A 54,014-nucleotide genomic window follows, 5' to 3' on the forward strand; every position below is an offset into this window, starting at 1 on the left:
GCCGTTTTTTTTTTGGGGGGAGGGGGAAGCGCCTCCCCCCCCCCCCCCCCCACCCCCCCCCCCCCCTCCCCGCCCCCCCCCCCCCCCCCCCCCCCGGCCCCGGACGTGCGGGCGCGGGTCGCTCAGACGGTCTCGGGGAGTTCTTCGAGACCCTCGGCGACCAGCTTGGCCAGGCGGTCGAGCGCGGCGTCCGCGCCCTCGGCGTCGGAGGCGAGGACGATCTCCTCGCCGCCCTGGGCGCCCAGCCCCAGGACAGCCAGCATGGAGGCCGCGTTGACGGGGTTGCCGTCGGCCTTGGCGATCGTCACCGGGATGCCTGCGGCCGTGGCGGCCCGGACGAAGATGGAAGCGGGGCGGGCGTGGAGGCCCTCGGCCCAGCCGACGTTGACGCGGCGCTCAGCCATGTGATGCTGCCCTTCGGTGTTCAGGGTTGTCTAGACCAGTTTCCCATATCGTGAAGCGTGCCCGGAGGGGCGTGTGCCCCTCCGGGCCGTGTCGCCGGACCGCGGCCTCGGTCCGACGTCCGTCCTCCACAGACTGCCTCGCGCCGTTGTCGGACGCGAGCCGTACTCTGGGGCCCATGCAGACCCCGGCGGACCCGCAGGACCGGCACGAGTACCCGTCCCACTGGGAGGCTGACGTGGTGCTGCGCGACGGGGGTACCGCGCGCGTCCGGCCCATCACCGTCGATGACGCCGAGCGCCTGGTCAGCTTCTACGAGCAGGTCTCGGACGAGTCGAAGTACTACCGCTTCTTCGCGCCCTACCCCAGGCTCTCCGCCAAGGACGTCCACCGCTTCACGCACCACGACTTTGTGGACAGGGTGGGGCTCGCGGCCACCATCGGCGGCGAGTTCATCGCAACCGTACGCTATGACCGCATTGGCCCGGACGGCACGCCCGCCTCCGCGCCCGCCGACGAGGCCGAGGTCGCCTTCCTCGTCCAGGACGCCCACCAGGGCCGGGGCGTCGCCTCCGCCCTGCTCGAGCACATCGCGGCCGTCGCGCGTGAGCGCGGGATCCGCCGCTTCGCCGCCGAGGTGCTGCCCGCCAACACCAAGATGATCAAGGTGTTCATGGACGCCGGCTACACCCAGAAGCGCAGCTTCGAGGACGGTGTCGTCCGCCTGGAGTTCGACCTGGAGCCCACCGACCGCTCCCTCGCCGTGCAGCGCGCCCGCGAGCAGCGCGCGGAGGCCCGCTCGGTACGACGGCTGCTGGCACCGGGGTCCGTGGCCGTGATCGGCGTCGGCCGCACGCCCGGCGGGGTCGGCCGCAGCGTCCTCGGCAATCTGCGGGACGCCGGCTTCACCGGCCGCCTGCACGCCGTGAACCGCGCCTTCCCCGACGACCTGAAGGAGGTCGACGGGGTGCCGGCACACCGCTCCGTGCGGGACATCGACGGTCCCGTCGACCTCGCGGTGGTCGCGGTACCCGCCGAGCACGTCCCCGACGTCGTCACCGAGTGCGGCGAGCACGGCGTCCAGGGACTCGTCGTCCTCGCCGCGGGCTACGCGGAGAGCGGTCCCGACGGCCGCGAGCGCCAGCGCGCCCTCGTCCGGCAGGCCCGCACCTACGGCATGCGCATCATCGGCCCCAACGCCTTCGGGATCATCAACACCGCGGACGGCGTCCGGCTGAACGCCTCCCTCGCACCCGAGATGCCCCGCTCCGGCCGCATCGGCCTGTTCGCCCAGTCCGGCGCCATCGGCATCGCCCTGCTCTCCCGGCTGCACCGGCGCGGCGGCGGCGTCACCGGCACCACCGGCGTCTCCACCTTCGTCTCCTCCGGCAACCGCGCGGACGTCTCCGGCAACGACGTCCTCCAGTACTGGTACGACGACCCCGAGACCGACGTCGTCCTCATGTACCTGGAGTCCATCGGCAACCCGCGCAAGTTCACCCGCCTCGCGCGGCGGACGGGGGCGGCGAAGCCGCTCGTCGTGGTGCAGGGCGCGGGGCAGGCGCCGCCGGGCCACGCGGTACGGGCGACGCGGCTGCCGCACGCCACGGTGTCCGCGCTGCTCAGGCAGGCCGGGGTGATCCGCGTCGACACGATCACCGAACTGGTCGACGCGGGGCTGCTGCTTGCCCGGCAGCCGCTGCCTGCGGGGCCGCGGGTGGCGATCCTCGGCAACTCGGAGTCGCTCGGGCTGCTGACGTACGACCGGTGCCTCGCGGAGGGGCTGCGGCCGGCCCGGCCGCTGGACCTGACGACGCGGGCGAGTGCCGCGGACTTCCACCGGGCGCTGGCGCGGGCGCTCGCCGACGACTCGTGCGACGCGGTGGTCGTCACGGCCATCCCGACGATCGGTGAGGGGGCGGTGGGGGACGCGGAACTGGCGGAAGCGCTGCGCTCGGCGGCCGAAGAGGTTCCGGGGAAGCCGGTGCTGGTGGTGCACGTGGAGCTCGGAGGGCTGGCGGAGGCGCTTTCGGCCGCGGGCCGTACCGCACCTTCGGCTGGTGCGACGGCACCCGGCACCGATGGCCGTGCCCACCCGTTCCGCTCTGCGGAACGCCTGCACACCGAGGGAGCCGCGCAAGCCGCGGAAGCGGGGGGACGGATGCCCACTGCGGAGCCCGCGGACCCCGCAGATGTGGTGCCGCCGTCGCTCACGCCGCCGCGGTCTCCGAAGCCCTTCGCCCCCGAGACCCCCGAGATCCCCCAGATCCCCCAGATCCCCCAGACCTCCCAGACCCCCCACCCCCACCCCCACTCCCGCCTCATCCCTGCCTACCCCGCCGCCGAGCGGGCCGTTCGGGCGCTTGCCGAGGCGGTGAAGTACGCGCAATGGCAGCGGGAGGCCGCCGAGCCCGGGAAGGTGCCCGAGTACGACGACATCGACGAGCGGGGCGCCGCCGACCTGATCGGCGTGCTGCTCGAACGCGGCGAGGGGCTCACCATCGGCGTCGAGGAGACCTGCCGGCTCCTCGGCAAGTACGGCATCGGTGTGCACCGCGCACTGCCCGCCGCCACCCCCGGTGCCGCCGCCGACGCCGCCCGCGCCCTCGGCTACCCCGTCGCCCTCAAGGCCACGGCCCCCCACCTGCGGCACCGCGCCGACCTGGGCGGCGTCCGCCTCGACCTGGCGGACGACGAGCAACTGCGCCGGGCGTACGACGAGTTGAGTGAGCTGTTCGGGCCGCCCGAGGAGCTGCGGCCGGTGGTGCAGCGGATGGCGCCCCGGGGCGTCGACACCGTCGTACGGGCCGTGATCGACCCGGCCGCCGGAGCCGTGGTGTCCTTCGGCCTCGCCGGGGCCGCCTCGCAGCTGCTCGGGGACATGGCGCACCGGCTGGTTCCGGTCACCGACCGGGACGCCACCTCCCTGGTGCGCTCGATCCGGACCGCACCCCTGCTGTTCGGCTGGCGCGGCTCGGCCCCCGTCGACACGCCCGCCCTGGAGGAGCTGCTGCTCAGGGTCTCCCGGCTGGTGGACGACCACCCCGAGGTCGTCGCGGTCACCCTGGAACCGGTCGTGGTCGCCCCGCAGGGCGTGAGCGTGCTGGGCGCCACCGTGCGTCTCGCCCCACCGCCGGCCCGCGACGATCTGGGCCCGCGCACCCTGCCCGCCTACTGATCCGCAGGCCCCGAGGAACGAACACCCGCACGTCCCGGCGCCGTTCGACGGCGCCGCGGGCGACCGCGGTGGCGCCGGACGCGACCGCGCACGACTGGCCCGGGTCCCCCTGCCCACGGATTAGGATGGACGCCATGGCCAAGACCAGTACGACGACCCAGGGGCTGCGTGTCGCGATCGAGCGCAGCGGCTACTACCCGGCCCTCGTGGCCGAGGCGGTGGAGGCCGCCATCGGCGGCGAGCCGATCCGGTCGTACCTGGTCCACCAGGAGACCACGTTCGACCAGAACGAGGTGCGGCGGCACGTGACCGTGCTCGTCCTCACCGGCAACCGCTTCATCGTCAGCCACACCGACGAGCAGGCCGCCGACAGCACCTCCCCGACGCCGTACGCGACCACCTCCACCGAGTCGGTCAAGCTCGGCCGGATCTCGTCGGTGGTGGTGAGCCGGGTCGTGGCCAACCCGGAGCAGTACACGCCGGGCACCCTGCCCCGCGAGATCGTGCTGACCATCGGCTGGGGCGCCGTCTCCCGCATCGACCTGGAGCCCGCCGCCTGCGGCGACCCCAACTGCGAGGCCGACCACGGCTACACCGGCAACTCCACGGCGGACGACCTCAGCCTGCGGGTCAGCGAGGCCGGGGACGGCCCGGAGACGGTGCGCCAGGCGCTCGCCTTCGCGCAGGCCATCTCCGAGGCGACCGCGGACGTCACCCGCTGATGGTGTACGCCGCCTGGGACCATCCCGAACCCCTCACCCTCGGATCCGCGCCGCTGCCCGAGTACGGCAGCGGTTCCCTCGCCGACCTGCTGCCCACCCTGGCCGCGGGCATGGCCGTACCCGGAATGACCGCGTCGATCACGGAGCTGACGCCCGCCGACCGCAACTGCGTCTTCCTGATCGACGGGCTCGGCTGGGAGCAGATCAAGGCCCACCCGGACGAGGCGCCCTTCCTGACCTCGCTGCTCGGCAGCTCGCGCGGCGGCACCGGGCGGCCCCTCACCGCCGGCTACCCGGCGACCACCGCGACCTCCCTCGCCTCCGTCGGCACCGGCCTGCCGCCGGGCGCGCACGGCCTGCCCGGCTACACGGTCCGCAACCCGCAGACCCAGGAGCTGATGAACCAGCTGCGCTGGCAGCCCTGGACCGACCCGGCCGCCTGGCAGCCGTACCCCACCGTCTTCCAGCTCGCCCAGGACGCCGGCGTGCACGCCGCCCAGGTGTCCTCCCCGCATTTCGAGCACACCCCGCTCACCAAGGTCGCGCTCAGCGGCGGAACGTTTCACGGGCGGCTGACCGGCGAGGAGCGGATGGACCTCGCGGCGGAGCAGCTCGCCGTCGCCGACCGCGCCCTGGTGTACACGTACTACGCCGAGCTGGACGGCGCCGGGCACCGCTACGGCGTGGAATCCGACACCTGGCGCGGCCAGCTCATGCACGTCGACCGGCTCGTGCAGCGGCTCGCCGAGCAACTCCCGGCGCGCAGCGCGCTGTACGTCACCGCCGATCACGGCATGGTCGACATCCCGTTCGACGAAGAGCACCGCATCGACTTCGACGAGGACTGGGAGCTCAAGGCGGGCGTCGCCCTGCTCGGCGGGGAGGGACGGGCCCGGCACGTCTACGCGGTGCCCGGCGCCGCGAACGACGTCCTGACCTGCTGGCGCGAGGTGCTCGGCGAGCAGTTCTGGGTGGCCTCCCGGGACGAGGCGATCGCGGCCGGCTGGTTCGGCCCCCCGGACCGGTTCGAGGGGCGGGTCCGCGACCGGATCGGCGACGTGGTCGCGGCCGCGCACGACGACGTCCTGATCATCGCCTCGGAGCGGGAGCCCAAGGAGTCGGCGATGGTCGGCAACCACGGCTCGATGACCCCCGCCGAGCAGCTCGTGCCGCTGCTCGAAGTACGCTCCTGACACCGCCCCCGCCGCTGTCCCCACCACTGACCGAAAGGTGTTCAACTCCCCATGCCCGAGCTGGTGTTCTTCTCCGGAACGATGGACTGCGGGAAGTCGACGCTGGCGCTGCAGATCGCGCACAACCGGTCGGCGAGGGGGCTGCAGGGTCTGATCTTCACCCGGGACGACCGGGCGGGGGAGGGGAAGCTCTCCTCGCGGCTCGGTCTGGTGACCGACGCGGTGGAGGCGGTGCCGGGCATGGATCTGTACGCCCATGTCGTCGACCGGGTCTCGCAGGGCGGCAGGGTCGACTACCTGATCGTCGACGAGGCGCAGTTCCTGGAGCCGGACCAGATCGACCAGCTGGCGCGGGTCGTGGACGACCTGGGCCTGGACGTCTTCTCCTTCGGCATCACCACCGACTTCCGCACGAAGCTCTTCCCCGGCTCGCGGCGGCTGATCGAGCTGGCGGACCGCCTGGAGACGCTTCAGGTGGAGGCGATGTGCTGGTGCGGGGCGCGGGCCACGCACAACGCCCGGACGGTGGGCGGTGAGATGGTGGTGGAAGGCGAACAGGTCGTCGTCGGTGACGTGAGCAGTCCCGCGGCAGAGGTCGGCTACGAGGTGCTGTGCCGGCGCCACCACCGCCGCCGGGTGACCAGCGCGTCCGCCCACGCCGGCGCGCTCTCGCCGGACGTCCTGCCGGTGACCTCCGACTGATTCCGGCCGCCTGATCCGGCCTCGCGCAAAGGAGCAGCCTCCATGACCGCCCGTTTCAAGGACAAGGTCGTCGTCGTCACCGGGGCCGGAGCCGGCATCGGCCGGGCCAGCGCCAGGGCCTTCGCCCGTGAGGGTGCCACCGTGGTCGCCGCCGGGGCCCGGGCGCAGTCCATCGAGGAGACCGTGCGGCTCGTCGCAGAGGACGGCGGCACGGCCGCCGCCGTCGTCGCCGACGTCACCCGGCCCGAGGACATGGAACGCCTGGTGCGCACCACGGTGGAGCGCCACGGCGGGCTGCACGTCGCGCACAACAACGCGGGCGTCTTCGGCAGGCCCAGCCCGGTCGCCGACCTGGACCTGTCGGTGTGGCAGTCCGTGCTGGACGTCAACCTGAACGGTGTCCTGCTCAGCATGCAGCAGGAGATCCGGTACATGCGGGCGCACGGCGGCGGTGTCATCGTCAACACCGCGTCCAACATCGGATACCACGGGCGCCGCCCCGGCATGGCCGCCTACGCCGCGTCCAAGGCCGCCGTGAGCACCCTCACCCGGGTCGCCGCCCTGGACCACATCAAGGACAACGTGCGCATCAACGCCGTGAGCCCCGGTGCCACGGACACCGGAATGTCGCTTCGCCCCGGCGAGACCGACGCCGATCGCGCGGCCCGGCTTGCCACGACGGTTCCGATCGCCCGTGTCGCGACCACGGACGAGATCGTCAACGCGGTGCTCTGGCTGGCGTCCGACGAGTCGAGCTTCGTCGTCGGCCATGACCTGGTCGTCGACGGCGGCGTCACCACCTGATCCTGCGGGCGGCCCCCCATCCGTTCCGTTCCCGTCCGTTCCCGCGTGTCCGCGGGGCGGGACGGGCGGACCCGCGCCGTCCCGCCCCGGCGGCGGCTCAGTGCGGGCTCTGGACCACCGAGAAGACCGCACCCTCGGGGTCGGCCACCGTCGCGACCCGCCCGTGCGCGCTGTCCCGGGCCGGCTTCAGCACCTGCCCGCCGAGCTCGGCGACCTCCCGCAGGGTCGCGTCCGTGTCGGCCACCTCGAAGTACGTCAGCCAGTGCGGCCCCCGGCCTCGGGGCAGCGCGAGGCCGACTCCGTGGATGCCTGCCACCGGGCGGCCCCCGACGTGCAGGGTCACGTAGTCGAAGGCGGCGGAGACCACCGGCTCCTCCTCGTAACCGAACACCGCCGCGTAGAACTTGGCGACGCTCGACGTCTCGAAGGTGAGCAGCTCGTCCCAGACCGGTGTGCCCGGGACACCGGTCAGGGACGTGCCGGGATGGGCCGATCCCTGCCAGATGCCGAACACCGCGCCCGAGGGGTCGGAGGCGATGGCCATCCGCCCCGCCTCGGCCGCGTCCAGCGGGCCGACGCCCACCGTGCCGCCGCACAGCCGGGCCGTCTCGGCCGTCAGGTCCACGTCGTCCGAGGCGAAGTACGGCGTCCACGCGATCGGCAGATGCAGGTCCGGCGGCAGCTGCCCGATGCCCGCGACCTCCCGCCCGTCGAACAGCGCCCGGACATACGGGCCGAGCTGCTGCGGGCCGGGCTCGAACTCCCAGCCGAACAGGGCTCCGTAGAACTCCTCCGTCGCGGTCAAGCCGTGCACCATCAGACTCACCCAGCAGGGGGTGCCGGGCGCGCGCCGAGCGTGCGTGTCGCCGTTCGGGCCGGCCGCTCCCCGTACCTCGGTCATCGTCACTCTCTCCTCGGCCCCTCGCGGTGGCCGTGTCGCTTCCGCTCTCCGGACCGGCTGTGCCGCCACCGCGGGCACGCCCCGTGCCGATGCTCGCACCCTCCGTGGCGTCCTGCGTCCACGGCCGTGGGGCGGCTTTGCCGCGAGGATGCCTGGTCTGCCGTTTCTCGCCCGTTTCCGGTCGATTGCCGTCGGGTGTCCATCAGCTGTACAGCATGTGCCCGATCCCGTACGCCCGGTGATCGAGCCTGTCCGGCCGAGCAGAGTAGTCGTACCTGGACGATGCGGCCACCCCTGGCGTAAGGATGGGGCCATGGAAGCCATCATCACCGCAAACGAACTCGCCGACGGCCTGACCGGGCCGAACCCGCCCGTCCTGCTGGACGTCCGCTGGCAGTTGACCCCACCCGGTACCCCGCCCTTCGACGGCAGGGCGGCCTACGCGGCCGGACATCTGCCGGGCGCCGTCTACGTGCACCTGGACGGCGAACTCGCCTCGCCGCCCGGCGTGAACGGCCGTCATCCGCTGCCCGACCTGGCTGTTTTCGGCGCGGCGATGCGCCGTGCGGGAGTGTCGGCGGGCCGGCCGGTCGTGGTGTACGACGGCGGGCAGGGCTGGGCGGCTGCCCGCGCCTGGTGGCTGCTGCGCTGGACGGGTCACCCGGACGTGCGGGTCCTCGACGGCGGGTTGCCGTCCTGGACCGGCGCTCTTTCGGCTGACGTGCCCGAGCCGGCCGAGGGTGACTTCGAACCGGCCCCGGGGGCCGGGCAGTTGCTCGACGCGGACGGGGCGGCGGCGCTGGCCCGCTCGGGTGTGCTGTTCGACGCCCGTGCGGGGGAGCGGTACCGGGGTGACGTGGAGCCGATCGACCGGGTCGGCGGCCACATCCCGGGCGCCGTGTCGGCGCCGACCACCGAGAACGTCGGCCCGGACGGCCGTTTCCTGCCCGCCGCCGAACTCCGGGACCGGTTCAAGGGCCTGGGCGCCTCGGCGGGCGCCGAGGTGGGCGTGTACTGCGGCTCGGGCGTCTCCGGTGCCCACGAGGTGCTGGCGCTGGCCGTCGCGGGCATCGAGGCCGCGCTGTACGTCGGTTCCTGGTCGGAGTGGTCCGCTGACCCGTCCCGTCCGGTGGCGGTCGGCCCCGACCCGCAGTAGCGCAACGGGACGGACGCAACAGGAAAGAGGGGGCACGCGCGCGTGCCCCCTCTTTCCTGTCAGCCCTTTCAGCCCCTACTCCTGCTTCTTGCGCCGCGTCCCGAAGACGATCTCGTCCCAGCTCGGCACGGCGGCACGGCGGCCGGGGCGGACGCCGTCGGCCTCGGCCTGGCGGTCGGTGGCACCGATCAGCCGGTCCCGGTGGCTGCCGACGGAGCGCGGCATGAGGACGTCCGCATAGGCGGAGCCGGCCGAGGCGGCGGGGGCCGGGGGCTCCTCCGCGGCCGGTTCCGGCGCGGGTTCCTCCGGGACCTCCACCGGGCGCTCCGGGACCACCATGTCGCCCCGGAAGCTCGGTACCGCCTCCAGCAGGCTTGTCAGCGAGTCCCGTTCGCCGATCGTCTCCTCGACCGGGTCGGACGACTGCGCGGGCAGGCTCGGCCGCTCGCGGTCCCGGTCGCCGGAACGGTCCAGCGGCCGGTCCCGCGGCAGCCGCGCGATGCGCGGCACGAACGGAAAGCTGGGCTCCGGTACGGCGAGGTCCTCGGACTCGCCGATCAGCGAGCGGGCCTCGTCGTCGACCGCCTGGACGAGCCGCCGCGGCGGGTCGTAGGTCCAGCTCGCCGAGTGCGGTTCGCCCGCGACCCGGTAGACGAGCAGGACCTCCCAGGTGCCGTCGTCGCGGCGCCAGGAGTCCCACTGCACGGTGTCCTTCTCGGCACCGCGCAGCACCAGCCGCTCCTGCACGGCCTCGCCGAGCAGCGGCCCGGAGTTCTCGCCGGGCCGGCGCACCGGTGTCTTGCGGGCCCGCTCGGCCATGAAGGCGCGCTCGGCCAGTACCGGACCCTCGAAGCGCCGCACCCGGTCGACGGGGATCCCGGCGAGCTGCGCGACCTCTTCCGCCGTCGCGCCCGCTCGTATCCGCGCCTGGATGTCCCGTGGCCGGAGATGGCTCTCGACCTCGATCTCGATCTGTCCGAGCCGGGGCCGGTCGCCGCGTACGGCGGCACGGAGCCGTTCGTCGATCGGAAGGGTGTACTCCGTTGAGTCGGCAGCCTTGAGCACCAGCCGTGTGCCGTCATTGGAGACGGCCACGACACGCAGTTCGGGCATGGGGACCTCCCGGGTGGTGCCTGCCGACGTCACGTGCGTCGCTGCTTCCGCTAGTCGAGTGTGGCCTGCCCGGGTGCAGCCTGCCACAACCTTGCCGAGTTGCCCGGCGTGTCGGGCACGGGCCCTGCACCGCCGTTATGGCACGGTTACCTATTCGCAACGCTAAGTGACCAACTCCGTCACCCTGTGCAACTAGCCCCCTCCCGGCGGTCCTGCAAGGCCTCGGACGCCCTGGCGGGAGACCGGACCCAGGGCTCGCAACAGTACTCCATTCGGACCACGTGCGTGGATTGGCGCGCCGCCCAACTTCTGGCAACAACCGCTCCCCGGCCGTTGTTTACCCGTATCGGGCGATCTTGAACGTGGCGTACTTCACGCAATCCTCAGAAACGGAACTAATGGTTTCGTCCGTACGTCCCTTTCTCATGCAGTCGATCGAACAAGTGCGGGAAAGGCAGGCAAGGTTCGGGAATGCGTGAAAGGCCCGGTTCCGGCGACGAGACCAGTACGGGGGAGGAGGTGAAGGGAAGTTCGAAGCGGATCGATCTCAGCGTGCCCCAGGTCGCGGGCAGTGCGGTGGCCGCGGTGGTGGCCGCCAAACTGGCGTCCTGCTTCGGGGTGTACGGGACGATCCTGGGCGCCGGAGTCGTCAGTGTGATCGCCACCTGCGGCGGCTCGGTGTTCCAGCACTTCTTCCGGCGCACCGGCGAACAGTTCCGCGACGCGACGGTGGCCGGACCCGGAACCCAGCGCCCCCGGCAGCAAACGCCCCCGTTCTCCGGCGAGTTCAACGAGGGCACCGTCTACCGTGCCCGGGTGCGGACCTGGCGCCGTCCGCTCGTCGCGGCCGCCCTGGTGTTCGGGGTGACCATGGCCGGCATCACGGCCTGTGAACTGGTCGCCGGCACCAGCTTCAGTGGCGGCCACGGCACGACGGTCAGCGGCGCGGTCACCCGCAGCACCACGTCCTCCGGGTCGGCCGGCACCTCCGGCGACTCGGGCTCCTCCGACGGCCCGGACTCCCCGGATCCCGCGGGCTCTTCCGGCTCCGGCGACGGTACGGCCGCGTCGCCCACCCCGTCGCCGGCGTCCTCCTCGGCGGCGCCCCCCGCCCCGCGGAGCACGGAGACCACGGCACCGGCACCGAGCGGGTCCGCGAGCGGGGAGCCGAGCACGGCCCCCACGCCCGGCGGCTCCGCCGGCGGCGCCACGGCTACTGGCCCAGCACCCTCCGCAGATAGTCGTTCTGGAACAGCCGGTCCGGATCGAGCCGGTCCCGCAGCGCGGTGAACTCACCGAAGCGCGGGTAGACCCCGGCGAAGTAGTCCGCGTCCCGGGTGTGCACCTTGCCCCAGTGCGGCCGGCCCTCGTGCGCGGTGAAGATGCGCTCGGCGGCGGTGAAGTACGCCTGGTACGGCGTGCCCCGGAACATGTGCACGGCGATGTAGGCGCTGTCCCGGGCGGAGGCGGTGGACAGGGTGATGTCGTCGGCGGGGGCGGTGCGGACCTCGACCGGGAAGTTCACCCTGAGACCGGAACGGTCGACCATCGCCTTGAGTTCCCGCAGCGTGTCCACCAGCGCCTCGCGGGGCACCGCGTACTCCATCTCCACGAACCGCACCCGGCGCGGGGATGTGAAGACCTTGTAGGGGATGTCCGTGTACGACCGCGCGGACAGCGCCGTACTGGAGATCCGGGCGACCGTCGGGACGACGGCGGGTACCGCGCGGCCGAGCAACTGCGCGGCGTGGAAGACCCCGTTGGAGAGGAACTCGTCCTCGAACCACCCGGCCAGCCGCCCCACCGGCTGCGGCGGGCCGGCGCTGCGGTTGTTGCGCTTGGTGTTGGTGTTGCCGGTGTGCGGGAACCAGTAGAACTCGAAGTGCTCGTTCTCGGTCCGGAGCTGGTCGAACTCGGCCAGCACGCGGTCCAGGGGCATCGGCTCCTCGCGCGCGGTGAGCAGGAAGACCGGCTCCACCGCGAACGTGATCGCGGTGACGATGCCCAGCGCGCCGAGCCCGACCCGCGCGGCCGCGAACACCTCCGGGTTCTCCTTCTCCGAGCAGGTCAGCACCGAGCCGTCCGCGGTGACCAGTTCCAGTTCCCTGATCTGCGCGGCGAGCGACGCCGACTCGCGCCCGGTGCCGTGGGTGCCGGTGCTGGTGGCCCCGGAGACCGTCTGCTCCATGATGTCGCCCATGTTGGTCAGCGACAGGCCCTCGCGGGCCAGGGCCATGTTGAGTCTCTTGAGCGGGGTGCCGGCCTCGACCGTGACGGTCATGGCCTTGCGGTCGATGGTGCGTATGCCGGTCAACAGCTGAGGGCGGACCGTGACACCGTCGGTCGCGGCGATCGCGGTGAAGGAGTGGCCGCTGCCGACCGCCTTCACCCTCAGGCCGTCCTCCGCCGCCTGCCGTACGGCCGCCGCCAGTTCGTCCACGGAGGCGGGCACCACCTCCCGCGCGGGGCGGACGGTGACATTTCCTCCCCAGTTACGCCACGTGCCGCTCTTCCCGCTCGCTGTACTGCTCAACGGTGCCTCCCCGACCCGTGACCGGCCTGCTGAGCCGGCGGTACCCGAGGAAACCGACCGCGACCGCGACGGCACCGGACACGGCCGGAACCCCGTACCCGGCACGGGCGCCGGCCGCGTCGATCACCCAGCCGGCGACCGAGGAGCCGAGCGCCACCCCGACCGCGAGGCCGGTGCTCACCCAGGTCATGCCCTCGGTGAGTTTCGCGCGAGGTACGTGCTTTTCGATGAGGGACATCGTCGTGATCATCGTCGGTGCGATGGACAGGCCCGCAACGAACAGCGCCACGGCCAGAAGCGGCAAGTTTCCGACCAGTAGGAGGGGGATCATACTCACGGCCATCGCGCATATGCCCAGCAGCCACCTGCGTTCCGGTCTCCCCGCGAACCGCATGAGACCGAAGACCGCGCCGGCCACGCAGGAGCCCGCCGCGTACAGCGCCAGGACGACGCTTGAGGCGGCCTTGTGGCCCCGTTCGTCGGCGAAGGCGACGGTCACCACGTCGACCGCCCCGAAGATCGCTCCGGTGGCCACGAAGGTCGCCACCAGCACCTGGAGACCGGGCGCGCGCAGCGCCGAACCGCCGCCGTGGTGGTCGCGCGGGTGCGGCTCGGGTTCGGTGGCCCGCTGGGCGGTCAGCCAGAAGACGCCGGCGGCGAGGAAGCAGGCGGCCAGCAGCGGGCCCGCCTCCGGGAACCAGGTCGTGGACAGGCCGATGGAGAGGATCGGCCCGAAGATGAAGCACACCTCGTCGACGACGGACTCGAACGAGTAGGCGGTGTGCAGCTGCGGGGTGCCCCGGTAGAGGGCGGCCCAGCGGGCCCGGATCATCGCGCCCAGGCTCGGCACCGCGCCGATCCCCGCGGCGCACACGAACAGCACCCAGTCCGGCCCGCCGTAGTGCGCGGCGAGCAGCAGCCTGGCCGCCGCGGCGAGCGCGAGCAGGGTCGCGGGGCGCAGGACGCGGCGCTGGCCGTGCCGGTCGACCAGCCGGGACACCTGCGGCCCGAGCGCGGCGGCGGACAGCGCCATGGTGGCCGACAGTGCGCCCGCGAGCCCGTACCGCCCGCTGAGCTGGGAGATCATCGTGACCACGCCGATGCCCATCATCGACAGCGGCATCCGGCCGACGAAGCCCGCGGCGGAGAAGCCCTTGCTGCCGGGGGCGGCGAACAGGGCGCGGTAGGGGCTGGGCACAGGGCTCTCCGACAGATGTGCGAGTAAGGCGTGATGGCGGCTGATACAGCTTACGAGCGGGACTGCCGTCCTGCACCCGTCCGGCACCGGGGATAAACCTCCCGAATCCGACTCTTCACGCTCCTGTTTCCGGGCCGTCAGTGCCGGGTGGCAGGATCGGCACATGTCAGACGCGCTCGATGCCACCCCCTACGACGCCCTGCTCCTGCTCTCCTTCGGCGGCCCGGAAGGCCCGGACGACGTGGTCCCGTTCCTGGAGAACGTGACGCGCGGGCGCGGTATCCCGAAGGAACGTCTCAAGGAAGTCGGGCAGCACTACTTCCTGTTCGGCGGGGTCAGCCCGATCAACGACCAGAACCGCGCCCTGCTGGACGCCCTGCGCAAGGACTTCGCCGAGCACGGCCTGGACCTGCCGATCTACTGGGGCAACCGCAACTGGGCGCCGTACCTGACGGACACCCTGCGCGAGATGGTCGCCGACGGCCGCCGCCGCATCCTGGTGCTCGCCACCAGCGCCTACGCCTCCTACTCGGGCTGCCGCCAGTACCGCGAGAACCTCGCGGACTCGCTGGCCGCGCTGGAGGCCGAGGGCCTCGAACTCCCCAAGGTCGACAAGCTGCGGCACTACTTCAACCACCCCGGTTTCCTCGAGCCGATGATCGACGGAGTGCTGGCATCCCTCGCCGACCTCCCCGAGGACGTCCGCGCGGGCGCCCACATCGCCTTCACCACCCACTCCATCCCGACCGCGTCCGCCGACACCTCGGGCCCGGTCGAGACGCACGGCGAGGGCGGCGCGTACGTCGAGGAGCACCTGGACGTGGCCGAGCTGATCGCCGACGCGATCCGGGAGCGCACCGGCATCGACCACCCCTGGCGGCTCGTCTACCAGTCCCGCTCCGGCGCTCCGCACATCCCGTGGCTGGAGCCGGACATCTGCGACCACCTGGAGGCGCTGCACGGCGCCGGGGTCCCGGCCGTCGTCATGGCTCCCATCGGGTTCGTCTCCGACCACATGGAGGTCCTCTACGACCTCGACACGGAGGCCACGGCCAAGGCCGGGGAGCTGGGTCTGCCGGTACGGCGGTCGGCGACCGTCGGGGACGACCCGCGGTTCGCCGCCGCGATCCGTGACCTGGTCCTGGAGCGCGCGGCCGTGGAGAGCGGGCGGGAGGTCACGCCGTGCGCCCTGGGCGCGCTCGGCGCGAGCCACAACGTCTGCCCGGTCGGCTGCTGCCCGGCCCGCGCCCCCCGCCCCGCCGCCGCGGGCGCCGACAGCCCCTACGCGTGAGGAACCCCGTGACCGACGCCCTGCACACGGACCTGCTGGACCTCGCCCGGGAGGCGGCCGCCCGCGCGGGCGAGCTGCTGCGGGACGGCCGCCCGGCCGACCTCGCCGTGGCCCGGACCAAGTCCAGCCCGATCGACGTGGTGACCGAGATGGACATCGCGGCGGAGAAACTGATCACCGACCTGATCGCCGGCCACCGACCCGACGACGGCTTCCTCGGCGAGGAGGGCGCGTCGACGCAGGGCACGAGCGGCGTCCGCTGGGTGATCGACCCGCTCGACGGCACGGTGAACTACCTGTACGGGCTGCCGACCTGGGCCGTCTCCATCGCCGCCGAGCAGGACGGGGAGACCGTGGTCGGCGTCGTGGCGGCCCCGATGCGCGGCGAGACGTACCACGCGGTGCGCGGTGGCGGGGCGTGGGCGACCGGGGCGTGGGAGGGCGAGCGTGAGCTGCGCTGCCGCCCGGCGCCGCCGCTGGACCAGGCGCTGGTGTCGACCGGCTTCAACTACGTCACCGCCGTGCGCACCCACCAGGCCGAGGTCGCGGCCCGGCTGATCCCGCTGCTCCGGGACATCCGGCGCGGCGGGTCGGCGGCGATCGACCTGTGCGACCTGGCCTGCGGCCGGCTGGACGGCTACTACGAGCGCGGCCTCAACGCCTGGGACTGGGGAGCGGGCGACCTCATCGCCCGTGAGGCCGGCGCCCTGACCGGCGGCCGCCCCGGAGAACGCCCCGCACGTTCCCTGACGGTCGCCGGCACCCCCGGCGTCTTCGAGCCCCTCCAGCGCCTCCTGGAGGACTTCGGAGCCTGGCACGACTGAAACCCGCCGCCCGCCGCGACGGGAGAGGAAGTCCGCTGCGGGGTCCGCGCCCCGCAGGGGCGCGGGGAACTGCGCGATCAGCCACGACGGCGCCGCGGTCGGCCGAAGCGCCTCTCGTGGCACCTCCAGCGGAGCGCTCAGAGCTCTGGGCATCGGTCTCGCAAGGGTCCGGGAAAAAGATCTCGGGGCTTGACGGTCGGCAGGAATCGAACGCCGATGCGGGGGAAGGGATCAGGCAAGGGCAGGGCCCCGGCGCTGGATTCGCCGGGGCCCTGTTCTCGTGGTGCTGTGCTGCGGGACTGTCAGACGCTGGTCGCGCCGACTTCCACACCGTGTTCGGCTGCGAGGCGGCGCAGGTCGTCGAGCTCGGCCTGCTCCACTTCGACGAGGAAGTCGTCACCCTCGTCACGAGCCCGGGTGATGTCGGACTCGGTCGCCTTTATGCGCTGCAGAAGTCCTGCGGTGAATGCGTCCATGCTGCGCCCCCTCGTCCTGGGTCGTGGGTCGGTGGCACGGGGGTGTGCCGTTCGGAAGGGGCGATCACGTCTCTCGCGGGTGCCCAGCGCTGCCCTGCTGGGCGGCGACGGCGCCGGACACCCCCATCGTCCACTCTGCTGTAGCGGCGGTGTACGTACCGCATGGTGCTGCGGCACATGCAGAGCGTGATCGCGGGGTGTACATGCCGTCCTCCCCCCGCTCCTCTCCGTGGAAACCTCAACCGCAGGAGAAAATCCCGCATTCCCGCCCGGCCGCCTCGGATCCGGCTGCCCGGGTCCCCGTCTTACTGCCGACTTATGGCCGAAAAGGGCAGGATGGAGGTCACACATCCCATGGAGACCCCCGCCCGGGTGCGCCGGTGCGCGCTGCGCGGGTGGACAGAGGAAGGACAAGCGACGTGCGCGTACTCGTCGTCGAGGACGAGCAACTGCTCGCCGATGCGGTGGCCACCGGACTGCGCCGGGAGGCCATGGCCGTCGACGTCGTGTACGACGGTGCGGCCGCCCTGGAGCGCATCGGCGTCAACGACTACGACGTGGTCGTCCTCGACCGCGACCTCCCCCTCGTGCACGGCGACGACGTCTGCCGCAAGATCGTCGAACTCGGCATGCCCACCCGCGTGCTGATGCTGACCGCCTCCGGTGACGTCAGCGACCGCGTCGAGGGCCTGGAGATCGGCGCCGACGACTACCTCCCCAAGCCCTTCGCCTTCAGCGAGCTCATCGCGCGCGTACGCGCCCTGGGCCGCCGTACCAGCGTGCCGCTGCCCCCCGTCCTGGAGCGCGCCGGCATCAAGCTGGACCCGAACCGCCGCGAGGTCTTCCGCGACGGCAAGGAGGTCCAGCTCGCGCCGAAGGAGTTCGCGGTGCTGGAGGTGCTGATGCGCAGCGAGGGCGCGGTGGTCTCCGCCGAGCAGCTCCTCGAGAAGGCGTGGGACGAGAACACCGACCCCTTCACCAACGTCGTGCGCGTGACCGTGATGACCCTGCGCCGCAAGCTGGGCGAGCCCCCGGTGATCGTCACCGTCCCCGGCTCGGGATACCGGATCTGATGACCGTGGCCACCACCCCCGCACCCCCACAGGCACCACCCAAGCCCACCTGGGACCCGAGAAGGCCGCAGCCGGTCCTGCCGTGGCTGCGCCCGACCATCCGGATACGGCTCACCCTGCTGTACGGCGGCATGTTCCTGATCGCCGGCATCCTGCTGCTCTCGATCATCTACCTGCTGGCCGCCCAGGCCATCAGCACCGGCAACCAGCCGTTCTTCAAGATCATCGACGGCACGAACATCCGGGTCTCCAGCGACAACTGCCCGGCGATCACCGGGACCAACAACCTGCAGATCTCGGACTTCAACGCCGCGATCGCCCAGTGCGTGGACCGCCAGCGCCAGGCGGCCCTGGACAACCTGCTCAGCCGCTCGCTCCTCGCCCTGCTGGGCCTGGCGGTGATCGCCTTCGCGTTCGGCTACGCGATGGCCGGCCGGGTGCTCTCCCCGCTCGGCCGGATCACCCGGACCGCCCGCGCGGTGGCCGGCTCGGACCTGTCCCGCCGGATCGAGCTGGACGGCCCGGACGACGAGCTCAAGGAGCTCGCGGACACCTTCGACGACATGCTGGAGCGGCTGCAGCGGGCCTTCACCGCCCAGCAGCGCTTCGTCGGCAACGCCTCGCACGAGCTGCGTACGCCCCTTGCGATCAACCGCACGCTCCTGGAGGTGCACCTCTCGGACCCCGGCGCACCCGTGGAGCTGCAACAGCTGGGCAAGACGCTGCTGGCCACCAACGAGCGCAGCGAGCAGCTCGTGGAAGGTCTGCTGCTGCTCGCCCGCAGCGACAACCAGATCGTCGAGCGCAAACCGGTCGACCTGGCCGAGGTGGCCTCCCAGGCCGTCGACCAGGTGCACGCCGAGGCGGAGGCCAAGGGCGTGACGGTCCGGGGCGTACAGAAACCGGCCGTGGTCCAGGGCAACGGCGTGCTCCTGGAGCGGATCGCCCTGAACCTGCTGCAGAACGCGGTGCGCTACAACGTGCCCGAGGACGGCTGGGTCGAGGTCAACACCGAGATCCAGCACGGGCAGGCGGTGCTGTACGTCGCGAACACCGGGCCGGTGGTTCCGGCGTACGAGATCGACAACCTCTTCGAGCCCTTCAGGCGGCTCCGTACCGAGCGGACGGGCAGTGACAAGGGGGTGGGCCTCGGCCTGTCCATCGTGCGGTCCGTGGCCCGGGCGCACGGCGGTCACATCGTGGCCCAGCCCCGGGAGGGCGGCGGACTCGTGATGCGGGTCACGCTGCCGGTCTGACGTCGTTGCAAGATCGCGACACACGCGGAGGCTGTTCGCTTTGCGCTGAAATTTCCAGCGGCGTGGCACATTCCCCTCTGTGTGATCGATCACAAGGGCGGATTTCCGGCCATCTACTGTCCGTGATCATGATCAGGGGAATAAAGCCGGGAAAATCCCTGTTTTCAGGGGTCTTGATCACGGGAAGTACAGGGTGAGGCGCCTTTGAAGTGCCTCGACAGGACCGTGTACGGTCCCCATCGCCATTCAACCCGATCACTCTCGGGGGATCCGGTTGGGTGTCGATTGAGTAACAGACCTTGATGTGAGGCAAAATCTCCGCCTCGGGTCGGGCACAAGTCCGGCCTCTCACGCGTTACGTGCGCTGGAGACACCGCAGACACCCAGAGGGGGAGAGCGACATGGCAACCGATTACGACACTCCACGCAAGACCGACGACGACGTCGACTCGGACAGCCTTGAAGAGCTGAAGGCCAGGCGGAACGACAAGTCAACGTCCTCGGTGGACGTCGACGAGTTCGAGGCTGCCGAAGGCCTGGAGCTGCCCGGCGCGGACCTCTCGAACGAGGAGCTGGCCGTCCGGGTGCTGCCCAAGCAGCAGGACGAGTTCACCTGCATGAGCTGCTTCCTGGTGCACCACCGCAGCCAGCTGGCCCGGGAGAAGAACGGTCAGCCGATCTGCCGCGACTGCGACTGAGGGCGGGTCGGGCATGACTGGCTCGACCCCACCTCGGAAGCGCCGCTTCCCGCTCCCGGGAGCGGACTCTGGGCCGTCCGACGGCCCACGCGCGCGTGATGACGAGCGGGGCTCACCCGATGCGGGAGCCTCGCTCGAACCGGCGGCCGGCCGGGGTGACCTCCCGGCGCCGGCCGAGAGCCCCGCCCCCGTCGCACGGGTGGGGGTCCCCCCGCTCGAGCGGAGTCGAGAGCGGGGGAGGGCCGCGGCCATCCGGGACAGGGCCGTGGACATGGCCCGGGAAGGGGCCCGTAAGGGCGGCAGCCGGGCGAAAGCGGGGCTGGCGTACCTCGCGGACCGGATCATCGAGATCGCCCCTCGTGTCCCCGTACGTGACCTCGGGACCCTGCGCCGGCAGTTCCCGGGCCTCGGGCCCGAACAGCTCGCCGACAAGCTGGTGGCGGGCGCGGCGGGCGCGACCTCGGCGGTCGGGGCCGGTGTCGGGGCGGCGGCGATGCTGCCGGTGCCGCCGGCGATGCCGACCGAGCTGGCCGCGGAGATCACCGGGGTCGCGGCGATCGAGCTGAAGATGATCGCCGAGCTCCACGAGGTGTACGGCGTGCGGCCTCCGGGGAACCTGAAGGCCCGCAGCACCGCGTATCTGTCCTCCTGGTCGGGGGAGCGCGGGATCGACGTCATGAAGCCGTCGACGTTCAACAACGCCCTCGGCGGGCAGATGAAGCGCGAGCTGCGCCAGCAGATCATGAAGCGGATGGTGCGGGACCTGCCCAACCTGATGCCGTTCATGGTGGGCGCCGCGGTGGGGGCGGTCATGAACCGCCGGGACACCAGAAAGCTCGCCGCGCGGATCCGGGCGGACCTGAGGAAGATCCAGGTGCCGTGGGAGGAACTGCCGGAACTGCCGCCGCTGGAGAAGCCGGCGGAGCCGCTGCCGATCGCCGAGCTGCCGGAGGACTTCGGCGGCTGACCGGGCCGGCCGGCCTCGGCGGGCCGCGGAGGCGGATCGCGGCACCCCAGCCGCGCGCCTATGCCTTCGTGCTGGTCTTCGCCGCCTCGATCGCCGCCGCCAGGGCCTCCGGCTCACGGGTCGACAGGTACAGGTACGGGGTCGGGTCGTCCGGGTCCGTGACCTCCACCCGGAGGGCCCTCGGGATGTAGGAGCGCAGGAGCAGGAAGGCGCGCACGTCGGCCTTGTACGTGCGCCAGGCGCGCGCCTCGTCCGGCTCCAGGATCTCCGCCGGGCCCAGGGCCGACACCGGGATCTTCGCCTCGCCCGCGATCAGCGAGTCACCGACGACCCGGATCCGCGGCGAGCCGTACGAACTGGCCACCACCGCTGCCGCGGCGGTGCCGCCGGCCAGGCCGCCCAGCATCGGCAGGGTGCCGAACGGCAGCAGGATCAGGGCGAACGAGACGCCGACCAGGAAGCTGATGAACCACCAGGACCGGGGAGCGGTGAGGCGTTCTTCGTACGGGGTGGCGGAGAGCTGCATGCAGCCAAGCTTGGCACGGTGTCCGGATTCACCGGACGCGCGGGTAAGGTCTGCGGCTGTGAGTGGTAGTTCCGCAGCTCTTCAGCCTCCTGCCAGTGCCCGGAAACCGGAGCGGCACCCCGACGCGCCCGCGCCCGGCGAGCTCATCGGTGCACACTACGAACACTGTTTCGGGTGTGGGCACGGGCAGTCCCACGGGCTGCACCTGGAGGTACGGGCCGGCGAGGGCGTCTCCCTCACCGCCGAGTTCACCGTGCGCCCCGCCCATCAGGGCGCCCCGGGCCTCGCGCACGGCGGGGTGCTCGCCACCGCACTGGACGAGACGCTGGGCTCGCTCAACTGGCTGCTGCGGAAGATCGCCGTGACGGGACGGCTGGAGACCGACTTCGTTCGGCCCGTCCCCGTGGGCACCACGCTCCACCTGGCGGCCGAGGTGGTCGCCGTGGCCGGCCGGAAGATCTACTCGACCGCCACCGGACGCGTGGACGGCCCCACGGGCCCCGTCGCCGTCCGCGCCGACGCCCTCTTCGTCGAGGTCCCGGTCGAACACTTCGTCGACAACGGCCGCCCGGAAGAGATCCAGGCGGCCATGAAGGACCCGGACCAGGCCCGGCGCGCCCGCGCCTTCGAGGTGAACCCGTGAACCCTGCAGAATCCCTGACCCCGGCCCGCCCGGTGGCCCCGCTCGGCGTCCTCGTCCGCCGCGTCGACCCTGACGTACCGCTTCCGGCGTACGAGCACCCGGGTGACGCGGGAGCCGATCTGCGCACCACCGAGGCGTGCGAGCTGAGGCCGGGGGAACGGGCCGTACTGCCCACGGGGGTGTCGATCGCCCTCCCGGAGGGGTACGCGGCCTTCGTGCACCCTCGTTCGGGGCTCGCCGCCCGGTGCGGTGTGGCCCTCGTGAATGCCCCGGGGACGATTGATGCCGGGTACCGTGGGGAGATCAAGGTGATCGTGGTGAACCTCGACCCGCGCGAGACGGTGCGGTTCGAGCGCTTCGACCGGATCGCCCAACTGGTCGTCCAGCAGGTCGAGAGGGTCCGCTTCCACGAGGTGGCGGAACTTCCCGGCTCGGCGCGGGCCGAGGGGGGCTTCGGGTCCACCGGCGGTCATGCCGCGGTGGGCGACGTGAGCGGCACAAGCGGTCAGGCCGCCGACGGCGGTCGGACGGGTGGGAATCGATACGCTTCGGTCGTATCCGACCGGGAAGGACAGTGACGTGTTCGGACGTCGCAACAAGAAGGGTGCCGCCGAGGACGCGGCCGGCGAGGCCGAGCAGGTCGTCGACAGCGTCGACACCGAGGCGGACGAGGAAGCGGAGGGCGAGCGCGAGCGCGTTCGTCTGGAGCCGGAGCCCCGGCCCGACGGTCCGTGGGACGACACCGAGGTGCGCGACCCCGGCGAGGGCCGGGTGGACCTGGGCGGTCTGTTCGTGCCCGGCGTGGACGGCATGGAGCTCCGGGTCGAGGTCGCGGGCGACGCGATCGTCGCGGCGACCGTCGTGCTGCGCGACAGCGCCATCCAGCTGCAGGCCTTCGCCGCCCCCAAGCGCGAGGGCATCTGGGGTGAGGTCCGCGAGGAGATCGCGACCGGCATCACCCAGCAGGGCGGCATCGTCGACGAGGTCGAGGGTCCGCTGGGCTGGGAGCTGCGCGCCCAGGTGCCGGTGCAGCTGCCGGACGGCACGGGCGGCTTCCAGGTCGTGCGGTTCGTCGGCGTGGACGGTCCGCGCTGGTTCCTGCGCGGGGTGATCTCCGGGCAGGGCGCGGTGCAGCCGCAGGCGGCCGGCCTCCTGGAGCAGATCTTCCGGGACACCGTCGTGGTCCGCGGCGAGGGCCCGATGGCGCCCCGCGACCCGATCGTCCTGAAGCTGCCCAACGACGCCCAGATGGTCCCCGAGGGCGTTCAGCAGGAGGAGTCCTCGCGCTTCTCCGGCGGCATGGGCCAGCTCCAGCGCGGACCGGAGATCACCGAGGTCCGCTAGCGGAGCCGAGAGCGACAGGGCCGTACCCCGTAGGGTGCGGCCCTTTCACATGCGCGGATGCCCCGGTGTGAACGGCTCCCCCTTACTTCACACCTTGACGGAAGTCTGGTCCGTACCTACGGTCTCGGGTCAACGCCTGTTCACAGAGGCGCTCCAGGTTCACCTACGTGAACTCACGAGATCGGAGTCGCTGTGCGTCGCATCCCCCTGCTCGCGGCCGCGGGCGCCCTGCTCCTGGGCGTCTTCGCGGCCCCCGCCGCCCACTCCGCCCCGAGCACCTTCGTGCACCCCGGGGTCACCGTCTCCAAGGCCCAGCTGGACTTCGCCCGCACTGAGGTGCTGGCCGGCGCCCAGCCCTGGAAGGCGGCCTACGACCAGATGATGGCGAGCAAGTACGCCGACCTGAACCGCACCCCCACACCCTGGGCCACGGTCGAGTGCGGCTCGTACTCGAACCCCAACTACGGCTGCACCGACGAGCGCGAGGACGCGATCGCCGCCTACACCGACGCCCTCGCCTGGTACATCACCAAGGACGCGCGCTACGCCCAGAAGGCCATCCAGATCATGGACGCCTGGTCGGCCACCATCACCGGTCACACCAACAGCAACGCGCCCCTCCAGACGGGCTGGGCCGGCTCCTCCTGGCCCAAGGCCGCCGAGATCATCAGGTACACGTACACCGGCACCTGGGCGAACGAGGCCCGCTTCGCCACCATGCTGCGCAACGTCTACCTCCCCACCGTGATCAAGGGCTCCAACTCCAACGGCAACTGGGAGCTGTCGATGATGGAGGCCGCCGTCGGCATCTCCGTCTTCCTGGAGGACAAGGCGTCGTACGACACGGCCATGGCGAAGTTCCGCACCCGCACCGCCGCCTACGTCTACCTGGCCTCCGACGGGTCGGTGCCGAAGACCGTGCCCAGCCAGAACCTGGACACCACCGCCAAGATCGTCTCCTACTGGCAGGGCCAGTCCACCTTCGTCACCGGACTCACCCAGGAGACCTGCCGGGACTTCACGCACACCGGGTACGGCATCTCCGCGATCTCGCACGTCGCCGAGACCAGCCGGATCCAGGGCGAGGACCTGTACGGCACGGACGTCGGCGAGCGGCTGCGGCAGGCGCTCGGCTTCCAGTCCAAGTACCAGCTGGGCACCGCCGTCCCCAGCTGGCTCTGCGGCGGCTCCCTGAACCTGGGGCTCGGGCCCGTCACCGAGGTCGGCTACAACGCCCTCCACAACCGCCTCGGCATCGCCATGACCAACACCCAGACACTCACCCAGAACAACCGCCCCGCCGGCACCAACAACCTCTTCGTGGCCTGGGAGACCCTCACCCACGGCGACAACCCCAACTGAGCCGCCGGTACGGGCGCCGGAGCCGCGGCACCGGCGCCCATCAGGGTTGCGTCAAAGATGCCCGCTGCCGGGCCCCCTGCACCATTCGCCGGGATTGTTGGCCGTAAGGTCGACGCTGCGTTGACGGCAGTTGCAGGAAGACAATAGGACCATGGCACGCGGCAGGCTTCGGATCTATCTCGGTGCGGCACCGGGCGTGGGCAAGACCTACGCCATGCTCTCCGAGGCGCACCGGCGGGTGGAGCGGGGCACCGACTGCGTGGTCGCCTTCGTCGAGCACCACGAACGGCAGCGCACCGAGGTGATGCTGCACGGCCTGGAGCAGATCCGGCGCAGGGAACTGGACTACCGGGGCGCCGTGTTCACGGAGATGGACGTGGACGCCGTACTGCGCCGGGCCCCCGCCGTCGCCCTGGTGGACGAGCTCGCCCACACCAACGTCCCCGGCTCCCGCAACGCCAAGCGCTGGCAGGACGTGGAAGAACTGCTGGCCGCCGGGATCGACGTGATCTCGACCGTCAACATCCAGCACCTCGAATCGCTCGGCGACGTCGTCGAGTCCATCACCGGCGTGCGCCAGCGCGAGACGGTGCCGGACGAGGTGGTACGGCGCGCGGACCAGATAGAGCTGGTCGACATGTCGCCCCAGGCGCTGCGCCGGCGCATGGCGCACGGCAACATCTACAAGTCCGACAAGGTCGACGCGGCCCTGTCCAACTACTTCCGGCCGGGCAACCTCACCGCCCTGCGCGAACTGGCCCTGCTGTGGGTGGCCGACCGGGTCGACGAGTACCTGAAGCAGTACCGCAACGAGCACCAGGTCTCGGCGATCTGGGGCTCCCGGGAGCGGATCGTCGTCGGGCTCACCGGCGGACCGGAGGGGCGCACCCTGATCCGGCGGGCCGCACGGCTCGCCGAGAAGGGCGCGGGCGGCGAGGTGCTCGCCGTCTACATCTCCCGCAGCGACGGCCTGACGTCCGCCTCCCCGAAGGAACTCGCCGTCCAGCGCACCCTGGTCGAGGACCTCGGCGGCACCTTCCACCACGTCGTCGGCGAGGACATCCCCGCGGCCCTGCTCGACTTCGCACGCGGCGTCAACGCCACCCAGATCGTCCTCGGCTCCTCCCGCCGCAAGGCCTGGCAGTACGTCCTCGGACCCGGCGTCGGCGCCACCGTCGCCCGCGAGTCGGGACCCGACCTGGACGTCCACATCGTCACCCACGGCGAGGCCGGCAAGGGCCGCGGACTGCCGGTGGCCCGGGGCGCCCGGCTCGGCCGCGGCCGGATCATCGCGGGCTGGCTGGTCGGACTGGCCGGCCCGGCCGTCATGGCGGTGCTGCTCAACACCGCCGGCCTCGGCCTCGCCAACGACATGCTGCTGTTCCTGACCCTCACGGTCGCGGCCGCGCTGCTCGGCGGGCTCTTCCCGGCGCTCGCCTCGGCGGCCTTCGGGTCGCTGCTGCTGAACTACTTCTACACCCCGCCCCTGCACCGGCTGACCATCGCCGACCCGAAGAACATCGTGGCCATCGTGATCTTCTTCGGGGTCGCGCTGTCCGTCGCCTCGGTCGTGGACCTCGCGGCCCGCCGCACCCACCAGGCGGCCCGGCTGCGCGCCGAGTCGGAGATCCTCTCCTTCCTCGCCGGCAACGTGCTGAGAGGGGAGACGAGCCTGGAAGAGCTCCTCGAGCGGGTTCGCGAGACCTTCGGCATGGAGTCCGCCGCCCTCCTGGAGCGCGCGAGCGACGTCGAGCCGTGGAGCTGCGCCGGGCGCGCCGGGTTCGGGCCCGCCCTGGAGCGGCCCGAGGACGGCGACGTCGACATGCCGATAGGCGACCACATGGCCCTCGCGCTGACCGGCCGGGTGCTGCCCGCCGAGGACCGCCGGGTGCTGGCCGCCTTCGCCGCCCAGGCGGTCGTCGTCCTGGACCGCAGGCGCCTCCAGGAGGAGGCCGAGCAGGCCCGCACGCTCGCCGAGGGCAACCGGATCCGTACCGCCCTGCTCGCCGCCGTCAGCCACGACCTGCGCACCCCGCTGGCCGGCATCAAGGCGGCGGTCACCTCGCTGCGCTCGGACGACGTGGACTGGTCCGAGGAGGACCGGGCCGAGCTCCTCGAAGGCATCGAGGAGGGCGCCGACCGCCTCGACCACCTCGTCGGCAACCTGCTCGACATGTCCCGCCTGCAGACCGGCACCGTCACCCCGATCGTCCACGAGACCGACCTCGACGAGGTGGTCCCGATGGCGCTGGTCGGCGTGCCGGACGGCAGCGTGGACCTGGACGTCCCCGAGACCCTGCCGATGGTCGAGGCCGACGCCGGGCTCCTGGAGCGGTCGGTGGCCAACCTGGTGGAGAACGCCGTCAAGTACAGCCCGCCCGACCGGCCCGTGGTGGTCTCCGCCAGCGCCATCGCGGACCGGGTGGAGGTGCGGATCGTGGACCGCGGGATCGGTGTGCCCGACGAGGCCAAGGAACGCATATTCGAGCCCTTCCAGCGCTACGGTGACGCTCCGCGCGGCGCCGGGGTCGGGCTCGGGCTCGCGGTCGCCCGGGGCTTCGCGGAGGCGATGGGCGGCACCCTGAACGCGGAGGACACGCCCGGCGGCGGGCTCACCATGGTCCTCAGCCTCCGCGCGGCAGGATCGGTCACCGGCGCGGCGCAGGCCGTGGCAGAACCCCTGGCAGAACCGGAAAGGCAGGCCTCATGACCCGTGTGCTCGTGGTCGACGACGAGCCGCAGATCGTGCGCGCCCTCGTGATCAACCTCAAGGCGCGCAAGTACGAGGTCGACGCGGCCCCCGACGGCCGTACCGCCCTCGAACTGGCCGCCTCCCGCCACCCCGACGTGGTCGTCCTCGACCTCGGACTGCCCGACATGGACGGCGTCGAGGTGATCAGGGGGATCCGTGGCTGGACCCGGGTGCCGATCCTGGTCCTCTCCGCCCGTCACTCCTCCGACGAGAAGGTCGAGGCGCTCGACGCGGGCGCCGACGACTACGTCACCAAGCCCTTCGGCATGGACGAGCTGCTGGCCCGGCTGCGGGCCGCCGTACGCCGGGCCGAGCCCGTCGCCGGGGGTGGCGAGGACGACGTCCTGGTGGAGACCGAGGGGTTCACCGTCGACCTGGCCGCGAAGAAGGTGAACCGGGCGGGCCGGGACGTCAGGCTCACCCCGACCGAGTGGCACCTTCTGGAGGTGCTGGTCCGCAACACCGGCCGCCTGGTCAGCCAGAAGCAGCTGCTGCAGGAGGTGTGGGGGCCGTCGTACGGGACGGAGACCAACTACCTGCGCGTGTACATGGCCCAGCTGCGCAGGAAGCTGGAGGCGGATCCCTCGCACCCGAAGCACTTCATCACGGAACCCGGGATGGGGTACCGGTTCGAGAGATAGGACGGATCGGGGCGGTTCGGAAAGTGAGGCGGATCGCGAAGTGAGCTGGACTACGGCGGTGTCGGTGTGCCCCGGTACGCTTCAGACATGAGTGCTGTTCCTCGTTCCGAGAAGCCGGCCGGCCGGTTCCGGCGCATGCTCGACCGGCTCTCCTCGTCCCAGGAGGACCTGGAGTCGGAGGAGCTGCGCGAGGACGCCGACACCGCGGGCTGCACCCGGATCGGTGACTGCCACGACCGGCAGATCGTCACCGTAACTGGTACCTTGCGCACGGTCACCCTGCGGCCGCGCGCCGGGGTCCCGGCCCTGGAGGCCGAGCTGTTCGACGGCTCGGCCGCGCTGGACGTGGTGTGGCTCGGCAGGCGTTCCATCGTCGGCATAGAGCCGGGACGCAGGCTGATCGCATCGGGCCGGATCTCGCTGAGCCGGGGCCGCCGGGTGCTGTTCAATCCCAAGTACGAACTGAGACCCCTCGGTAGGGAGTAGCCGGTGACGTCGCTCGACAAGCCGACCGAAGACACGCAGGCGGAGGACGCCCGGGCGGAGGACGCGCGGGCGGTGACCGAGGCCGCGCTCTTCGAGGCGTTCGGCGGTGTCCGGGGCATGGTCGAGACGGTCCTGCCCGGCCTGCTCTTCGTCACGATCTTCACCATCAACAAGGACCTGCACTGGTCGGCGATCGCCGCCCTCGCGGTCTCCGTCGTCCTGGTCGTGGTCCGCCTCGCCATGCGGGACACCGTCAAGCACGCCTTCAGCGGTGTCTTCGGCGTCGCCTTCGGTGTCGTCTTCGCGATGATGACCGGCAACGCCAAGGACTTCTACCTCCCCGGCATGCTCTACACGCTGGGCCTGGCGCTGGCGTACATCGTCACGACCCTGTGCGGGGTCCCGCTGATCGGCCTGATCCTCGGCCCGGTCTTCAAGGAGAACCTCTCCTGGCGCACCCGCAACCCCGGCCGCAAGAAGGCGTACGCCAAGGCCAGCTGGGCGTGGGGCCTGATCCTGCTCGCCAAGTGCGCGATCCTCTTCCCGCTGTACTGGTGGGCCAACACCGCCCAGCTCGGCTGGGTGCTGGTCGCCCTCAAGATCCCGCCGTTCCTGCTCGCGGTCTGGCTCACCTGGGTCTTCCTGGCGAAGGCACCGGCGCCGATCGACGTGTTCGCGGAGATGGAGGCGGCGGAGCAGGCGGAGAAGGCCGAGGAGGAGCGCAAGACGGCCCTGGCCGCGGAGAGCGGTGAGGCCGCCTCGGGCGGACGCCACCGCAAGTAGCCCCGTACGTGAGAAGGGCGCCCTCCGCTGCGGAGGGCGCCCTTCTCACGTACGTGCCGTCAGCCGTCTTCCCGGCGTACCGACAGCAGGTCCTCCAGCTGCTCCTCGCGGGCCTGGGCCGCCACGAACAGCAGCTCGTCGCCGGCTTCCAGGGAGTCCTCCTTGGACGGGGTGAGGACCCGGGTGCCGCGGATGATCGTGACCAGCGAGGTGTCCTCGGGCCACTCCACATCGCCGACCTGGGTGCCGGCCAGCGCCGACTCCTCGGGCAGCGTCAGCTCGACCAGGTTCGCGTCGCCGTGACTGAAGCGCAGCAGCCGGACCAGGTCGCCGACCGACACCGCCTCCTCCACCAGGGCCGACATCAGGCGCGGCGTCGAGACGGCGACGTCCACGCCCCAGGCCTCGTTGAACAGCCACTCGTTCTTCGGGTTGTTGACCCGTGCGACGACGCGCGGCACACCGTACTCCGTCTTCGCGAGCAGCGAGACGACCAGGTTCACCTTGTCGTCGCCGGTCGCGGCGATCACGACGTTGCAGCGCTGCAGCGCCGCCTCGTCGAGGGAGGTGATCTCGCAGGCGTCGGCCAGCAGCCACTCCGCCTGCGGGACCCGCTCCACCGAGATGGCGGTCGGGGCCTTGTCGATCAGCAGCACCTCGTGGCCGTTCTCCAGCAGCTCGCCCGCGATGGAGCGGCCGACGGCACCGGCCCCGGCAATGGCGACCCTCATCAGTGACCGCCCTCCTCTTCCGGACCCCCGGCGAAGGCGGCCTCGACCTTGTCGACGTCGTCCGTCCGCATCATCACGTGCACCAGGTCGCCCTCCTGGAGGACCGTCTGCGAGGTCGGCAGCATCGCCTCGCCCAGCCGGGTCAGGAACGCGACCCGGACCCCGGTCTCCTCCTGGAGCTTGCTGATCTTGTGCCCCACCCACTTCGGGGAGGCGTGCACCTCGGCGAGCTGGACCCCGCCGGTGGGGTCGCGCCACAGCGGCTCGGCGCCCGACGGCAGCAGCCGGCGCAGCATCTGGTCGGCGGTCCAGCGGACCGTGGCGACCGTCGGGATGCCGAGGCGCTGGTAGACCTCGGCGCGCCGGGGGTCGTAGATCCGGGCGGCGACGTTCTCCACCCCGAACATCTCGCGGGCGACGCGCGCGGAGATGATGTTCGAGTTGTCGCCGCTGGAGACGGCGGCGAAGGCGCCGGCCTCCTCGATGCCCGCCTCGCGCAGGGTGTCCTGGTCGAAGCCGACTCCGGTGACCCTGCGGCCCCCGAATCCGGGACCCAGCCTGCGGAAGGCGGTGGGGTCCTGGTCGATCACGGCGACCGTGTGCCCCTGTTGCTCCAGGGTCTGGGCGAGAGCGGAACCCACTCTGCCGCAGCCCATGATGACGATGTGCACGACCGTCCTTCCGGTGTTCAAAAGTTACTGCTCAGCCCCATCAGGTTCTCAGACCGAGGCCCAAGCTACACACGCACCGTCCCGGCCGGGCACCCCTGTGCCACGCTCATCGCCGAGTGATGCTGCGCACGCTCCAGGCGGTGAGGATTCCGAGGCCGACGAGGGTGGCCGTGGCGCCGATCAGCTCTGCGGTCGCGGGCATGGGACCTCCGAGGTGCGAAGACAGGCGGGATCTGCCATCTAGGCACGGACAGGGCGTAAGCTGCGGAATCCGCAGTTCCAGCCGTCACCTTTTTCACTCGGGAGGCAGATCCGGTCCTGCGGCTGGAGACCTGGCAGGTGGAAGGCCTACGATCCTCTCTCGTGTCCAAACTGACCGACGTGCCCAAACGGATTCTGATCGGGCGCGCTCTGCGCAGTGACCGGCTGGGCGAAACGCTCCTGCCGAAGCGCATCGCCCTCCCCGTCTTCGCATCCGACCCGCTGTCCTCCGTCGCCTACGCGCCGGGGGAGGTCCTGCTGGTCCTGTCCATCGCGGGCGTGTCGGCGTACCACTTCAGCCCCTGGATCGCGGTCGCGGTCGTCGTGCTGATGTTCACGGTGGTCGCCTCCTACCGGCAGAACGTGCACGCCTACCCGAGCGGCGGCGGCGACTACGAGGTCGCCACCACCAACCTCGGCCCCAAGGCGGGCCTGACCGTCGCGAGCGCGCTGCTCGTCGACTACGTCCTGACCGTCGCCGTCTCCATCGCCTCCGGCATCGAGAACCTCGGCTCCGCGATCCCCTTCGTGGTCGAGCACAAGGTGCTCTGCGCGGTCACCGTGATCGTGCTGCTGACGCTGATGAACCTGCGCGGCGTGAAGGAGTCCGGCAAGCTCTTCGCGATCCCGACGTACGTGTTCGTCGGCGGCGTCTTCATCATGATCGCGTGGGGTGCGTTCCGGGGCCTGGTCCTCGGGGACACGATGCGCGCCCCGACCGCGGACTACCACATCAGGGCGGAGCACCAGGGCCTGGCCGGCTTCGCCCTCGTCTTCCTCCTCCTGCGGGCCTTCTCCTCCGGCTGTGCCGCGCTCACCGGTGTCGAGGCCATCTCCAACGGCGTCCCGGCCTTCCGCAAGCCGAAGTCGAAGAACGCGGCGACCACGCTGGCCATGATGGGCCTGCTGGCCGTCACCATGTTCTGCGGGATCATCGCGCTCGCCATGGTCACCAAGGTCCGCATGGCCGAGAACCCGGCCACCGACCTGCTCCACAACGGTGTCGCGATCGGCTCCGGCTACGTCCAGAACCCGGTGATCTCCCAGGTCGCCGAGGCCGTCTTCGGCAAGGGCAGCTTCCTGTTCGTCGTGCTCGCCGCGGCCACCGCCCTCGTCCTCTTCCTGGCCGCGAACACCGCGTACAACGGTTTCCCGCTGCTCGGCTCGATCCTCGCCCAGGACCGCTACCTGCCGCGCCAGCTGCACACCCGCGGCGACCGCCTCGCCTTCTCCAACGGCATCGTGCTGCTCGCCGGCGCCGCCGCCCTGCTCACGGTCATCTACGGCGCGGACTCGACCCGCCTCATCCAGCTGTACATCGTCGGTGTGTTCGTCTCCTTCACGCTCAGCCAGACCGGCATGGTCCGGCACTGGAACCGCCACCTGGCGGTGGAGAAGGACCCGGCCAAGCGCAGCCACATGATCCGCTCCCGTGCGATCAACGCGTTCGGCGCCTTCTTCACCGGCCTGGTGCTGGTCGTCGTCCTGGTCACGAAGTTCACGCACGGCGCCTGGGTGGCGCTGCTCGGCATGTGCATCTTCTACGCCACGATGACCGCGATCCGTAAGCACTACGACCGCGTGTCCGAGGAGATCTCGGCCCCCGAGGAGCCCGACGACGACCTGGTCCGCCCCTCCCGTGTGCACTCGGTCGTCCTCATCTCCAAGATCCACCGCCCCACGCTGCGCGCCCTGGCCTACGCCAGGCTGATGCGCTCGGACACCCTGGAGGCGCTCACCGTCAACGTCGACCCGGCCGAGACCAAGGCGCTGCGCGAGGAGTGGGAGCGGCGCGGGATAGACGTACCGCTGAAGGTCCTCGACTCGCCCTACCGCGAGATCACCCGGCCGATCATCGAGTACGTCAAGGGCCTGCGCGCCCAGTCCCCGCGCGACGCGGTCTCCGTGATCATCCCGGAGTACGTCGTCGGCCACTGGTACGAGCACATCCTGCACAACCAGAGCGCGCTGCGGCTCAAGGGCCGGCTGCTGTTCACCCCCGGCGTGATGGTGACGTCGGTGCCCTACCAGCTGGCGTCCTCGGAGGCGGCCAGGAACCGGGCCCGCAAGCGGCAGGAGTGGAACGCGCCCGGCGCGGTCCGGCGCGGTCCCGCGGAGCACCGGCCCAAGGAGCACAGCGGAGGCTGAGCGGGGCAGGGGCACGGCGGAGGCCGGGCGGGACGGGGAGTGCCGGCGACCCCGTAGACTGGTGGGCTGTCGTCGGCCCCCGCCCGGGCCGTTACCCTCCCCCTTGATCTGGAGTCACCCCGCCATGCAGGCAGAACCGAAGAAATCGCTGGTGGGGACGGAGTACGAGGTCGAGGTCGGCCCGGTCGCGCACGGTGGCCACTGCATCGCCAGGACCGCGGAGGGCCAGGTGCTGTTCGTCCGGCACGCGCTGCCCGGCGAGCGAGTCGTGGCCAAGGTGACCGAGGGCGAGGAGGGGGCCCGCTTCCTGCGCGCGGACGCGGTGGACATCCTGGACGCCTCCAAGGACCGGGTGCCGGCCCCCTGCCCCTACGCCGGCCCCGGCCGCTGCGGTGGCTGCGACTGGCAGCACGCCAAGCCGGGCGCCCAGCGCCGCCTCAAGGGCGAGGTGATCGCCGAACAGCTCCAGCGGCTCGCGGGTCTCACTCCCGAGGAGGCCGGCTGGGACGGCACGGTGATGCCCGCCGAGGGCGACAAGCTGCCGGCGGGCGAGGTACCGCAGTGGCGGACCCGCGTGCAGTACGCCGTCGACGCCGACGGCAACGCGGGACTGCGCCGGCACCGCTCGCACGAGGTGGAGCCGATCGAGCACTGCATGATCGCGGCGCCGGGCGTCAGTGAGCTGGGCATCGAGGAGCGCGACTGGTCGGGCATGGCCGCGGTGGAGGCGATCGCCGCGACCGGCTCCCAGGACCGCATGGTCATCCTGGAACCGCGCCCGGGCGCCCGCCTCCCCCTCGTCGAACTCGACCGCCCGGTCTCGGTCATGCGGGTCGACGAGCACGACGGCGGCATCCACCGCGTCCACGGCCGCGCCTTCGTCCGCGAACGCGCCGACGGCCGCACCCACCGGGTCGGCAGCGGCGGCTTCTGGCAGGTCCACCCGAAGGCGGCGGACACCCTGGTCACGGCGGTCATGCAAGGCCTCCTCCCGCGCAAGGGCGAGATGGCGCTGGACCTCTACTGCGGCGTCGGCCTCTTCGCCGGCGCCCTCGCCGACCGCCTCGGCGAGCAGGGCGCGGTCCTCGGCATCGAGTCGGGCAAGCGCGCGGTGGAGGACGCCCGCCACAACCTCGCCGGCTTCCCGCGGGTGCGTGTCGAGCAGGGCAAGGTCGAGTCGGTCCTCCCGCGCACCGGCATCACGGAGGTCGACCTCATCGTCCTCGACCCGCCCCGCGCGGGCGCGGGCCGCCAGACGGTGGCCCACCTGTCGTCCCTCGGCGCCCGCCGCATCGCCTACGTAGCCTGCGACCCGGCGGCCCTCGCCCGCGACCTGGCGTACTTCCGGGACGGGGGGTACCGGGTACGGACGCTGCGGGCGTTCGATCTGTTTCCGATGACGCATCATGTGGAGTGCGTGGCGATCCTGGAGCCTATTTCAAAGGGGCTCTGACCTGTGGCTTTCTTGTGTTCTCTAGATGTGGTCGTCGGTCCTCGACCTGTTTCCCGAAGTTCACCGCGTGGAGCCTGTTGTGGGTAGCCGCCACTGGCTCACCTGCGGTTTCGCAGCGGGAGCGTTAGTCCAGAACGCTTTGCTCAACTCCGTCAGAGACTGGTTCGGGGAATGCCTTGACGCTCGTTCGACGATGTTTCTGACGGGGTGTGAGGTTGTCGGCCTGGGACTAAATGACGCGGTCAATCGACTTGTCGGGCTCGACCCGTCAAGTAGCGCGTTACGTCTGTTCTTTGGGATTGGGCTGTACGGCGACATGTCTCAGATAGACGTGTGCTGATTGCGCTGGCCTCGTCACCGTGAATGCCTGGCGGCGAACATCTTCGTGGCCGCCTCGGGCTGCATCTGCCGCCGGTGTTCGGACCGGCCTGGCCCCCGGTCTACCGGCGCTTCGCCAGGCGCTGCAGCCGCTCGTGCGTGGGACCCCGCCCATCCGCTCTCGCTGCGGACCGCGCCGCCTGCGTCCGGCCAAGCTCCATGCAGACCAAGGATAAGACTTCGACCATCTGCGGACATGGCTTCGCGAGCGTCGCATCCGCCACCGCATCGCCCGCAAGGCTAGCGAGTCCTCCACGCGGCTCGGCCGACACCGCTGGGTCGTGGAGAGACCGGACGAGGCGAGCCGCCGCCCCTGAGAGCGCCGTTCGCCCCTGCGCGGATAACCTGGAGGCCGGGGCGAGGGGACGGCTAGCCCGTCGATCGCGTCAACGTGCCTCTGATCAGCATGACGAGGGTGCTCTCCAGCGCGGTGGGCAGGTCCAGGCGGAGTTGGGCCAGGATGGGGATCTGCCTCGTAGGCAGCGAGGGCGCTGGCGGAGGACCGGGATGGGTCCACAGCGCGCCAGCCAGGATCGTGTCATCACGGACATCGTTTGGCGCTGTCGCTGAACTCGGGGATGTGATGGCGGGCGAGTTCGGTCATGGTCTCGCGGTTCGCGATGGAGGACCGCATGTAGCGGATGATGACGCCGACGGACACGTGGTGTTCCAGGGCGCCGGCCTGTGCGCCTACAAGATCGCATAGCAAGCTGTAGTGCGCCAGAGGCCGGGCCAGGACGGCTGCCACCTGGTCGCCGCGTTCAGGTGCGGATCGACCCTGCCGGACAGTTCGCAGTAAACCTGCTCCGGCCATGTCCGCAGGGCGCGCTCCAGTAGTTCGAGCAGTACCGCGTCGCGGGATACAAGTAGCGCAGCACCTTCGACCTGGCCAGCCCGACCCGGCGGCTGAGCTCGTTGAGACCCATATCGATCACCGGCCTCTTCTGCAGCATCGTCAGTGACGCGCCGACGATCGCCGGGCGCCGTATCTCCCGCTGTTCCTCGCTGGGCGTCAGGTCAACGGACTTGGCGATCACCAAGACTGGTGCGAAAGCTGCTGTTCCAGTGCACAATTGACGGCCCGTCGCTTATGTTGGGGCGACTGGGTAGTTAGTCACCTGGAGACTACATGTCGGTGGGGAAGCAGGCGCTGTTCGAGCGGCTGGACAGGGGTCCGTCCTTCTTGTTCCTGGGGCAGAGCTATCTATCCATCGAAACGGGGCACGACCCGCTGGTAGGACCTCTAGCCAGGTCACTGGGCATGGATAATTTGCCCGAGACCGTCTACCAGGCAATCCTTGGTGCCGCTCCGGACAGCCGTGAGGTGGCTGCCAAGGGGCTCAATGATGCTGGGCGTGCACTGGTACTGCCGCCGTCATTGAAGACCACTCTGGAGTTCCCTTGGAACGGCGTGCTCTCCTCGGCAGTCGATCCATCGTGGCGTCTCGGTCTCAAACAGGACTGGCGGACGGTCCAGGAGACTGTTCCCCAGCGCGACCGGACGCGCCTGTCACGCGACATGGCCGACGTCCAGGCGCTCATGCTCTTTGGAGGCGTTGATCAGCCGGTCGACGAAAGACCGCCTGCGACGAAGATGGAGTTGTCGCGACGTAAAGCGCTGGCAGCCGAGGCTCTGTCGCGGATCGTCACGGACGGATTGACCCCGCGGGGTTTGCTGGTGGTGGAGGGGTGGTCCCTCGACGACTGGCTCGACCCCGAGACGCTTTACAGCCAGATCTGCGACGCGGTTCCGAACCAGGTGCACCTGTTCTCCACGACCGACGAGATCCTCGCGGACGAGTTCATACGTGAGGCGATCAATCTCAAGGTGCTTGTCCCACATCGGGAGACATTCGCCTCCCTGGTGGAGGAGGCACGCAGCACTGGTCGTCTGAGCGACGGCGGCCCGGCTACCACCTCGACCCACGCGGTACGCGTCGGCGACCGACGCCTGCCCATCGACCGGAGTCGCTGGCAGCGGATTCTGCCGCACGCCCGCCCGGTGGACGTCGACCTCCTCGACGATCCGCCCGCTGAGTCCAAGCATCGGCGCTTTCAGAAGTTCCGCGAGTTCCTCGGCGCGAGCGACGGCTCGCCGACGTGGTGGGCGCATGCCCGCGGCCTCCCCTTCCAGCGCAACTTCGAGAAGATCTTGATGGACTTGGTCGAAGAAGCAGCCGCATCCCCGGAGCGACGGGGGCCGCTGCTAGTCGTCGGCCAGTCGGGGACGGGGAAGAGTGTCGCTCTGGCTCGACTGGCCTTCCAGACCGCTCGGACGGGGAGGCGAGTCGTCCTCCATATCCCCCGCAAGTCGACCCGCCCGGAGTTCCAAGCACTCGATGACTTCTGCCTGTGGGCAGAGGAACAGTCAGGGGCCAACACTCTGATCGTGTGGGACGGCATGTTGGAGCCCGATGAGTATCAGCGACTCTTCGACTATCTGCGCAGCCGAGGCCGCAAGGTGGTCATGGTTGGCAGTTGCTACTGGGACGCAGACCAGTTCGGCAACGGCGGCGGCAGAAAGCGCGTGCGGGCCAACAAGCAGGTGAGGACGGCCCCCCGGTACCGGCGAGGTAGAGATTTCGTTGAGGCACCGGCCACCATCGCCGGGAAAGAGCTTGACCGCTTCACCCGCTACCTGGCGGACTTTGGCATCGTCCTCAAGGGCGCGGACGAGGCGATCGTGGCCCGCGACCGGTCGTTCCTCTCGGCTCTGTACCGGCTACTGCCCGACGCGCATGCTCCTCTGTCCCGCGGCTTGGTGCTCGAGCTGAGGCGCTCCGAGGAGCGCCTGGGGCATGCCGCCCGTACACGGATCAACTACGAACCACCCACGATCATGGCGGCGGCCCTGGAGGAAGCCGGCCTGCTGCACGGCCTAGAAACACTCCCGGGGACCTCCGAAGAGGCGGTGGCAGCCTGGCAGGATGACCCGTACGAGCGCCTCCTCAGCTTGATCCTTCTGATCCACAGTCACGGCCTGCGCACGCCACTTGAACTTGCCCTGCGCACCATCGGCCGCGACGGCGTTCGGAATCTTCCGGACCTGCTGGGGGGCATAGACATCATCCGCTGGGACGAGGATGACCAGGGCAATTACACCCTCGGAGGACGTAACCAGTTGGAGGCAACCCTGCTGACCGGCGCCCGCAGATGGGGGGAGGAGCGGGAGGCGGCTCAGATTGCCGAAGTGATCGAGCTGGTTCGGCCTGATTCCCGAGCCCGTAATGGCGGTCCGGAGATCGAGTTTGTCATGGCGCTCCTCACCGCGATCGGCCCGCAGAAGAACCGGGAGCAGCGCAAGTACGGGGCACAGTACCTGCTGATCGCTGACTCCATCGCCAAGCTGAGAATGCTGGTCACTAGCCCCGTGATTCATGCACGGCTCACCCACAAAGAAGTCAACATGCGGCGTGAGTGGGCGGTGTGGGACCAGCGCCGACAGGGGCCGGACGTCGACCTGCGACGTCGTGCCTTGGAGGCAGCGCAGGAGGCCGTGGACGAGGCGCTGCGGGAAGCGGAAGATCTGGGCCACCGGCGGGACATCCGCCTGAATCTCTATGTCGAGCAGGCGAGCATCCGCGGCTCCCAACTCTACGAACTGCTCCACTCCGGACCCGACGGCGGCACTCCTCAGCCGTTGCCGAGCGAGGAGTACATCTCGGGCGAACTCGGGGAGCTCAAACGAAGCGTCCAGTCGGCTCTGGAGTGCGAGGCGACCAACTACTATCCGGTGGATGTGCTCTGCTGGGCGACCCGGGACACCTTCAAAGCTGGAGTGCTGTCCGACGAGGCTGCAGCCACGCTGGTCGGTGACTGCCTGAGCGCCCTGACAGCGATAGACCCGGAGACTCTTGAGCCGGGACAAGCTGGCCTCTACCACAGCAAGTTCGTGGAAATCGCCTCGCTGGCGAGCGACCACTTCCTGGCAGAGCAGCAGTTGAAAAAGCTTGAGGCGTACGACGAGCCGCTGGCCGCCTTCTTCTATGCGCTGAAAGTCAGTGGCTTCATCAACAATGAACCCGAGCAGGAGGGAGTACAGCAGGCTCTGGAGCATCTCAGACGGAATCCCCTCCGGCTCCAAGACGAACGCTGCGTGCGCCTTGCCGTCGATCTGCTGTGGTTCGCCCGAACCGGTGAGCGCTTTCTCTCAGGTGAGCGCCAGACCCTGCCCCTGGATCAGGGTGCCTGGCAGGAATGCCTCGAGCTCACGGAACTTGCGTCGGCCTACGACGCGATGCCTTCGCTCAGGGTCCACTTCATGCGTGCGCTGGCGCTCTTTCATCTGGGCAGCGTTGACCGGGCGATGGACGCGTTCCGGGACCTGGACCGGCTCTCACTGGAGCAGCGGGATCGCCGCCGCGTGATCAACGTCTACGTGTCGAGCTGGGAGGACGGTGCTCCACGAGTCTTCCGGGCCCGAGTCCTCCGGGTCGACGCGGACTTCCAGGGCGGTCGCTGTTGGGTCGAGGGGTACCAGCGGGAGTTTCCCTTCGACCCCTCCGGCTTTGGACCTGACCAGGCCGTCGAAGGTAGGACGCTTGACGCCTACATCTCGTTCAACATGATCGGTCCGCGGCTGGAACCTCCGCGGGTACCTGGAGAGCGTCGTGGGCCAACGCTGCTGGGGCCTGCCGCCCATCAGCAGAGCGAAGTGCGAGGTGTACGGTGACGATAACGCAGCCCACCCCGCAGGTCGCGCCTGAGGCCGCCTGGAATCGCATCACCGGCCTCCACCGGAATCTCGACCGGCTTGCCCGCCACCTGTTGAAGCGTTCAGCCGGCACGGACGTCAGTCTGCCTCCACCCGACTTCACCCAGCCGCAAACCGCCTTCTTCTTTGCCACGATCTGGATGCGGGCGTGGTACTCGGAGGCATGGGCGGCGTCCAGCAGGTGGCTCTACGAACAGGCTGCGGCCATGGGACACACGCCGCCCGAGAAGGACTTTGCGGACACGATGCGCAGGTTGCGCGCGTTCCTGGTTCATCACATGGATCCTTCGGTCTCCGAGAGCGAGGAGACCGAGCGAATTTGCAACGAGTGGTTCGAGCGCGCCTGCGGGTCCGTCGTGCCCCAGTCCACCGTTGAATGGCAGCACTGCTTGGCCAAGCTCCTCGAACAGAACGAGGCGTATGCCCACTTTATGCTGGCCATAGCCAAGTCCGTCGAACGCAGTCCGGAGAAGTCCACGCTGGTATTGCAGTGGCGTGCCGCCTTGGAACGTCAGGACTATCCGCGTTACAGGCAAAGCCTTCAGGAGGCTGCGGGAGACCTGGGGCTTCAGCGGCTCAACGATCAGAAACTGAACAGCATCCATGCTCGGTACCGGGTGCGGTGGGCAAAGGCACTCGAGAAGCTGGCGCATGATGCCGACTTCGACCATGAGATCCGCCTGCGCGCCGAGTGGGCACTTCTCGCCGACACGAGCGGAGCCCTGATCGTCTCCGCTTCGAACGTCATGGAGGCGCTCGGCCTTTCCCCGGGTCCCCAGGTGGCCCGCGCTCTGCGTCTCGCACAGGTCCTCCGGGAGTTCCACCCCGACGACTCGGCCGACCAGCTTTTGCAGCGCCTTTCCGTGCAGTGGGTCGCTGTACGCCAGTAGCCGCACGCCGACAACACCAGGGGATGGGTCACGGACCGGAGGTGCGGCCCACCCTCCTGTGAGGGAAGACCAGCTTGACGCTTCTCGCGGTAACGGGGCCGGTCGGCCGTCCCCAGGTGGCGCGCCAGATTACGCGCCGCTGCAGAGGAGGCGCGGTTGGTGGGAGAGTCGTACGCCTCGTCGGCGCGGACCTGCCAGACTGGACGAGGAAGCGGCTAGCGGCGATCGCCGTGTTCGTCCGCAGCGGGCCGAGACCGAAACGGCGTCCGCGTGCCCCTCACCGGTGATGCCACGCTGTGATCGGAGGCGCTGCCCATCGGGTGGGAGGTGATCTGGGCGTCCACCTTCGGAGAGAGGCTCGTGGACCCGGTGGCGGGGAGGCCCGGTGGGCTCCAGGAGGTCTGGACGACTGCACGGGCAGCGATCACGTACCGGAGACAGGTCGGCAGGGACGAACTGCCAGAGATCTTCATCTCGATCCCGACCGCTCGAACTCTGCTTCGGCCAAGGCGTTTTCGGGCCGGTAACTAATGAGATGCGGGATTGCCATGTCAGCGGACAGAACGTTCTCGACGGCTGGCCTACACGTAGGACCGGACCGCCGACTCGCAGAGCCGTCAGCGAGCTGGACTGAATCCGGCCCGAGCGGTGGCTCCCTGCCTGGAGTGAGGAACTCCAGTACATGCTCGCCGTCCTGTGGCATCCGGTCGAGCTGCAGTCGGTTCAGAGTGGGCTGCTCGACGGTAATTTCATGGCACCGCTGGTCTGCGTCGCCGAGTTACAGCGTCGGAACGTCCTGCCCGTCCCGGAAACCGCCCGTCGTTCTGCTCCCGCACCGTTACAGACCGACCCCATCCCCGGGGCCGAGGGAATCGCCGCGCGAGCCGCACGCCATAAGGCCACTCACTGCGGAGAGGAACTCTCCCTCCACTCCTCCGATGACGCGGTCACGGAGACGCGGGGAAGCCAGCGCTACGCAGGAAGCCCGCAGGGGAAGCGACAAGGGCCGTAGAGCTTGCCGCTTGACCCGCTGTCAGGTCTGGGCCGCACGAGGACGCCGTCCGCGAGAGGGACTGGCCTGACACCATCCCGTGTACATCTCCTGGCGCTTGCTCTGATCGCCTTCAGACGCGCTCTCATCCGGCCCCGATCAACCGATGTCCGAATCATCGGTCTCTCCGAGGAGGCGGGCCGCAAGGTCGTCGGCCCACTTCACGGCCCAAGCGCGCAAGGCTGTGTTGGCGGCTTCGTCGAGCCCATACGCGGCGAAAGCTTCGTCGTCGGTCCACTCTGCGCCCGTGAGATTCGCCTGGAGCTTCGCGCTCGAAGCAGCCACGCGCGTGACGGCGGCCGAACCCTTCGAGATAGGTACTGGTCCATCGTCTCGAGGCTGCGAAGACGTTGATCAAGTCGCGGGGCGCTCCGCGGGTGGCGAGGGCGCGGACCTTGGTCCCGATTACGCCCTCCTCTGCGAGGACAGGCCCGTACGGGCTCTGGGCGACCGGCCGCCAGAAGATCTCCGGGGTCGGTCACGGTGAAGCGGGCGGACAGTGGGGCGGTCTCCAGCGCGTGCACCTTCCAGCCGCGGGCTTCCAGGCCGGCACGGAGCGTGGCGGCGATCCCGGCCATGGGTGCCGGGTTCTCGGTGGCGGCGTCGAGGTCCTGGCTGGGGCGGTTCACAAGGCATTGCGCCCGCACGGCGTATCCACGGGTGAGAACCAGGGGATACGACGAACGCCTTCATGAACCGTTGGCTGAAGGCAGGGATCAGGATGCGGTGCGCCTGACCCCGGACCTCCTCGTCGTCCCGGGCCGTGAAGAGCCCTGATCCGACGAAGTCCCGCAGGTGGGACAGCGGTGGCGCGATCACCTTCCCGAACCGGGCTTCGTCGCACCTCGGCGGGAGCCGTCCGACCTCAAGGAGCTGCCCGCCTGACCGGGGCCCGACCCACCCCGGACGCGCGGCCGCGGGTCTGTCGGGGCCCGCGTGCCAGAATGGAGAAGTCCACTCTCCGCCCTGGCTTCTTCGAGGTTCTTTTCGTGTCCCAGCCCGTCGGTCGTGTGCCCCAGCGACGCAACGCCCGGTCCAATCGGGCGCGCATCCTGGCCACCGCCCGTCAGGAGCTGGGGCGGAATCCCGACATCACCCTGGAGGAGCTCGCCCGTGCCTCCGGTGTCGTACGGCGCACCCTGTTCGGACACTTCCCCGGACGGGCTGCGCTCCTGGACGCGCTGGCCGAGGAGGCTGCCGAGGCGCTCCAGGCCGCCGTCGCGGTCGGCGCGGGGGTGACGGAGCCGGCCGATCGGGCGCTCGCGCACTTCACGTTGTCGCTCTGGCCTGTGGGAGATCGCTACCGGATGCTCCTTGCGCTGGCCCGACGGGACCTCGGCATGGACCGTGTCGCCGGGATCCTGGAGCCCGCCCGGGTCGGAGTCACGGCCATCCTGGAGCGGGGACAGCGGGACGGGATCTTCCACTCCCGGCTGCCGGCCCCGGTGCTGAGCGCCGGCCTGGAGGCGATGACGGTCGCCCTGCTGGAGGAGGTCAACACCGGGGCGCTGGAGGATGACGGCAGCCGGGTGGCCGTCGCCACGCTCATCGCGGCCGGTGTGCCGGAGAAGCGGGCGCAGATCGTCGTCGACGAGGTGGCCGCCGCACAGGATGTCCCTGCCTGCTGACCCCCGGGGTCACCTCGGAGGTCCGCTGGACGCCACGCCAGTCACCCGGGACGGACAGCGAAAAAAAGGGACGGTGCCGGGTGTCCCCTCCCGGTACCGTCCCGGGGCCGTGCGCCGCTCAGGCACAGCCCGTCCTGGGGGTGGAGGAAGCCGGAATCGGGGTTCCGGCCTCCGGTGTACGGGGCTCAGGCGCCCACGGTCTCGGTCTGCTCCTCGGTCGCCGGTGATGGATCGTCCTCACCGTGCTTGGGGGTGTGCACCCGGCCGGGCAGGACGGCGATGACGATCAGCGTTCCGGCGGCCATGATGATGCCGCCGATGAGGCTGGTGTGGGCGATGGCGTGGGCGAAGGACTCGTGGACCGCGCCCAGCAGGGTGTGGGCCTGCTGGGCGCCGCCCTGGGGGTTCTTGGCGACCTGTTCGGCGACCGCGATGCCGCCGCCGACAGAGTCCTTGGCGGTGTCCATGGCCTCGGCCGGGAGGTGGCCACCGACCATGTCGGTCAGCTTGTCCTTGTAGGAGGTGGCGAGCAGCGAGCCGAGGACGGCGATGCCCAGGGCACAGCCGAGTTCCAGGGCGGTGTCGTTGGCGCCGCCGCCGACGCCCAGCTCGTCCTCCGGAAAGGAGCCCATGATGGTGTCGGTGGCCGGGGACAGGCTCAGGCCGATGGCGAAGCCGAGCATCAGCAGGGGCGCCAGGAAGTCGGTATACGTCGATCCCGACTCGATCCGCGCGAGCAGGAAGACGCCCGCGGTGCCGATGACCATGCCGGTGCCGACCACGATCTTCACGCCCAGCTTCGGAGCCAGCTTGCCGGTGACGGCGGCGCCGACGAACACCGCGCCGGCCAGCGGCAGCAGGCGGATGCCGGTCTCCAGGGCGTCGTAGCCGAGGACGAACTGCAGGAACTGGGTGGAGTAGTAGATCGAGCCGAAGGTGCCGAAGAAGAAGAACAGCACAGCCGTCATCGAGCCGCCGAAGGGACGCTCGGTGAACTTGCGCACGTTCAGCATGGGGTTGGGGTGCTTCAACTCCCAGGCCACGAAGGCCGGCAGGCCCACGCCGGCGACGACGGCCGCGGTGACGGGGCCGACGCCCCAGCCGAAGTGCGGGCCCTCGATGGTGGCGTACACCAGAGAACCGACCGAGGCGATCGACAGCAGACCGCCGACGTAGTCGATGCGGCCCATGCCCTCCGCCTTCGACGGCGGGACCAGGAGCAGCGCGCCGACGACGGCGAGGACGGCGACGGGGACGTTCATCAGGAAGGTGGAGCCCCAGGCGTGGTTCTCCAGCAGCCAGCCTGCGGCGAGGGGACCGGCGGCGATGGCGAGGCCGGAGGTGGCGGACCAGGCGGTGATGGCCCTGGCGCGCTCGGTGCGCGGGAAGATCGCGACCAGCAGGGAGAGCGTGGCCGGCATGACGACGGCGGCACCGACGCCCATGATCGCGCGGGCCACGATGACGAGGTTCGTCTCATCGACCAGTCCGCCCGTCACCGCACCTCCGGCGAAGATCAGCAGGCCGAGGACGAGGGCGCCGCGGCGGCTGTACTTGTCACCGATCGCGCCGAGCACGAGCATCAGGGCGGCGTAGGGGACGGTGTAGCCGTCGATGACCCACTGCAGGTCACTGCTGCTCAGCCCCAAGTCATTGGTCATGTCGGGGGCGGCCACGATCAGTGACGTGTTCGCCATGACCACGATCAGCAGGCTCAGGCAGAGCACCAGCAGGGCCCACCAGCGGCGGTGGTAGGGCTCCGTCATCTTCTCGACGGGTGTGTTCGGAAAGAGCGGCATGGCCGGACTCCTCGGCAGGAGGTGAAGCGGAGGCTTCGGGGGTGCGGAATCGACGGGATCGGTGCACGCGGGGCCAAGAGGGGCCGGGCACCACGGGCAGCTAATTGCCCGTTGATGTGCAGGCTAGTTTGTTGCTCGTCCATGTGCAACTATTGGGTCGTCCTCCTCCCGGCTCGCTGAAGTCCTGGCCTCCGAGCGGGACATGGCGGAGGCGATCAGCGGCCGGGGGGCAACGGCAGGGCGCCTTCCGGGCCGGCGTTCCGCCGGCCGTGCCGGCCCGGGCGCTGGAGGGGCGTCTGCCAGGGCTTCTGGACTTGCCGCAGCACCACTCGAAGAGGAGAACGATGTATCAGTCCTGCCGCGACGAGGAGCCCTCCTACGGCGACGGCTCCGTGTATGCGAGCCCCCCGACCCGGACCAGGCGGCGCATGATCATCGCCGTGGCGTCCCTGGGGGCCCTGCTGGTCGGCGCAGTCGCGGTCGACCGCATCGCCGCTGTTCGCGCGGAGAGTCGTATGGCCAAGGCATTCCAGGACGGCATGGGAACCGCCGATCGGCCGTCGGTGCACGTCAGGGGCTTTCCCGTACTGAACCAACTGGCTGCGGGCAGCCTCAACCATGTCGACCTGACTGCCCACGGCATTCCGGCCGACGGCAGCGCCCGGCCGCTCCCGGTGACGAGGCTGACGGTCGGGATGGACGGGCTGAAGACCTGGGGGAGTGCCGACGAGGCTCACGCGGACAGCGTCACGGCGACCGCGTTCCTGTCGTACGCGGACGTGTCGAGCGCGCTCGGTGTGCAGGTGTCACGGGGAGACGAGTCCGGCCGGGTCGACGCGACCGCGAGTCTGCCGCTCGTGGGCGACGTGACCGTGAGCGCGGCCGTCTCGGCGGCCGACGGCAACAGCATCGCCTTCACGGACGTAGGCGCGGAGCGGGGTGAACTGGTTCCTCCGCTGACATCACTGCTCGACAAGGCCCTGGACGAGCCCATACCGCTGCAGAACGTGCCCGAGGGGCTCCGGCTGCGGTCGGTCACCGCCACCGAGGACGGAATCGACGCCCGCTTCACGGGCCGCTCGGTCACCTTCCGCCCGGACTCGTCGTCCGCGTGAGGTCAGACGGCGTCAGGCAGGGGGCGTCGGGCGACCTCGTGCGCATCGTCGGCGGGCAGGCCCAGCATCCGCAGGACCATCTCGGCGAGGTTCACCGCGGCCTCGTCGCCGTCCACCTCGGGGCGGGCGAACCGCAGTTCCACCAGGGACAGCAGGGTGCCGCCCAGCGCGGACAGGGCGACCACGGGGTCGAGGGTCGTGAAGCGGCCGGAGGCGATACCGACCTGGAGATCACGCAGGGCGCGTCGGGCCAGTCCGTTGCCCGAGTGGATGTGCCCGAGGCCACGGCGGCGCAGGACCTGCATCAGCTCCGGGTGCGAGTCGGCCATGCGGGCACTGAGCCGGAAGCCGGCCGCGAGCAGCTCCGCCGGGTCGTCGATCCCCGTCAGACGCTCGTCGAAGGCCTGCCCGAACTCCTCGAAGGCGTCGATCGCCGCCGTCTCGAACAACTCCGCCTTGGAGTCGAAGTGGTTGTAGAAGGAGCCGAAGCCCACATCCGCGCGCTCGGCGATCGTCTGGATGCTCGCGCTGGTGTCGCCGCTCTCGGCGAGTATCTGCCGGGCCGCTCGCACGAGAGCTCCACGGGTCTCCGCGCGACGTCGCTCGAACCGGTTGCCGGGCGGGGCTGACATAGACATGCGCAGAGTCTAACGGTTGCACCATGGCGATCGCAGTTCTGATGAATTCATCATCCGCGGCGGCGAACATCTTGACGATGGAACTGTCACAGCTGATGATTCCCTCATTACGGCAATGTTGCTCGGAGGGCACCATGTCTGAAACACGCGTCAACGGGGACGTCGTCACGGCCCACCAGGACCTCCACAGTGAGCAGGGTGCCCTGCGCGGCGAACACCCCGGCCGATCCCGGAACCCCGTGATCAAGGTGGCGGACCTGGCCTGGCTGGAGTTCGAGAAGCCCGACCTGGACCGGGCGGAGGTCTTCGCCCGCGACTTCGGCTTCGGCGTCGCCGCCCGCACCGAGAGCGAGCTGTGGCTGCGGGGTACCTTCGCGGGCTCGCCCTGCATGGTGATCCGGCGCGGTCGTACGTCCCGCTTCATCGGTCCGGCGTTCCGCGCCGCCGAGCGGGGCGACCTGGACCGGCTGGCCCGCGCCACCGGATCGTCCGTACGGGACTCCGACGTTCCCGGCGGCGGAAAGGTGATCGACCTGCTCGACCCGTCGGGCTTTCCGGTCCGGGTCGTGCACTGCGGCGAACAGCTCGCCGCACTGCCGGAACAGCAGCCGCTGCTCCTCAATTTCGGCACGGACCACCGTCGTACCAATGCCACCCAGCGGCCGGCGCGCGAACCGTCCCGCATCCAGCGGCTCGGCCACGTGGTGCTGGAGACGCGGGTGTTCGGCCGGGCCCTGGACTGGTACCTGGACACACTCGGCATGATCGTGTCCGACTTCCTGTTCCTGGACGGGCAGCGCGATCGCGGCCCGACGATGGCGTTCATCCGCTGCGACCTGGGCGGCGTACCGGCCGACCACCACACCCTGGCCATGCACCTCGGGCCGGGCACCGGATACGTCCACTCCGCCTACCAGGTCACCGACCTCGACTCCATCGCCGTCGGCGGCGAATACCTCAAGGAGCGCGGATACAAGCGCAGTTGGGGCATCGGACGGCACATCCAGGGCAGCCAGCTCTTCGACTACTGGCGCGACCCCGACCACTTCATGCTGGAGCACTTCGCCGACGGCGACCTGTTCTCCTGCGACGTCGAACCCGGCTGGGCGCCGATGTCGACCAGCGGCCTCGCCCAGTGGGGCCCGCCGGCCACCCGCGACTTCCTCGGCGCGAGCCCCTCCCCGCAGCGGCTCCGCGATGTCGTCGAGGCCCTGCGCGGCGACAACGAGATGGACCCGGCACGACTGTTCGGCCTGCTCAAGGCCGCCAACTCCTGAACCCCCGCAAGCGAATCCCTCACAAAGGCACTCACATGAGCACCAATGTCCTGCGCACCGCCGACGGCTGGTGGGTCGTCCGAGGCGACCGGGCCGTCCCCGTCGACACCAAGGCCGCGACCACCGCTGAGCTGCTGGCCGACCGGCCGGCTGTCCGCGAGGCCGCCGCCTCCGGCGAACCGGGCACGCCCGTCGCCGACCTGGTGGCGCTCTCGCCGGTCACCACGCCCTGCCGGGTGGTCGCCCAGATGGTCAACTACCGCAGCCACGCCCGCGATTCGGGCTTCAAGGGCGACATCCCGCCCGCGTTCTTCCGCAAGGCGTCCGGCTCGGTCAGCGGCCCCGGCGACGCCGTCGTCCGGCCGTCGCACGTGACATTCCTCGACTACGAGATCGAGTTGGGCCTCGTCATGGGCGCGCCCCTGCCCGTCGGCACCGTCGTCGAGGAGCGGGACCTGCCCTCGTACGTCGCCGGACTGGTGATCACCAACGACGTCAGCGCCCGCGAGGTGCAGCTGACCAAGACGCAGTTCTACGAGAGCAAGTCGTACCCCACCTTCACGCCGACCGGTCCGTACCTGTCGTTGCTGGAGCCGGAGGACTTCACCCATCTCCTCGACCTGAGGCTGAAGCTCAGCGTCAACGGCGAGCTGCGCCAGGACCGCACCCTGGCCGACATGATCGTCCGCCCGGCACAGGCACTCACCCTGCTCGCCCGCTTCCAGACCCTGGACGCCGGCGACCTGCTGCTCACCGGCACGCCCGGCGGCACCGCCCTGAAGGCCCCGCCGAAGGCCGTCGAGAAGATCGGCGCGCTGCTGCCGCCCGCCGTGAAATGGAAGGCCTTCTTCAAGAGCCAGGCCAAGAACCCGCACTACCTGAGTCCGGGTGACGTGATCACGGCGACGATCGCGACCCCCGACGGCCGCATCGACCTCGGCGAGCAGCGTACGCCCGTCGCGGCCGCGCACTAGGACCCGAGGTGAGCCGCACATGACCGTCGATGAAGCCGTACGTGTGCCCGTCGTGATCGTCGGGGCCGGGCCGGTGGGTGTGACCGCCGCCCTTCTCCTGGCCCGGCGCGGAGTCCGCAGTGTCGTCCTCGAACGCCACCGGGACATCTACCCGCTGCCGCGCGCCGTCGCAGGCGACGACGAGATCCACCGGATCCTTCAGGCCGCGGGCGTCGGTGAGGAGTTCGCCGCGATCGCCCGCCCGGCGAAGGGGCTGCGGCTGCTGGACGCCCGGCACCGGGTGATGGCCGAGTTCCGGCGCACCGAGCACGGCCACCACGGCTATCCGCAGACCAGCATGTTCGACCAGCCCGAGCTGGAACGCGTACTGCGCGACTCCCTGGCCCGGCGCCCCGAGTGCGAACTGCGCAGTGGCGTGGAGGTCACCGGCGTCGGCCCCGAGACCGCAGGTCCCGTGCGGGTCACCTACCGGGACGGCGACGGCGATAACGAGCTGTGGGCCGACGCGGTCCTCGGCTGCGACGGCGCGAGCAGCCTCACCCGCGAGGCGATCGGCGGCGTCTGGGAAGACCTGCGCTTCGAGGAACGCTGGACCGTCATCGACGTCGACACGACGGGCCCCGTCCGCTGCTGGGAAGGCGTCGACCAGATCTGCGACCCGGTCCGGCCGGCCACCTTCATGCGTGTGAGCGAGAACCGCTACCGCTGGGAGTTCCGGCTCGGGGAAGGACTCGGGGAAGGACAGGAGACGGTCCGTGAGCTGGTCGCCCCGTGGCTGCCGCCCTCGTACGACGGGGACTTCGAGGTGGTCCGCGAGACCCAGTACACCTTCCGGGCCCGCGTCGCCGACCGCTGGCGCAGCGGACGAGTCTTCCTGCTCGGCGACGCCGCCCACCTCACCCCGCCGTTCATCGGACAGGGCCTGTGCTCGGGGCTGCGGGACGCCTACAACCTCACCTGGAAACTCGCCCGCGTCCTCCGGCAGGGCGGCGACGAACGGCTGTTGGACACCTACGAGAGCGAACGCAGGCCGCACGCCCGGCATGCGGTCCGCCTCGCGGTCGCCATGGGCTGGGCCATGACCGGCGGCCAGGACGGCGCCGCCGCGATCCGCCGCAGGGCACTGGCCGCCGCCTGCCGCATACCCGGCCTGACCGAGCTGGCCGGCCGCGACCTCAGCCCGCCCCTGACCGCCGGACCGCTCGTGCGGCGCAGTGTCCGCCGAAGATTGGCGGGCACCCACTGCCCCCAACCATGGGTGAGTGTCGGTGGACGGCACACCCGGCTCGACGAGGTGCTCGGCGACTCCTTCGCCGTACTGACCGCCATCGAGCCCGGCCCTTCCCTGACCGCGCTCGCCCACAGTCTCGGCGTTCACACCGTCCCGGTGACCGACCTCGGCGACGACGGCACCCTCGCCGCCTGGCTGCGCGCAGGACACGCGGATGCGGTCCTGCTACGACCCGACCGGGTCGTCATGGACATCGTCCCGGCAGACGGCCGCGACTTCACCTCGACCGTCGCCTGGGCAACCCTCCTGCACACCACACGAAGCCCTGTCCCTTCCGAACGGACCGCGGCGAACAGCCTGCTGAGGAGTACGACGCCTTGAGTACGCCCTTCTTCACACCCGACCCGCAGACGGCGGCCGCCAGTCGCATCGCGGAGTTCGCCCGGCTCCAGGGCATCGCCCCCGACGACTACGCCACCCTGCACCGCTGGTCGGTCACCGACCTGGAAGGCTTCTGGGGCGCGGTGTGGGAGTACTTCGACATCGACGCGGACACCCCGTACGAGCAGGTGCTGGCCGAGGAACGGATGCCCGGCGCCCGCTGGTTCCCCGGCGCCACCCTCAACTACGCCCACCACGCCCTGCGCAACCTCGCCGACGACCGGCCCGCGATCATCGCACTGGACGAGAACGGCTCCGGCTACCAGCTCACGGCCGGAAGGCTGCGCCTCCTGGTGGCGTCCGTCGCCGCGACCCTGCGCGACCTGGGCGTCGGCAAGGGTGACCGGGTCGTCGGCTACCTGCCCAACACCCCGCACGCCATCGTCGCGTTCCTCGCCGCCGCGAGCCTGGGCGCCGTGTGGTCGGTGTGCGGCCAGGACTACGCCCCCAAGGCCGCCGCCGACCGCTTCGCCCAGCTCGAACCCACCGTGCTGATCGCGGCTGACGGCTATCTGTTCAACGGCACCACCCACGACCGCCGCGACGCCGTCCTCGAACTCGCCGGGTCCCTTCCGACGTTGAAGGCGACGCTGCTGGTCGACCATGTCGGCCTGCCGTGGCCCGAGGGCACCTACCCGTCCTTGGTGATCCCGTGGGAGGACGCCTCCACCCGCACCGAGGAACTCACCTGCGTACCGGTCCCGTTCGACCATCCGCTGTGGGTCGTGTTCTCCTCCGGCACCACCGGCCTGCCCAAGGGCATCGTCCACGGCCACGGCGGCGTGCTGGTGGAGCACCTCAAGACCCTGGGCCTGCACTCCGACCTCGGCCCCGGCGACCGCCTCCTCTGGTACACCACCACCCACTGGATGATGTGGAACCTCGTCGTCTCCACCCTCCTGACCGGCGCCACGACCTGCACCTACGACGGCAGCCCGGCCCCCTTCGCCAAGCTCGACGTGCTGTGGGAGCTGGCCGCCCGTCACGGGATCACCGTCTTCGGCACCAGCCCCCAATACCTGCTGGGCATGGCCAAGTTCGGCGTCGACCCGTCCGTCCACGACCTGTCGGCCGTCCGCGTCGTCGGCTGCACGGGCTCGGCCCTGCCCGCCTCCGCCTACCCCTGGGTCCGCGACCACGTCGGCGACCACGTCCTGCTGGCCTCCATCAGCGGCGGCACCGACATCGTCTCCGGGTTCGCGGGCAGCGCCCCCAACATCCCGGTCTGGGCGGGGGAGTTGTCGGCCCCCCACCTGGGCGTGGCACTGGCCGCGTACGACAGCGAAGGGTTCCCGGTCACCGACCAGGTCGGCGAACTGGTGGTGACTCGCCCGATGCCGTCGATGCCGCTGTACTTCTGGAACGACCCCGACGGCAGCCGCTACCGAGACGCCTACTTCTCCTCCTACCCCGGCGTGTGGCGACACGGAGACTGGATCACGGTCACGGGACACGGCTCGGTGATCGTCCACGGCCGCTCCGACTCGACGCTGAACCGCAACGGCGTCCGCCTGGGCAGCGCCGACATCCACGACGTCGTCGAACGCCTCCCCGAGATCGCCGAAGCCCTGGTCATCGGTGCGGAGGAGCCGGACGGCGGCTACTGGATGCCGCTGTTCGTGGTCCCGGCGGCCGGGGTGACCCTGGACGACACCCTGCGCGAGAAGATCCGCGACGCCGTCCGTACGGGCGCCTCACCGCGGCACGTCCCCGACGAGATCCTCCAAGTGCCGGGCATCCCCCACACCCGCACCGGCAAAAAGCTGGAGGTCCCGATCAAGCGACTGCTCCAGGGCGCCCCGGTCGAGCAGGTCGTCAACCCCGCCGCCGTGGACAGCCCCGACCTCATCGACTACTACGCCCGGCTGGGCGAGGAGCGCCGCAGGGGCAGGTCCGCCTCATGACCACCGTGCTGGCCGTCGCCCTGTCCCTGGTCTTCCTTCCGCTGGGGCCGGCGAAGCTGGCCGCGGTGCCGTTCATGCGCCAGGCGGCGGCCCATCTCGACATGCCGGTACGGCTCTATCGCGTTGTCGGCGCGCTGGAGGTGGCCGGGGTTGCCGGTCTGCTGACGGGGCTGACCTGGATGCCGCTGGGCGTGGCCGCCGCGACAGGCCTCACCCTGCTGATGGCCGCGGCGGCAGTGGTCCACCTGCGCCACGGCGACCCGCCATCCCGGGCCGTCCCGGCCGCCGTAATGGCCCTGATCTCCTTGACGTACGTGGCAACGGCGATGGCCGCCGGCTGACGCGTCCTGTACGGCCGGGCACGGGCAGCTCCCTGTGAGGGGTGACGGCCGCCCCTCCCCGGCTCCGCGCGGGCTGTCATCGCGCACCGGCCTTCCTCTCCCCCCGAGGCCGAACAGCGGTGTGGGCCCGACGGGCGCTCGCTGGGCGGGCCCACACTGCCTGCGACGGGGGTCCGCCGCAGTGGGCGCTCAGTGGTCGGAATAGCTGAAGTCACCCATGGTCCAGGCGCTGACGTCGGCGATCGCCACGCGGTACATCCCGCCTGTCTCCGGGATGCCGACCGTGCCCTGCAGGATCCGGGCGACGTGGAAGTGCAGATGGGCGGGCGGCCCGTCCTTCTTCGCGGGGGTGTTGAAGACGGCCGAGAACTCTCCCAAGCGGGCGGAATCCGCCAAAACCTCCGACACCCTCTGCCTCCACACTGCTTCGGGAGCCAGCCGACCGGTGATGACAGCACCACCGGTGACCACGGTCAGGGACATCTGGTTGCTCTGCCCGGACTCCACCAGTGCGGCGACATCAACGAGCAACTCGTCAGGCTTCGACATGCGCCAGATTATATTTACCGCCCGTCCAGCTCTCCGAGCGGTGGCGCCAGCGGCGCGAAGGGCGTTCACGGACTCGGCGCGGAAGGCCCGGGTGGTGACGGGCGGCAGCGCCACCAGGCCGGTGACAGGCGCGCCGCTCTCACCGGAGGCGGCGGCCTCCCGAAGGGCGGCGGCCCGGTCTGCGAGCAGTTCGGCGGTGGTGACCGCCTTGGTCTCGATGTGGACGGTGCGCTCGTTTCGGAACCCCGCCAGCCGTCGGGGCTGCGCAGCACGTTGGTGCTCATGGAACCGCGGGCTGCCGAGGCGCCGGGGACTGTGTACTCAAGGCAGGGGTTCTCGCCTGACCCACGGAGGAAATCTGTCGTGTCTGAGGTAGACATTCGCCCTTCGCAGGGTTACCGTTTCTTTCGTAGCCAGGAAGTCGAAGTGGGCACGGCAGACAGGAACTGCCGTGCATGCACGTCAAGCAGGACGCGACCCGAAGGGGCCGCGAGCAGCACCCGCGTTATCCAGCAGTACAACCGAGTAGCCGAAGGTAAGGAGCGATACGCCATCAGGATCGCCCGGGCGAGGAGCAGTCCGCCCGGGTACCGCAAGGCCCCGGATTGGAAGGTGGTCCCCGGTCACGCATACGCGATCCCCGCAGCCCAGCCCTCCCAGGCGGAATCTGCGGAAAAAGAAGGCCGACGCAGTCGGCCGGTAGATGGTGTTGAAAGCTCGGGGCGGGGGGGGGGGGGGGGGGGCGGGGGGACCCCGCACACCACCCCAAAAAAAAAGGGCGGCCCTCTCTCCCTCC

47 protein-coding genes and 2 pseudogenes are annotated in these 54,014 nt (G+C 70.6%); 32 read left to right on the forward strand and 17 right to left on the reverse strand.

Translation table 11 applies throughout. From position 1 onward, the window contains the following. Positions 1–122: 122 nt before the first annotated feature. A complete protein-coding gene (locus ACZ63F_RS38210; protein WP_007385204.1) occupies positions 123–404 on the reverse strand; it encodes an HPr family phosphocarrier protein in 282 nt (93 codons plus the stop codon). 176 nt (positions 405–580) lie between these two features. Here ACZ63F_RS38210 and ACZ63F_RS38215 point away from each other — a divergent pair, with 176 nt between their 5' ends. From ACZ63F_RS38215 to ACZ63F_RS38235, 5 genes are all read left to right on the forward strand, one after another. Continuing rightward, complete coding sequence (locus tag ACZ63F_RS38215; RefSeq protein WP_469718263.1) at positions 581–3,580, forward strand: bifunctional acetate--CoA ligase family protein/GNAT family N-acetyltransferase; 3,000 nt, start codon at positions 581–583, stop codon at positions 3,578–3,580. Between the two features lie 125 nt (positions 3,581–3,705). Then, positions 3,706–4,302, forward strand: a complete 597-nt coding sequence (locus ACZ63F_RS38220) for a DUF5998 family protein (protein ID WP_093498645.1) — start codon at positions 3,706–3,708, stop codon at positions 4,300–4,302. After that, the gene (locus tag ACZ63F_RS38225; protein ID WP_469718265.1) at positions 4,302–5,495 is read left to right on the forward strand and encodes an alkaline phosphatase family protein; all 1,194 of its coding nucleotides are present in this window, start codon (positions 4,302–4,304) and stop codon (positions 5,493–5,495) included. The genes ACZ63F_RS38220 and ACZ63F_RS38225 overlap by 1 nt, the downstream gene beginning before the upstream one ends. 51 nt (positions 5,496–5,546) lie before the next feature. Then, on the forward strand, positions 5,547–6,197 hold the full coding sequence (locus tag ACZ63F_RS38230) for a thymidine kinase (protein WP_469718266.1): 651 nt from the start codon (positions 5,547–5,549) through the stop codon (positions 6,195–6,197). A gap of 42 nt (positions 6,198–6,239) precedes the next feature. Then, entirely contained in the window at positions 6,240–7,001 is a 762-nt protein-coding gene (locus tag ACZ63F_RS38235; protein ID WP_469718268.1) for an SDR family NAD(P)-dependent oxidoreductase, read from the forward strand. A 97-nt stretch (positions 7,002–7,098) separates the two neighbouring features. Here ACZ63F_RS38235 and ACZ63F_RS38240 read toward each other — a convergent pair whose 3' ends face one another. Beyond that, positions 7,099–7,902, reverse strand: a complete 804-nt coding sequence (locus ACZ63F_RS38240) for a VOC family protein (protein WP_469718269.1) — start codon at positions 7,900–7,902, stop codon at positions 7,099–7,101. A 313-nt stretch (positions 7,903–8,215) separates the two neighbouring features. Between ACZ63F_RS38240 and ACZ63F_RS38245 the strand changes: the two genes are divergently transcribed. Beyond that, positions 8,216–9,058: a sulfurtransferase gene (locus tag ACZ63F_RS38245; protein ID WP_469718270.1), complete on the forward strand. Its 843-nt coding sequence runs from the start codon at positions 8,216–8,218 to the stop codon at positions 9,056–9,058. A 75-nt stretch (positions 9,059–9,133) separates the two neighbouring features. Here ACZ63F_RS38245 and sepH read toward each other — a convergent pair whose 3' ends face one another. The 5 genes from sepH to ACZ63F_RS38270 form a co-directional block, all read right to left on the reverse strand. Beyond that, the gene (sepH, locus tag ACZ63F_RS38250) at positions 9,134–10,171 is read right to left on the reverse strand and encodes a septation protein SepH (protein ID WP_351960190.1); all 1,038 of its coding nucleotides are present in this window, start codon (positions 10,169–10,171) and stop codon (positions 9,134–9,136) included. A 395-nt stretch (positions 10,172–10,566) separates the two neighbouring features. Continuing rightward, positions 10,567–10,875, reverse strand: a complete 309-nt coding sequence (locus tag ACZ63F_RS38255; RefSeq protein ID WP_469718272.1) for a hypothetical protein — start codon at positions 10,873–10,875, stop codon at positions 10,567–10,569. A gap of 99 nt (positions 10,876–10,974) precedes the next feature. After that, the gene (locus tag ACZ63F_RS38260) at positions 10,975–11,382 is read right to left on the reverse strand and encodes a hypothetical protein (RefSeq protein ID WP_469718273.1); all 408 of its coding nucleotides are present in this window, start codon (positions 11,380–11,382) and stop codon (positions 10,975–10,977) included. 2 nt (positions 11,383–11,384) lie between these two features. Next, positions 11,385–12,704, reverse strand: coding sequence for a D-arabinono-1,4-lactone oxidase (locus ACZ63F_RS38265; protein ID WP_469718274.1), 1,320 nt, complete (start codon positions 12,702–12,704; stop codon positions 11,385–11,387). Further along, positions 12,664–13,902, reverse strand: coding sequence for an MFS transporter (locus ACZ63F_RS38270; protein ID WP_469718276.1), 1,239 nt, complete (start codon positions 13,900–13,902; stop codon positions 12,664–12,666). Before ACZ63F_RS38270 ends, ACZ63F_RS38265 begins: the two co-directional genes overlap by 41 nt. Positions 13,903–14,065: 163 nt before the next feature. Here ACZ63F_RS38270 and ACZ63F_RS38275 point away from each other — a divergent pair, with 163 nt between their 5' ends. After that, positions 14,066–15,193, forward strand: coding sequence for a ferrochelatase (locus ACZ63F_RS38275; protein WP_469718277.1), 1,128 nt, complete (start codon positions 14,066–14,068; stop codon positions 15,191–15,193). Positions 15,194–15,201: 8 nt separating this feature from the next. After that, positions 15,202–16,017 carry an inositol monophosphatase family protein gene (locus ACZ63F_RS38280; protein WP_469718278.1) on the forward strand — a complete coding sequence of 272 codons (816 nt, stop codon included), beginning with the start codon at positions 15,202–15,204 and terminating at the stop codon, positions 16,015–16,017. A 302-nt stretch (positions 16,018–16,319) separates the two neighbouring features. Here the strand turns inward: ACZ63F_RS38280 and ACZ63F_RS38285 are convergent, their stop codons facing one another. Next, entirely contained in the window at positions 16,320–16,493 is a 174-nt protein-coding gene (locus ACZ63F_RS38285; protein ID WP_167450044.1) for a hypothetical protein, read from the reverse strand. A 419-nt stretch (positions 16,494–16,912) separates the two neighbouring features. Between ACZ63F_RS38285 and ACZ63F_RS38290 the strand changes: the two genes are divergently transcribed. The 4 genes from ACZ63F_RS38290 (at position 16,913) to ACZ63F_RS38305 (ending at position 20,487) form a co-directional block, all read left to right on the forward strand. Then, the gene (locus ACZ63F_RS38290; protein WP_003993508.1) at positions 16,913–17,566 is read left to right on the forward strand and encodes a response regulator transcription factor; all 654 of its coding nucleotides are present in this window, start codon (positions 16,913–16,915) and stop codon (positions 17,564–17,566) included. A 5-nt stretch (positions 17,567–17,571) separates the two neighbouring features. After that, positions 17,572–18,822 (forward strand): sensor histidine kinase, encoded by a 1,251-nt coding sequence (locus tag ACZ63F_RS38295; protein WP_457699585.1) that lies wholly within the window; start codon positions 17,572–17,574, stop codon positions 18,820–18,822. Positions 18,823–19,223: 401 nt separating this feature from the next. Continuing rightward, positions 19,224–19,520 carry a DUF4193 domain-containing protein gene (locus ACZ63F_RS38300; RefSeq protein WP_003997302.1) on the forward strand — a complete coding sequence of 99 codons (297 nt, stop codon included), beginning with the start codon at positions 19,224–19,226 and terminating at the stop codon, positions 19,518–19,520. 13 nt (positions 19,521–19,533) lie between these two features. Then, a complete protein-coding gene (locus ACZ63F_RS38305) occupies positions 19,534–20,487 on the forward strand; it encodes a hypothetical protein (RefSeq protein WP_469718280.1) in 954 nt (317 codons plus the stop codon). Between the two features lie 58 nt (positions 20,488–20,545). On the opposite strand, the gene ACZ63F_RS38310 is transcribed toward ACZ63F_RS38305, so the two are convergent. Continuing rightward, positions 20,546–21,013, reverse strand: coding sequence for a DUF3093 domain-containing protein (locus ACZ63F_RS38310; RefSeq protein ID WP_352360011.1), 468 nt, complete (start codon positions 21,011–21,013; stop codon positions 20,546–20,548). Positions 21,014–21,071: 58 nt separating this feature from the next. On the opposite strand from ACZ63F_RS38310, the gene ACZ63F_RS38315 reads away from it, so the two are divergent. The 8 genes from ACZ63F_RS38315 to ACZ63F_RS38350 all read left to right on the forward strand — a co-directional run bounded on the left by ACZ63F_RS38315 (position 21,072) and on the right by ACZ63F_RS38350 (position 29,024). Further along, positions 21,072–21,656, forward strand: a complete 585-nt coding sequence (locus ACZ63F_RS38315) for a PaaI family thioesterase (protein WP_352360013.1) — start codon at positions 21,072–21,074, stop codon at positions 21,654–21,656. Then, positions 21,653–22,234, forward strand: coding sequence for a dUTP diphosphatase (dut, locus tag ACZ63F_RS38320; RefSeq protein WP_469718281.1), 582 nt, complete (start codon positions 21,653–21,655; stop codon positions 22,232–22,234). The genes ACZ63F_RS38315 and dut overlap by 4 nt, the downstream gene beginning before the upstream one ends. Before the next feature lies 1 nt (position 22,235). Continuing rightward, the gene (locus ACZ63F_RS38325; RefSeq protein ID WP_352360015.1) at positions 22,236–23,000 is read left to right on the forward strand and encodes a DUF3710 domain-containing protein; all 765 of its coding nucleotides are present in this window, start codon (positions 22,236–22,238) and stop codon (positions 22,998–23,000) included. Positions 23,001–23,192: 192 nt separating this feature from the next. Beyond that, a complete protein-coding gene (locus tag ACZ63F_RS38330; RefSeq protein WP_469718283.1) occupies positions 23,193–24,362 on the forward strand; it encodes an alginate lyase family protein in 1,170 nt (389 codons plus the stop codon). Positions 24,363–24,513: 151 nt separating this feature from the next. Beyond that, positions 24,514–27,072, forward strand: a complete 2,559-nt coding sequence (locus ACZ63F_RS38335) for an ATP-binding protein (RefSeq protein WP_469718284.1) — start codon at positions 24,514–24,516, stop codon at positions 27,070–27,072. After that, on the forward strand, positions 27,069–27,755 hold the full coding sequence (locus ACZ63F_RS38340; protein WP_469718286.1) for a response regulator: 687 nt from the start codon (positions 27,069–27,071) through the stop codon (positions 27,753–27,755). Before ACZ63F_RS38335 ends, ACZ63F_RS38340 begins: the two co-directional genes overlap by 4 nt. Before the next feature lie 87 nt (positions 27,756–27,842). Beyond that, positions 27,843–28,241, forward strand: coding sequence for an OB-fold nucleic acid binding domain-containing protein (locus ACZ63F_RS38345; protein ID WP_293992734.1), 399 nt, complete (start codon positions 27,843–27,845; stop codon positions 28,239–28,241). Between the two features lie 3 nt (positions 28,242–28,244). Further along, a complete protein-coding gene (locus ACZ63F_RS38350) occupies positions 28,245–29,024 on the forward strand; it encodes a DUF3159 domain-containing protein (protein ID WP_469718287.1) in 780 nt (259 codons plus the stop codon). Positions 29,025–29,083: 59 nt separating this feature from the next. On the opposite strand, the gene ACZ63F_RS38355 is transcribed toward ACZ63F_RS38350, so the two are convergent. Further along, positions 29,084–29,755 (reverse strand): potassium channel family protein, encoded by a 672-nt coding sequence (locus ACZ63F_RS38355; RefSeq protein WP_093498623.1) that lies wholly within the window; start codon positions 29,753–29,755, stop codon positions 29,084–29,086. Further along, positions 29,755–30,426, reverse strand: a complete 672-nt coding sequence (locus ACZ63F_RS38360) for a potassium channel family protein (protein WP_089104280.1) — start codon at positions 30,424–30,426, stop codon at positions 29,755–29,757. Before ACZ63F_RS38360 ends, ACZ63F_RS38355 begins: the two co-directional genes overlap by 1 nt. A gap of 363 nt (positions 30,427–30,789) precedes the next feature. Here ACZ63F_RS38360 and ACZ63F_RS38365 point away from each other — a divergent pair, with 363 nt between their 5' ends. From ACZ63F_RS38365 to ACZ63F_RS38375, 3 genes and pseudogenes are all read left to right on the forward strand, one after another. After that, positions 30,790–32,835 carry an APC family permease gene (locus ACZ63F_RS38365; protein ID WP_469718289.1) on the forward strand — a complete coding sequence of 682 codons (2,046 nt, stop codon included), beginning with the start codon at positions 30,790–30,792 and terminating at the stop codon, positions 32,833–32,835. 124 nt (positions 32,836–32,959) lie between these two features. Further along, entirely contained in the window at positions 32,960–34,288 is a 1,329-nt protein-coding gene (locus ACZ63F_RS38370; RefSeq protein WP_469718290.1) for a class I SAM-dependent RNA methyltransferase, read from the forward strand. Between the two features lie 461 nt (positions 34,289–34,749). Next, positions 34,750–34,956 (forward strand): annotated as a pseudogene (locus ACZ63F_RS38375) (IS5/IS1182 family transposase); the annotation flags it as partial. Between the two features lie 251 nt (positions 34,957–35,207). Here the strand turns inward: ACZ63F_RS38375 and ACZ63F_RS38380 are convergent. Both ACZ63F_RS38380 and ACZ63F_RS38385 read right to left on the reverse strand, forming a co-directional pair. Then, complete coding sequence (locus ACZ63F_RS38380; protein ID WP_469718291.1) at positions 35,208–35,480, reverse strand: hypothetical protein; 273 nt, start codon at positions 35,478–35,480, stop codon at positions 35,208–35,210. Beyond that, a complete protein-coding gene (locus ACZ63F_RS38385; protein ID WP_469718391.1) occupies positions 35,428–35,706 on the reverse strand; it encodes a hypothetical protein in 279 nt (92 codons plus the stop codon). Before ACZ63F_RS38385 ends, ACZ63F_RS38380 begins: the two co-directional genes overlap by 53 nt. A gap of 89 nt (positions 35,707–35,795) precedes the next feature. Between ACZ63F_RS38385 and ACZ63F_RS38390 the strand changes: the two genes are divergently transcribed. Next, entirely contained in the window at positions 35,796–39,338 is a 3,543-nt protein-coding gene (locus ACZ63F_RS38390; protein ID WP_469718293.1) for a P-loop NTPase, read from the forward strand. Beyond that, on the forward strand, positions 39,335–40,270 hold the full coding sequence (locus tag ACZ63F_RS38395) for a hypothetical protein (RefSeq protein WP_048456191.1): 936 nt from the start codon (positions 39,335–39,337) through the stop codon (positions 40,268–40,270). Before ACZ63F_RS38390 ends, ACZ63F_RS38395 begins: the two co-directional genes overlap by 4 nt. 1,150 nt (positions 40,271–41,420) lie before the next feature. Here ACZ63F_RS38395 and ACZ63F_RS38400 read toward each other — a convergent pair. Next, positions 41,421–41,992, reverse strand: a pseudogene (locus tag ACZ63F_RS38400) (hypothetical protein). A gap of 318 nt (positions 41,993–42,310) precedes the next feature. Between ACZ63F_RS38400 and ACZ63F_RS38405 the strand changes: the two are divergent. Continuing rightward, entirely contained in the window at positions 42,311–42,949 is a 639-nt protein-coding gene (locus ACZ63F_RS38405) for a TetR family transcriptional regulator (RefSeq protein ID WP_469718294.1), read from the forward strand. A 185-nt stretch (positions 42,950–43,134) separates the two neighbouring features. Here ACZ63F_RS38405 and ACZ63F_RS38410 read toward each other — a convergent pair whose 3' ends face one another. Continuing rightward, the gene (locus ACZ63F_RS38410) at positions 43,135–44,748 is read right to left on the reverse strand and encodes an MFS transporter (protein ID WP_469718296.1); all 1,614 of its coding nucleotides are present in this window, start codon (positions 44,746–44,748) and stop codon (positions 43,135–43,137) included. A 344-nt stretch (positions 44,749–45,092) separates the two neighbouring features. Between ACZ63F_RS38410 and ACZ63F_RS38415 the strand changes: the two genes are divergently transcribed. Then, positions 45,093–45,863 (forward strand): LmeA family phospholipid-binding protein, encoded by a 771-nt coding sequence (locus tag ACZ63F_RS38415; protein WP_469718297.1) that lies wholly within the window; start codon positions 45,093–45,095, stop codon positions 45,861–45,863. 2 nt (positions 45,864–45,865) lie between these two features. On the opposite strand, the gene ACZ63F_RS38420 is transcribed toward ACZ63F_RS38415, so the two are convergent. Then, positions 45,866–46,501 (reverse strand): TetR/AcrR family transcriptional regulator, encoded by a 636-nt coding sequence (locus tag ACZ63F_RS38420; protein WP_469718298.1) that lies wholly within the window; start codon positions 46,499–46,501, stop codon positions 45,866–45,868. A gap of 134 nt (positions 46,502–46,635) precedes the next feature. On the opposite strand from ACZ63F_RS38420, the gene ACZ63F_RS38425 reads away from it, so the two are divergent. Genes ACZ63F_RS38425 through ACZ63F_RS38445 form a run of 5 tightly spaced genes read left to right on the forward strand, consistent with a single transcriptional unit; the run spans position 46,636 to position 52,669 of the window. After that, the gene (locus ACZ63F_RS38425; protein WP_469718300.1) at positions 46,636–47,778 is read left to right on the forward strand and encodes a VOC family protein; all 1,143 of its coding nucleotides are present in this window, start codon (positions 46,636–46,638) and stop codon (positions 47,776–47,778) included. A gap of 35 nt (positions 47,779–47,813) precedes the next feature. Further along, positions 47,814–48,752 carry a fumarylacetoacetate hydrolase family protein gene (locus ACZ63F_RS38430; protein WP_469718301.1) on the forward strand — a complete coding sequence of 313 codons (939 nt, stop codon included), beginning with the start codon at positions 47,814–47,816 and terminating at the stop codon, positions 48,750–48,752. Positions 48,753–48,771: 19 nt separating this feature from the next. Then, positions 48,772–50,364, forward strand: a complete 1,593-nt coding sequence (gene mhpA / locus ACZ63F_RS38435) for a bifunctional 3-(3-hydroxy-phenyl)propionate/3-hydroxycinnamic acid hydroxylase MhpA (RefSeq protein ID WP_469718303.1) — start codon at positions 48,772–48,774, stop codon at positions 50,362–50,364. Next, on the forward strand, positions 50,361–52,328 hold the full coding sequence (locus tag ACZ63F_RS38440; protein WP_469718304.1) for an acetoacetate--CoA ligase: 1,968 nt from the start codon (positions 50,361–50,363) through the stop codon (positions 52,326–52,328). The genes mhpA and ACZ63F_RS38440 overlap by 4 nt, the downstream gene beginning before the upstream one ends. Further along, positions 52,325–52,669, forward strand: coding sequence for a DoxX family protein (locus tag ACZ63F_RS38445; RefSeq protein ID WP_469718306.1), 345 nt, complete (start codon positions 52,325–52,327; stop codon positions 52,667–52,669). The genes ACZ63F_RS38440 and ACZ63F_RS38445 overlap by 4 nt, the downstream gene beginning before the upstream one ends. A 189-nt stretch (positions 52,670–52,858) precedes the next feature. Here ACZ63F_RS38445 and ACZ63F_RS38450 read toward each other — a convergent pair whose 3' ends face one another. Beyond that, positions 52,859–53,218 carry a hypothetical protein gene (locus ACZ63F_RS38450; protein WP_469718307.1) on the reverse strand — a complete coding sequence of 120 codons (360 nt, stop codon included), beginning with the start codon at positions 53,216–53,218 and terminating at the stop codon, positions 52,859–52,861. Between the last annotated feature and the right edge of the window lie 796 nt (positions 53,219–54,014).

It is taken from the genome of Streptomyces sp. NPDC104761, assembly GCF_055583445.1.

Excerpts from the sequence above, each read along its gene's own strand:
- ACZ63F_RS38210 (WP_007385204.1), bottom strand. The coding sequence starts at position 404 with ATGGCTGAGCGCCGCGTCAACGTCGGCTGGGCCGAGGGCCTCCACGCC.
- ACZ63F_RS38215 (WP_469718263.1), top strand. The coding sequence starts at position 581 with ATGCAGACCCCGGCGGACCCGCAGGACCGGCACGAGTACCCGTCCCAC.
- ACZ63F_RS38220 (WP_093498645.1), top strand. The coding sequence starts at position 3,706 with ATGGACGCCATGGCCAAGACCAGTACGACGACCCAGGGGCTGCGTGTC.
- ACZ63F_RS38225 (WP_469718265.1), top strand. The coding sequence starts at position 4,302 with ATGGTGTACGCCGCCTGGGACCATCCCGAACCCCTCACCCTCGGATCC.
- ACZ63F_RS38230 (WP_469718266.1), top strand. The coding sequence starts at position 5,547 with ATGCCCGAGCTGGTGTTCTTCTCCGGAACGATGGACTGCGGGAAGTCG.
- ACZ63F_RS38235 (WP_469718268.1), top strand. The coding sequence starts at position 6,240 with ATGACCGCCCGTTTCAAGGACAAGGTCGTCGTCGTCACCGGGGCCGGA.
- ACZ63F_RS38240 (WP_469718269.1), bottom strand. The coding sequence starts at position 7,902 with ATGACCGAGGTACGGGGAGCGGCCGGCCCGAACGGCGACACGCACGCT.
- ACZ63F_RS38245 (WP_469718270.1), top strand. The coding sequence starts at position 8,216 with ATGGAAGCCATCATCACCGCAAACGAACTCGCCGACGGCCTGACCGGG.
- sepH (WP_351960190.1), bottom strand. The coding sequence starts at position 10,171 with ATGCCCGAACTGCGTGTCGTGGCCGTCTCCAATGACGGCACACGGCTG.
- ACZ63F_RS38275 (WP_469718277.1), top strand. The coding sequence starts at position 14,066 with ATGTCAGACGCGCTCGATGCCACCCCCTACGACGCCCTGCTCCTGCTC.
- ACZ63F_RS38285 (WP_167450044.1), bottom strand. The coding sequence starts at position 16,493 with ATGGACGCATTCACCGCAGGACTTCTGCAGCGCATAAAGGCGACCGAG.
- ACZ63F_RS38300 (WP_003997302.1), top strand. The coding sequence starts at position 19,224 with ATGGCAACCGATTACGACACTCCACGCAAGACCGACGACGACGTCGAC.
- ACZ63F_RS38305 (WP_469718280.1), top strand. The coding sequence starts at position 19,534 with ATGACTGGCTCGACCCCACCTCGGAAGCGCCGCTTCCCGCTCCCGGGA.
- ACZ63F_RS38310 (WP_352360011.1), bottom strand. The coding sequence starts at position 21,013 with ATGCAGCTCTCCGCCACCCCGTACGAAGAACGCCTCACCGCTCCCCGG.
- ACZ63F_RS38335 (WP_469718284.1), top strand. The coding sequence starts at position 24,514 with ATGGCACGCGGCAGGCTTCGGATCTATCTCGGTGCGGCACCGGGCGTG.
- ACZ63F_RS38340 (WP_469718286.1), top strand. The coding sequence starts at position 27,069 with ATGACCCGTGTGCTCGTGGTCGACGACGAGCCGCAGATCGTGCGCGCC.
- ACZ63F_RS38345 (WP_293992734.1), top strand. The coding sequence starts at position 27,843 with ATGAGTGCTGTTCCTCGTTCCGAGAAGCCGGCCGGCCGGTTCCGGCGC.
- ACZ63F_RS38355 (WP_093498623.1), bottom strand. The coding sequence starts at position 29,755 with ATGAGGGTCGCCATTGCCGGGGCCGGTGCCGTCGGCCGCTCCATCGCG.
- ACZ63F_RS38370 (WP_469718290.1), top strand. The coding sequence starts at position 32,960 with ATGCAGGCAGAACCGAAGAAATCGCTGGTGGGGACGGAGTACGAGGTC.
- ACZ63F_RS38380 (WP_469718291.1), bottom strand. The coding sequence starts at position 35,480 with ATGGCCGGAGCAGGTTTACTGCGAACTGTCCGGCAGGGTCGATCCGCA.
- ACZ63F_RS38390 (WP_469718293.1), top strand. The coding sequence starts at position 35,796 with ATGTCGGTGGGGAAGCAGGCGCTGTTCGAGCGGCTGGACAGGGGTCCG.
- ACZ63F_RS38410 (WP_469718296.1), bottom strand. The coding sequence starts at position 44,748 with ATGCCGCTCTTTCCGAACACACCCGTCGAGAAGATGACGGAGCCCTAC.
- ACZ63F_RS38415 (WP_469718297.1), top strand. The coding sequence starts at position 45,093 with ATGTATCAGTCCTGCCGCGACGAGGAGCCCTCCTACGGCGACGGCTCC.
- ACZ63F_RS38420 (WP_469718298.1), bottom strand. The coding sequence starts at position 46,501 with ATGTCTATGTCAGCCCCGCCCGGCAACCGGTTCGAGCGACGTCGCGCG.
- ACZ63F_RS38425 (WP_469718300.1), top strand. The coding sequence starts at position 46,636 with ATGTCTGAAACACGCGTCAACGGGGACGTCGTCACGGCCCACCAGGAC.
- ACZ63F_RS38430 (WP_469718301.1), top strand. The coding sequence starts at position 47,814 with ATGAGCACCAATGTCCTGCGCACCGCCGACGGCTGGTGGGTCGTCCGA.
- mhpA (WP_469718303.1), top strand. The coding sequence starts at position 48,772 with ATGACCGTCGATGAAGCCGTACGTGTGCCCGTCGTGATCGTCGGGGCC.
- ACZ63F_RS38445 (WP_469718306.1), top strand. The coding sequence starts at position 52,325 with ATGACCACCGTGCTGGCCGTCGCCCTGTCCCTGGTCTTCCTTCCGCTG.
- ACZ63F_RS38450 (WP_469718307.1), bottom strand. The coding sequence starts at position 53,218 with ATGTCGAAGCCTGACGAGTTGCTCGTTGATGTCGCCGCACTGGTGGAG.